Source organism: Frondihabitans sp. PhB161, assembly GCF_003814635.1.
Taxonomy (GTDB): Bacteria; Actinomycetota; Actinomycetes; order Actinomycetales; family Microbacteriaceae; genus Frondihabitans.
This window is the reverse complement of the sequence record NZ_RKQW01000006.1, coordinates 1-56,438: the sequence shown is the minus strand read 5'-3', so window position 1 is coordinate 56,438 and position 56,438 is coordinate 1. Positions and strand designations below refer to the sequence as shown.

The following is a 56,438-nucleotide window of genomic DNA, read 5'->3' as shown; positions in this document are numbered from 1 at the left end:
GATGGCGACGTCGTCGGAGGTCGTCACCTCGGGCAGCTTCTTGGCCAGCGCCCAGGCGATCCCGAAGACATAGGCCGACCAGCCGTCGAGGGTGGCGGGATCGAGCGCGTCGAGCGAGGCTTCGTGCACGACGCCGGGCTCGAACGACGACGAGGCGCGGAGGAGGCGGTCGTCGCGGCGCCCGACCGTGATGGTCGTCGCCCGGTCGATCGCGAGCGGCAGTACGAAGCCGTCGTTGTAGTCGGTGTGCTCGCCAATCAGGTTGACGCGGCCTGGGGCCTGCCAGCGGCCCACGACCTCGGTGTCGAAGATGCCGTTGAATGTCGGTGAATCGGTGGTGCTCATGCTCGGTCGATGGCCTCTCGGATCAGTTCGGCGCTCTTCTCAGGAACGAGGTCGCCGATCCAGGCTCCCATCGCCGCCTCGGATCCTGCCAGGAATTTGAGCTTGCTCTCAGCCCGCCGCGGCGAGGTGATCTGCAGCATCAGCCGCACGGTGTCGCGCCCGACGTTCACCGGCGCCTGGTGCCAGGCGGCGATGTAGGGCGTCGGGTCGTCGTAGAGGGCGTCGACTCCGCGAAGGATCCGACGGTACATCAGGGCGAGTTCGTCGCGTTCGTCGCTCGTCAGACCCGCGAAGTCGGGCACGTGGCGGTGGGGCAGTAGGTGGATCTCGACGGGCCACCGGGCCGCGAAGGGCACGAACGCGGTGAAGTGCTCACCGGCGAGCACGACTCGGGGGCCGCTCCGCTCGGTGTCGAGGATGTCTTCGAACAGGTTCGGGCCGTACGACTCGATGCTCTGCAGTAGCCGGGTCGTGCGGGGAGTGACGTAGGGGTAGGCGTAGATCTGGCCGTGCGGGTGATGCAGTGTGACGCCGATCGCCTCGCCGCGGTTCTCGAACGGGAAGACCTGCTGGATGCCGGGCAGGGCGCTCAGTGCCTCGGTGCGGTCGGCCCAGGCCTCGACGACGGTGCGGGCACGCGACTCGCTGAGGCTCGCGAACGAGCCGTAGGTCTCGGGGCTGAAGCAGACGACCTCGCAGCGGCCGATCGAGGTGCGGGTGCGCCCGATGCCGATCTCGGAGAGGTCGTCGAGGCTCAGCGGTGCGTTGTCGGCGTCGTCGGGGAGGAGCGGCCCGAAGGAGGGCGACCGGTTCTCGAAGACCGCGACGTCGTAGATGTCGGGGATCTCGGAGGGGTTCGTCTCGGTCGCGGGTGCGAGCGGGTCGAGCTCGGCCGGGGGTAGGAACGCGCGGTTCTGGCGCGAGGCCGCGATCGACACCCACTCGCCCGTCAGCACGTCTTGCCGCATGGTCGCCGTCTCGGGACGCGGGTCGAGGGGCCGCCGGTCGGGTTTCCGCTCGGCCGGCAGGGTGGTGTCGGCGTCGTCGAAGTAGATGAGCTCGCGACCGTCGGCCAGGACGGTCGGGCGTTTGACGATGGGCATGCCCCTCCTTGGGATTGCTCTGTGCCCCCGAGATTGCTCGATGCTTTGTCTTGCGAAGGCAAACGAAAGTATACGAAGCTTGAGGGGTGGATTCCACCCCTCGTTCCTCGCAATCGTCCGGCATTGTCTCGCCGCGCCGCCGGGAGGGCATCGTGTCGGTCGTCGAGGCGCACGGTTTCGCCCGCACGACCGATCTGGCTCGCGAGTTCGGCACCTCCGAGGTGACGATCCGCAGCGACTTCGATGCTCTTGCTCTGGCTGGTCGTCTGGTCCGTGTGCACGGTGGGGCGATGAGCGTCGAGCAGTCACCCGTCGAGCGGCCGTTCGAAGAGGTCGCGGCCGTCGGCGCGGCAGCGAAGCGGGCCATTGGCGTGCAGGCGGCCTCGCTCGTGGGCAGTGGCCAGTGCATCGTGCTCGATGTCGGCACCACGACGACGCAGATCGCCGAGGCGCTGCTCGAGCGCACCGACCTGGCCGGGGTCACCATCGTCACCAACGGCCTCACGATCGCCCTCGCTCTCGAGCGGGCTGTTCCGCGGTTCACCGTGATCGTGACCGGCGGCACCCTCCGGCCCCTGCAGCACTCGCTCGTCAATCCTCTGGCGACCACCGTGTTCGAGAGCCTCACGGCCGACCTTGCCTTCATCGGCTGCACGGGCGTCGACCTTCGGCACGGCGTCACCAACGTCAATCTGCCCGAGACCGACCTCAAGCGACTGATGGCCCGAACAGCCCGGCGGTCGTTCATCGTCGCCGACGGGGGCAAGATAGGTGAGGCGCATCTCGGCGTGATCGGGCCTCTCGAGTCGTTCGAGGGCTTGATAACGGCGGGTGCCGCGGCTGACGACGTCCGGGGGCTCCGCGAGGCGGGGCTCACGGTGCTCGAGGCCGACGAGACCGACCGCACTTCCTCTGAGAGAGACTCCCCGTGACCGACACCTTCTCGCCCACCGGCGATCAATATGCCCTCCGTCTCGAGAGCGACGGCCACGTCGTCACAGCGATCGTCACCGAGCTCGCCGCGGGCCTCCGGGGCCTTGAGGTCGACGGCAACGCGGTCGCCGAGACCTTCGCCGAGCACGAGAGCCCGCCTTCGGCGTGCGGTATCACGCTCGTCCCCTGGCCGAACCGGGTCGATGGCGGCCTCTGGCACCTCGACGGCGCCGAGCAGAAACTCGACATCACCGAGGTCGCCAAGGGCAACGCGAGCCACGGTCTCCTGCGCTACACCGCGTATCGCCCCGTGTCGGTGGAGCCGCACGCGGTGACGCAGGCTGCTTCGGTGTTCCCCCAGCACGGCTACCCGTTCCGTCTCGACACCACTGTCCGGCACGAGCTCGTGGTCGATGGGCTGATCGTCACGCACACGGTCACGAACCGGGGCCCCGGTCGTGCACCGTTCGCCGTCGGATCCCACCCGTTCTTCCGGGTCGGCTCGCACGACCCCGCCACCCTGCGGGTGACCCTCGACGCCGCGACCCGCTTCGAGACGAACGTGCGCAGCATTCCCGTCGGTACGTCGCCCGTCGCGGGCACCCCGTTCGACCTCACCGGTTCACCCCTGGTCGGCGACCTCGACATCGACACCTGCTATCGCGACATCGCGCAGGATCCCTCGGGTCACCGGGTCACGACCCTCACCGCGCCCGACGGCTCTACGACTGCGATGTGGCAAGACGAGTCGTTCCCCTACGTGCAGGTCTTCACCCCACGGAACTTCCCGCGCGACGGCGTAAAGGGCCTCGCTATCGCCGCCGAGCCCATGACGGCGCCGGCGAACGCGCTGGCTTCCGGCGAGAGCCTGATCTGGCTCGACGAGGGCGAGACCTGGACCGGCTCGTGGGGTGTGCGCTACTCGGCTGCGGTGGCTGCCTGAGCTGCGCTGCCTGAGCTGCGGCGCCTGAGCTGTGCTGCCTGAGCTGTGGGCGCTGCTTCAGCGAGACTCCACAAAGTGCCCATCTGAGGCGCCCCACATCGGCACTTTGAGGAGTCTCGCGGACAACGGGGCCCACCATGAATGCGCTCTCGCCGACACGGGGCCCGCAACGACAAATGGCGCCCCGGGGGGCGCCATTCATCGTTGTGGGCCCCGTGGGGCTCGAACCCACGACCAACGGATTAAAAGTCCGATGCTCTACCGACTGAGCTAGAGGCCCGTGCAGCTACCGATTGTAGCAACAGCGCGAGGTCGTTCCGGCCCACGCCCACCAGAAGCCGCAGCCGAACCCGCACCCGCAGCGCGGCTCAGTCGAGGCTGCCGTCGCGCCACCGCCCGGCGCACGCCGCCAGGTCGGTCGCGAGCTCGGTCAGCCGCAGGCCGCGCCGCGTGAATTCGCTCGATCGTTCCGGCTCGAGCACGTCGAGGTCGTCGGCTACGGCGGTGGCACCGGTCGACGCCAGCCGGGCGAACGCCGCACCGCGGTCGAGGGCGAGGGCGAAGTCACCGTCGAAGACACCCCGAAGGATCCGGTCGGCCAGCTCGAGGATCTCCTCCGGCGTCGCGGGAGTGGGGGCGCCCGCAACCACGGGGTCGATGGTCGACGAGATCGCGGCGCCCCGCTCGAACAGGTACGTGATGTCGTCGGGGCTCTGCCGAATGACGGCCCGGAGCAGATAGATGCGCCAGAGCGCACCGGGCAGGCTGTGCGCGGTCGCACCGGCCCACAGCTCGGCGAGGGCGTCGATGCCGTTGGAGTCGGTGAACGCCACCAGTCGGTCGAGGATCTCGGGGCTCGGGTCGTTTCGGACGCGGGCGAGCAACGCGCCCGCTGACTCGTGGGCGACGCGATGCATGACTGCGGGGTCGTCGCCGCCCTGGAAGGCCTCGAACTCGTGGCCGGCGAACTGGGCGGGGCGATGAAAGTGACGCTCTGACATTGGGCCCAGAGTACGCCCCGCCACCGACACGCAGGGTGACCTTCGCCGAGACCGCGGCGGCGAGAATAACACCGCTTTGCGGCGGCGACACCGGCCAAAAACAGTGCCTGCATCGAAAAACGGTGTCATAGTCACCGCAGCCGTTCGCTCTCTGCGGACGCCGAGCGAGACCGACCGTGCCGCCTGTACAGTGGACGACGCCGGGCCGCAGTAAACCCCGGGCTCCAAATTTAGCCGCTCCGAGCGGCCTCGCGCCGAGAGGCGTTTCTGCGGCCCGGCGCTTCTTCGTTAAGGGCACCAGCGCTGGAGAAGGGCCACGGTCACGCCGTGTCGAGCGGCGCTGGGCCGGATCCTGAGCTCGTCGACCTGCTGCCCGAAGAATCCTCCAATCCGCTCGGACGGCCGCGCCGAACACAGTGCAAGAGAGAAAACCCGCCGATCACCCTCGATCGCCGGGTCGGTCACGACTGACCGGCCCACCGCGGCGGCTCTCTCGCACTGCCGGGCTTTTGCCATCCCAGACGGTCCGTGCGAGAGGGTCACCCCGGTAACAGCGCCGACTTCCCTACCAGTGCGGACGGAGGTGCGACCTGACATGCTGGAGCTTGTGAGCCGTGACATGGAAACACCCGGGCGCGACATCGGCGCCGAAGCCACCCCCGACGAACTCCTCGGGCGTGTTGCCGACGGCGATCGCGCGGCTTTCGCCGAGCTGTACGACCAGACCGGAGCCCGTGTGCTCGGCCTGATCAAGCGGCTCTTGAAAGACCACTCGCAGTCGGAGGAGGTCACGCAAGAGGTCTTCCTCGAGATCTGGCAGACGGCGACCCGCTTCGATCCGGCCAAGGGCAGCGCGTCCAGCTGGATGCTCACCATGGCTCACCGCCGTGCGGTCGACCGGGTGCGTGCCAGCCAGTCGAGTCGTGACCGCGACACCAAGATCGGCATCCGCGACTACGAGACCTCGTACGACTCGGTCACCGAGCAGGTCGAGATCCGCATCGAGCACGAGCGGGTCGAGCGAGCGCTCGGTCGCCTCACCGAACTGCAGAGACAGGCCGTGCAGCTCGCCTACTACGGCGGCTACACACACAACGAGGTCTCTCAAATGCTTCACGTGCCCATCGGCACAGTCAAAACCCGCTTACGAGACGGCATGATCCGCCTTCGCGACGAATTAGGAGTGGCGTCATGAGCGACAACCGCAACGGCTCCGGCCCCTCGAACCCCGACATCGACGCTCTCTCCGGTGCCTACGCATTGAACGCGATCACCGACGAAGAGCGCAACACCTTTGAAGCTCGCCTCAGCGAGTCACCCGAACTCAGACAGGAGGTAGCCGAGTTGAACGACACCGCTCTGCTGCTCGGTCGTGCGGCGACGCCCGTCACCCCCTCTGCCGGTCTGCGTGCCAGCATCCTCGACCTCATCGAGTCGACGCCCCAGCTTCCGCGCCTCGAGACCCCCGCAGCGCAGGATCCGGCTCCCGCCACGACCTCGACCGAGGCCGAGAGTGGTGGCAAGCTCCTCGAGCCCATCCCGCTCGCTCGGCAGCGCTGGTTCATGCGCCCCGGCGTCCTGCTCATCGGGGCTGCCGCTGCGGTGGGTCTCGTCTTCGGCGGGGTCGGGCTGTCCAACCAGCTCGGGCCGACGACGTCGCAGACCGCGCCCATCGCCGGTGGAGCCGACCTCCAGCAGATCCTCACCGCCAACGACGTGCAGCACGCTGCGACCGACATCTCGTCGGGCGGCAAGGCGACGCTGTACTGGTCGAACGGCCTTCAGCGCTCGGCCGTCATGCTCACCGGCCTGACCTCCCTGCCGAGCGACAAGACCTACCAGCTCTGGTACATCAAGGGCTCCGACATCAAGTCGGCTGGCACCGTCTCGGTCACCTCGAACTCGGTCACCCAGGTGCTGCAGGGCGACATGCAGGCGGGCGACACCGTCGGCATCACGGTGGAGCCGGCGGGCGGCTCGAAGCAGCCGACCACGACTCCGGTCGCCGCACTGCAGAGCGCCTAGCGCCCCGCGAATCACAAACGGCTCAGGCCCCGGTCTTTCGACCGGGGCCTGAGCCATTTCTGCGGGTTAGCGCTGGTGGATCAACCGAAGCGGCCCGACACGTAGTCTTCGGTTGCCTGCACCGACGGGTTCGAGAACATCGTCGCGGTGTCGTTGAACTCGATGAGTTTGCCGGGCTTGCCGGTGCCCGCGATGTTGAAGAACGCCGTCTTGTCGCTGACACGCGACGCCTGCTGCATGTTGTGGGTCACGATCACGATCGTGTACTCCTGCTTGAGCTCCTCGATGAGGTCTTCGATCGCGAGCGTCGAGATGGGGTCGAGGGCCGAGCACGGCTCGTCCATGAGGATCACGTCGGGAGACACCGCGACGGCGCGTGCGATGCAGAGACGCTGCTGCTGTCCGCCGGACAACCCGGATCCTGGCTTGTCGAGTCGGTCTTTGACCTCGTTCCAGAGGTTCGCGCCCTGGAGCGACTTCTCGACGAGCTCGTCGGAGTCGGTCTTCGACATGCGGCGGTTGTTGAGCTTCACGCCAGCAAGCACGTTGTCGCGAATCGACATCGTGGGGAACGGGTTGGGGCGCTGGAACACCATGCCGACCTGGCGGCGCACGAGCACCGGGTCGACGCCGGGGCCGTAGAGGTCGTTGCCGTCGATGAGCACCTCGCCCTCCACGTAGGCACCGGGGATGACCTCGTGCATGCGGTTGAGCGTGCGGAGGAACGTCGACTTGCCACAGCCGGAGGGGCCGATGAACGCGGTCACGGTGCGCGGTTCGATCGTGATGTTGACGTCTTCGACAGCACGGAACTTGCTGTAGTAGACGTTGAGGTCTTTGACTTCGATGCGCTTAGACACTGAGGTTCCTTTTCGGGACGGAGCGGGGGAGAGCCGGGCTGAGGCGATGCCGCAGCTAGCGGCTGAGCTTGGGGGCGAAGAAGCGGCCGATGAGGCGGGCCAGCAGGTTCAGGGCCATGACGATGAGGATCAGCACGAGGGCGCCGGTCCAGGCGCGCTCCACGAACGGTGTGGCATTCGGCCCCTGGTTGGCGTACTGGGTGTAGACGAACACCGGCAGGGTCATCATGCGGTCTTGGAGCAGGTCGTAGTTCATGCTCGTCGTGAAGCCGGTCGTGATGAGCAGGGGCGCGGTCTCGCCGATGACGCGCGAGATCGCCAGCATCACACCCGTCGTGAGACCGGCGATCGACGTCGGCAGGATGACCTTGACGATTGTCAGCCACTTCGGCACACCGAGAGCAAAGCTCGCCTCGCGCAGCTCGTTCGGCACGATCTTTAGGATTTCTTCGCTGGAGCGGACCACGACCGGGATCATGAGCACGCTGAGCGCAATCGAGCCGACGATGCCGGCACGGTACGCCGGACCGAGGAGGAGGGAGAAGAGCGCGAAGGCGAACAGGCCGGCGACGATGGAGGGGATGCCCGTCATCACGTCGACGAAGAACGTGATCGATCGAGCCAGACGACCCCGGCCGTACTCGACGAGGTAGATCGAGGTGAGCAGGCCGATCGGGACGCTGATCAGTGTCGCAATGGCCGTGATCTCGAGTGTTCCGACGATCGCGTGCAGCGCGCCGCCGCCGTCTCCGATCACGTTGCGCATCGACTCACTGAAGTAGGCGGAGTCGAAGCGGGCGACCCCGCGCGACAGCACCGTGTAGATGAGCGAGATCAGGGGGAGCAGGGTCACGATGAAGGCCGTGGCGACCAGCGAGGTGACGAGGCGGTCCTTCGCCTTGCGGCTCCCCTCGACAACCATCGAGATCACGACGATGAGGATGTCGAAGAGGATGGTGCCGAAGAAGAGAGCGCCGACGATGTTGAAGTCGCTGGTGGTGCCCGATGCCTCGAGCAGCAAGAAGATGACCACGAAGATCGCCCAGCTGACGATGAGCAGGCCCCACGGGGCACCCTTCGGCAGCTTGCCGGCGGTCAGCGTGTTGGTGCGAGTGGACGTGTTGCGGACGGCGACCGACATCAGTTGGCTCCCGAGAAGTCTTTGCGGCGGTTGACGACGAACCGGGCCGCCATGTTGACCAGCAGTGTGATGACGAAGAGGATCAGGCCCGACGCGATGAGGGTGTTCAGACCGACTCCCTGCGCCTCGTTGAACTGGAGCGCGATGTTGGCGGCGATCGTGTTCGGGTTCTGACTCGTCAGAAGGAAGATGTTCACGACCGCGGCCGGCGACAGCACGATCGCGATGGCGAGGGTCTCACCGAGGGCACGACCGAGGCCGAGCATGACCGCGGAGACCATGCCGGAGCGAGCGAACGGAAGCACCGCCATCTGGATCATCTCGAAGCGCGTCGCGCCGAGGGCCAGAGCGGCCTCTTCGTGGAGACGAGGAGCCTGCAGGAAGATCTCGCGCATGACCGCGGTCATGATCGGCAGGATCATCACGGCGAGAACGATGGAGGCCGTGAGGATCGTCTTGCCGGTGCCGGAGACGGGCCCGGCGAAGAAGGGAATCCAGCCGAGCTTGTCAACGAGAGTCGAGTAGAAGGGCTGGATGAAGGGAGCGAGCACGAGCACGCCCCAGAGGCCGAACACGACGCTGGGCACGGCTGCCAGCAGGTCGATGATGTAGCCGAGCAGCTGGCTGATGCGGCGCGGTGCGTAGTGCGAGATGAAGAGCGCGATGCCGAGCGCGAGCGGGGTAGCGATGATGAGGGCCAGCAGGGCAGCCCAGATGGTGCCGAAGACGAGGGGGCCGACGTAGTCCCAGAAGCTCTTCGCGCCCTGAGGGATCTCGCCGGGCTTGGCAGTCAGGGCCGGGATGCTCTGCACGATGAGGAACAGGGCGACCGCGACGAGCACGACGAGGATCAACGACCCCGAAAGCACCGTTGCGGTGGAGAAGACGCGATCGCCGAGACGAACGACGGACTTGGGTCGGGTGTCTGCCTTGGAGGGGCGTTCCGCGGTAGCGGTCATGAAGAGGAGATCCTGCTCTGGCTCGGTGGGCCGCACGACTGTTCGGAAAAGAGGAGCTGGGCACTGGGTGGGGCTAGTGAAGCAGAGGAATCCGGGCCGCGGAAGAGTCCGCGACCCGGATCCTGGTCGTGCTGGTGTTACTTGATGGTGGCGGCAGCCGTCGCGACCTTGGAGGCGAGGTCGCTGGTCAGCTCAGCCGACTTGGCCTGCTCGGCGGCGGCCTTCTGACCGTCGGAGCTGGCTGCGTAGGTGGCGTAGGCCTTGACCAGGTTGCCCTTGGCGCTGTCCTTGTAGGTGTCGCAGGCGATGATGTAGCTCACGAGCACGAGAGGCCAGTCGCCCTTGTCGGTCAGCGTCCGGTCGATGTTGATCGCGAGGTCGTTGTCAGCGCGGCCTTCGACCAGCGGGGACTTCGAGACGACCGCGGCGGCGCCGTCGGCGCTGAGCTCGGTGGCGGTTCCGCCGACCATCAGCTTCGCGACGGAAAGGTCGCCCACAGCCGAGTCGTCGAGGTACGTGATCGAGTTCTTCGAGTTCTTGGCGGCGTCGGCCACACCGGAACCACCCTTGGCCGCGTCACCCACGGAGTAGGGGAACGTCTGCGACGCCTCTTCGGTCCAGACCGACTTGGCCTGGCTCGCAAGGTACTGCGAGAAGTTGAAGGTGGTGCCGGAATCGTCCGAGCGGTGCACGACCGTGATCGCGGCGCTGGGGAGCTTCGCGTCGGGGTTCAGCTTGGTGATCGCCGCGTCGTTCCACTTGGTGATCGTGCCCTTGAAGATGCCGGCGATGGTGTCGGCGTCGAGGGTGAGGTCGGTGAGGCCGTCGACGTTGTACGCGATGGCGATCGGCGAGATGTAGACGGGAAGGTCGATGGCCTTGGAGTCGGCGGCGCACCCGGCGAACGTCGACTTGAGCTCGTCGTCCGAGAGAGCGGCGTCGGAGCCGGCGAAGTCGGCGGCACCCGAGATGAAGCTGGTGCGACCGGCGCCGGAGCCCTGCGGGTCGTAGTTGACGTTGGCGTCGCCGTTGGCCTGCTGGAAGGCGGAAGCCCAGGCGGTCTCAGCGGCCTGCTGAGCAGACGAGCCGATGCCGTTGATGGTGCCGGAGAGGTCGCTCGAGCCGGCGGACGAGCCAGTGCCCGAACCGCCCTCGTTCGATGCACAGGAAGACAGTGCAATTGCTCCGAGGATGGCGATGGCGGCGATGCTGCCAACTCGCTTGATGTTCACAGATTTCCCTTCGGGGAGGACTAAGTCGTGATGCAGGGGTGTGCCCCCGTGAGGGAGCGAGACTCGAATGAGTCACGGGCCGGTGCTGACCCGCGAGCGAGGCTACGTTTCTGCGTTAACGACGTTCGTCTGTATTGGTGAACGAAAGGTGAACGGCCGGGGAACAAGCGCCGGGGATCCGAGGGGTTGGTCGGCCGAGGAGTAGAGCGGATCGCCAGGCTGCGCCTCCTGAGTTCAGGTGGGGTGCTCGGCGAGTCCTGCGTTAGGGGGCTGGCAGCGCCATAACCCCTCGGTTCAGGATCCGGGGCGCCGCTCACGCCTGAGTTGTGCGCCCGTTGTCCTGAATACATGAGCCCTGAATACATGGACCCTGAGTGCAGGTGCCCTGGCGGCGGATTCTGACCCCTGCCCGCTTACAGGCCTGACCCGTGCGTCTCGATGGCGACGAGCGTCGCATCGGCACGGGACAGGTGCAGCACGGTGTAGTCGCCGGTGCTGAGCGAGCCGAAACGGCGGAGGTCGAGCGCGTAGCCGCCGTTCGCCTGGGACGCGATCTGTCTGATGATCTCGGGCAGGACAGGGCCGTGGCTGCAGAGGACCGCGTCGACCCGCTTCTTCAAGCGCTTCTTGACGACGCCTGCGACGTCGGCGGTGCCGGCCTCGAACGCGTCTTGGCTGAGGGCGTCGGTCTGGCGGACACCCACGTGCGAGGCCGCCGACAGCGGCTCGACCGTGGCCAGGCAGCGGGCGGCGGTGCTGCTGATGATGCGTGCGGGTCGCCAGGAGGCGATTCCCGGTGCGATCGCCTTGGCCTGTTTGCGGCCGACTGGCAGCAGCGGCCTCGTCGAATCGGCGCCCGACCACTCACCGGGCGCCACGGTCTTGGCGTGCCGCAGAGCTACGATCGCGAACGTGCGCGCCTGGTCGGCGGCGACTCGATCGGCGAAGCGGTCGAGGATCTCGGCGTCACGCTCATAGGTGAGCTGCGCACGAGCCTTGGCAAGGGGGACCCACTCGATCTTCTGCACCTCGTCGTTCGGAACGAAGGATCCGGCCGCAGCGAACTCGGCATCACCGATCTCAGCGGCCCAGTAGTGCACGACCTTGTCGCGCCCGCCCGGCAGAAAGTATTCGGCCGTGCCGAGCGGTGCGCCGAGGGCGACGGAGTAGCCGGTCTCTTCGCGTATCTCGCGCACAGCCGTCTGGGGGGTCGACTCACCGGAATCGACCTTGCCCTTCGGCAGCGACACGTCGTGGTGGTAGTCGCGGTGGATCAGAAGCACCCGGACTTTTCCGTCGACGAGCCTCCAGCACACGGCGCCCGCGGCGACGATCGTGGTGGCGGCCGGCTTCGAGGCCGTCTGCAGGGGCGTGTCTCGCCTGGGTGTCACCGTGTGGAACGCCTTCTCTTGCTGATCTGCTTCATGAGGCCATCTTGCATGTCGGCGAGACGTTCGCCCGAATCGCTGCGCGAGTGGCGCTCCCACGAGCCCTCGGGCGTGAGGTACCACGACGATGTCTCGGGCGACATGGCCAGGTTGAAGAGCGCCTCGATCTCGGCGAGGTGATCGTCTTGGACGAGCCGGACCAGCACTTCGACACGGCGGTCGAGGTTGCGGTGCATCATGTCGGCGCTGCCGATGAACACCTGCGGGTCGCCGTCGTTGTGGAACGAGAACAGGCGGGAGTGCTCGAGGTAGCGGCCCAGAATGGAGCGCACGCGGATGTTCTCGCTGAGGCCGGGGATGCCCGCCTTGAGCGAGCAGATGCCGCGCACCCAGATGTCGATCGGCACCCCCGCGTTGCTCGCGTGGTAGAGCGCGTCGATGATCTCTTCGTCGACCATCGAGTTGATCTTGATGCGGATGCCCGAGGGCTTGCCGGCCGCGGCGTTCTCCGCCTCGACGGCGATGCGCTTGATGAGGCCCTTGCGCAGGTGGAGCGGTGCGACGAGCAGGCGTTTGAACTTCTTCTCGATGGCGTAGCCCGAGAGCTCGTTGAAGAGGCGGGTGACGTCTTTTCCGACCTGGTCGTCGGCGGTGAAGAGACCCATATCTTCGTAGATGCGGCTGGTCTTGGGGTTGTAGTTGCCCGTGCCGATGTGCGTGTAGTGGCGGAGCCGACCGCCCTTCTCCTGGCGGATGACGAGCGCGAGCTTGCAGTGCGTCTTCAGCCCGACGAGGCCGTAGACGACGTGCACGCCGGCCTTCTCGAGCTTGCGAGCCCAGGTGATGTTGTTCTGCTCGTCGAAGCGGGCCTTGATCTCGACCAGTGCGAGCACCTGCTTGCCGGCCTCGGCCGCGTCGATGAGGGCCTCGATGATGGGGCTGTCACCCGACGTGCGGTACAGGGTCTGCTTGATTGCCAGCACGTTCGGGTCGGCGGCGGCCTGCTCGAGGAAGGCCTGCACGCTCGTTGCGAACGACTCGTAGGGGTGGTGCACGAGCACGTCACGGCGCGAGATGCTCGCGAAGATGTCGGGCTTCATGTTCGGCTCGGTCGGCAGAAGCTGCACGGCCGTGGTCGGGAGGTGCTTGGCGTAGTGCAGCTCGGGGTTGGTGATCTTGGCGATCTCGAACAGGCCGGCGAGATCGAGCGGCGCCGGAAGGCGATAGACCTCTTGGTCGGTGATGTCGAGCTCGCGGACGAGCAGCTCGAGCGTGACGGGATCCATATCTTCGGTGATCTCGAGACGGATCGGGGGGCCGAAGCGGCGGCGCAGCAGCTCTTTCTCGAGCGCCTGGATGAGGTTTTCCGACTCGTCTTCGTCGATCTCGACGTCTTCGTTGCGGGTGACGCGGAAGACGTGGTGCTCGTTGACCTCCATGCCCGGGAACAGGTCTTGCAGGTGGTTCGCGATGAGGTCTTCGAGCGGGATGAAGCGGAGGCGACCGCTGCCGTCGTCGGGCAGCTGCACGAAACGGGGGAGCACCTGCGGCACCTTGAGGCGCGCGAACTCCTGCTTCTCGGTCTTGGGGTTGCGCACTCGGACAGCGAGGTTGAGCGACAGCCCGGAGATATAGGGGAATGGGTGGGCCGGGTCGACGGCCAGCGGCATCAGCACCGGGAAGATCTGATTGGAGAACACCTCGTGCATGCGCTCGCGGTCGGTCGCGTCGAGGTCGGACCACATCTCGACGTGGATGCCCGCGGCGTCGAGATCGGGCTTGACCGAGTCGCTGAAGGCGCGCGCGTGGCGGGCCTGGAGCTCGTAGGCGCGCGCGTTTATCGTCGCGAGGACGTCTTTGGGCGAGGTGCCGATGTTGGTCGGCACGGCGAGCCCGGTCGCGATGCGGCGCTTGAGGCCGGCCACCCGCACCATGAAGAACTCGTCGAGGTTGCTCGCGAAGATCGCGAGGAAGTTGGCGCGCTCGAGCAGCGGGGTGTCGGGATCTTCGGCGAGCTCGAGAACCCTCTGATTGAACGACAGCCAGCTGATCTCGCGGTCGAGGAACCGGTCGGTCGGCAGGGTGGCGTCGACGTCGAAGGTGACCATCTCGTCGAAGTCGTCGATCAAGTCGTTCGAGACGGCTGCGCCGTCGACGTAGGGTTCGCTATCCATCTCTCAATCCTGCCACCCGTGGCTCTTCGCGCGGGCCGTGGCGTGTGAACTGTTGGTAACTCCGCCCTGTTCACACGCGGCGGTGTAGCGGTGCCTCGTCAATTTGAGAGCGATCCGGCGCAGCAGTCACACCAGTTACTGCCGGTCGCCGTCTGCGCCGACGGATCGCTCTCAAATTCGCGTCTAGCGCGCGGGCTAACAGAACTGGCAGGCGGGCCAGGTCAGCGCGACAGGGTGTACTGCACGTCGATCGCGTGATCGGTGAAGCCCCGCGTCGCATAGAGGCCGAGCGCCGCGTCGTTGTCGCCCTCGACGTAGAGGGTGGCCGTCGCGACGCCGCGCTGAGCAAGCCGTGCCAGGCCGGCGTCGACGATCGCGCCGCCGAGGTGCTCGCCCTGGTGGTAGGGGGAGACGCCCACGGCGTAGAACTCGCCGAACGAGCCCGAGCCTGAATCAACGGCCGAGCCCGAGCCCGAATCCGACCCCGAAGCCGACCCTGAATCAGCGCCCGTACCCACCTCCACCTTCAACCAAGCGAAGGCGAGCAGCTCGTCGTCTTTCCACAGCAGCAAGAAGTCGCCCGGATCGAACCAGTCGTCGGCCTTGCGGGCGTCGAGATCGAGTTGCGTGAGCGATCCCTGCTCCGGGTGCGAGGCGAAGGCGCGCGCGTTGAGGTCGAGCCAGGCGGCGTCGTCGATGCCGGGACGGAACGCCCGGACAGCTAAGCCGGAAGGCAGAGCCGTGTCAGACGGAAGCGCAGGATCCGACGCCCCCGCATCGACCCTGGCCCGCTGCTGCAGAAGGCGCCGCGTCGGCACGAAACCGAAGCCCTCGGCCAGTCGGCGGGCGGCCGGGTGGTCCCCGTGGGCCCACACGGCGAGCGGCCCTTCGGTGACGTCGATCACCGCGCGCAGAAGAACGGTGCCGAGGCCGGCCCCGCGAACAGCCGGGCGAACGACGAGTTCGGCCTCGCCCGGGCGCAGGATGGCCGCGGCGTCGCCGTCGCCGAGAACGGTCGCGTCGCCCGAGCGGGCCTCGACGAGAGCCTGGTCGGAGAACGGCGGCGAGCCGTCGGCGGCGGTGGCCTCGGCGGTGAGCGGGGCGAGCATCGCGGCGGCTGCGGCCCCGCTGCGGTCGGGCTGGCCGACCGGGGTGGCGTCAGCTTCTGAGGGCATCTCGCTGCTCGTCGTCGTAGACGTTGAAGCGGTAGCCGACGTTGCGCACGGTACCGATGAGCGACTCGAGGTCGCCGAGTTTTGCGCGGAGGCGACGTACGTGCACGTCGACCGTGCGGGTGCCGCCGAAGTAGTCGTAACCCCAGACTTCGCTGAGCAGCTGCTCGCGCGTGAAGACGCGCGATGGATGCGTAGCGAAGAAGCGGAGCAGTTCGAATTCTTTGAAGGTGAGGTCGAGGGGCTTGCCGTGCACCTTCGCCGAGTAGCTCGCCTCGTCGATGACGACGCCGGACGCCTGGATCTTCGACCCGGTCTGGCTTTGGGCGAGGCGGCCGGTGACCAGCCTGATTCGCGCGTCGACCTCGGCGGGGCCGGCCGACTCGAGGATGACGTCGTCGACGCCCCACTCGGAGTTGACCGCGGTCAGGCCGCCCTCGGTGAGGACGAGCACGATGGGCACGGTGACGCCGGTGGTGCGCAGGATCTTGCAGAGCGACTTCGCGCTGGCGAGATCGGTGCGGGCATCGACGAAGATGAGGTCGCTCGAGGGGGCGTTGACGAGGTGCGCGGGCTCTGCCGGGATCTGCCGGGTACGGTGACTGAGAAGGGCCAGTGCGGGCAGAACCTCGGGCGTACCGGAGGAAGTCAGGACCAAGAGCTGCGCCACACGACCTCCAGTTGATGTTCTCTCGTGATTCTAATTCACAGAGAAGTTGACCCCGGACCACCCTAGTGGGTGCCCCCATCAGCGCCAGTGGGCCAGGATGGAGGGGTGGAAACCAGCAACCGCCGAGTGCGCCTCCGTCTCGCGACGACCATTCCCGTGTGCTTCGTCGCTCTCGTGGGCGCCGTAGTCGTCGGCCTGACCGTCGACGGTGACGGCTATCTCGTCTGGCTTCCGCTCGTGCTGGGTTTCACCATCGTGTTGACGTTCTGCCTGCAGCTCGCCACCCGCGAGAAAGACGGGCTCGTCGACCGGACGATGCTGAGCCTGTCGGGAAGTCTCGTCGTGCTGGGTATCGCCACCGGGATCCTCGCTCTCCTCTCCCTCTGACCAGGCCTCGCGGGTAGGCTGACTGCATGGATTCTCTGCTTGCCCTCGAGATGTTCTACATCGGTCTGCTCGTCGTCGCGTCTCTCTGCATTGCGTTCGTCGCGGTGACGGTGCTCGTGAAGCTGTTCAAAGGTCAGCGCTGACCCTTGATCGAAATTCCCGTCGACCTGCCCGCCGAGCTCGTTCCCCTCTCCTGGCTCATCGGGGTGTGGGAGGGCACCGGCGTCGTCGACTACAAGACCGGCGACGACCCCGAGTCGCGCCGCACCCATGAGTTCGGCCAGCGCGTCAGCTTCAGTCACGACGGCCTGCCGTTCCTCAACTACAGCTCGTACTCCTGGCTGCTCGACGAAGAGAACACACCGCTCGTCAGCGAGACCGGCTACTGGCGGCTCGACCGCCCGTCCGAAGAGGGCGACCGGGGCCCTGGCATGCTGCCGGGCGTGGGGATCCAGCCGTTCACCACGCCTCGGGCAGTCGAAGTGCTCCGCACGCCCGACGACGGGTTCAACATCGAGGTGGCCCTGGTGCACCCGACCGGTGTGAATGAGCTCTACCTCGGCCGGGTGAAGGGTCCGCGAATCGACCTCTCGACCGACGCCGTGGTCCGCTCAAGCAATGCCAAAGAGTATTCGGCCGCCACTCGCATGTACGGGCTCGTCGACAACCACCTCCTCTGGGCGTGGGATGTCGCGGCTCTCGGAAACGAGCTGCGCACGCACGCGTCGGGTCAGCTCGCTCGTGTCGAGTAGCGCACCGGCGACGCCGTTCGCCGCACGACCGGGCTTCGTGGCCGACGACTCCACCGGGATCGCCGCGCACTTCGGCAACCCGCTCGTCGAACAGCGGGCACTTCTTTCAGGATCCGCGGTGGTCCAGGTGCCGTCGAGAGGTCTCGTCACGGTCTCGGGGCCCGACCGGCTGTCGTGGCTCGATTCGCTCACCAGCCAGAGCCTCAAGGGCCTCGCTCCCGGCAGCTCGACCGAGACGCTGCTGCTCGATCCCTCGGGCCGGGTGGAGCATGCGGCCGGTGTGCTCGACGACGGCGAGACCACGTGGCTCCTCGTCGACGCGGCCGAGGCCGAGAGCTTTGCCGCGTGGCTCGATCGGATGCGCTTCATGTTGCGCGTCGAGGTCGCTGACCGAAGTGCCGACTTCGCGGTGCTCGGATCGTTCGCCGACCTCGCCCTTCCCGCAGCCAGCCCCGCCGGCATCCCCCTCGTCTGGATCGACCCGTGGCACGAGGTCGCCGTCGGCGGCGTCGGCTACGCCGCCGAGGCCGGCCACCCGGCCGCCGACTGGAGCTACCAAGAGACGCTCGTCACGGCCGAGTCCCTTGCCGACGTCGCCGCATCTGACGTGCCCGTCGCCGGTGCCCTCGCGCTCGAGGCGCTCCGGGTCGCCGCCTGGCGTCCGCGCCTCGCGACCGAGGTCGACGAGCGGAGCATCCCGCACGAGCTCGACTGGCTCCGCTCGGCCGTGCATCTGGCCAAGGGCTGCTACCGCGGGCAAGAGACCGTCGCGAAGGTGCACAATCTCGGCCACCCGCCGAGGCGTCTCGTCATGCTGCACCTCGACGGCTCCGACAATGTGCTGCCCGGTCACGGCGACGTCGTGCGAGAGGGCGACCGCGAGGTCGGTTCGATCACCTCATCGGGCACCCATTACGAGCTCGGCCCGATCGCGCTCGCCCTCGTCAAGCGCAGCCTCGACGTCACCGCGCCGCTGACCGTTCTGGCCGGCGACGACGACACCGTCGTGGCCGCCGCACAGCAGACCATCGTTCCCCCCGACGCCGGCGCCGCTGCCGGTGTTCCTCGGCTGCCGCGGCTCGGTGCCGTCCGGCGCTGACCGTGCGGTTCTCCCTCCCTCGGGCCGGGGGCTTCGACGTTCGTGCCTCGGCGTTGCGGGTGCGCTCCTCGCTGCCGGCGATGGTGCAGATCGTGCTCGCGGCCGGGATCGCGTACTCGATCGCCCGCTTCGGCATCGGTCACCCGATGCCGATCCTGGCCGTGACCGTCACCATTTCGTCTCTCGGTTTCGCCCGTGACGCGAGGCCGCGCCGCGTGCTCGAGAATGCTGTCGGCGTGGTCATCGGCATCGCCCTCAGCGAGCTCCTGCTGCTGGTCTTCGGCAAGGGCTTCTGGCAGTACGGCATCGTGCTCTTCGTCGCGCTCGCCGTGGCCCGGTTCCTGTCGCCGACCAGTGCCTTCGCCATCGCGGCGGCGACGCAGTCGATGTTCGTCATGCTCCTGCCGGATCCCGCGGGCGGGCCGTTCACCCGGTCGCTCGACGGGCTGGTCGGCGGGGCCGTCGCTCTCGTCATCACAGCGCTCGTTCCGCGTGACCCGATCGGCCTCGCACGGGCCGATGCTCGTCGCCTCTTCGCCGAGCTCGACCCCGCGTTCGCGTCGCTCGTGCGGGCACTTCGGCACGACGACGTCCGGCAGGCCGATGCGGCCCTCGATCGACTCCGCACGACGCAGCCGCTCCTCGACGACTGGGCGGCGACCCTCGACACGGCGTCGTCGATCTCGCGGATCTCGCCGTTTCTGAGACGCAAGGTGCCCGTCATAGCCGCGGAAGCGCGGATCCTGCGCTATCTCGACCTCGCGGTACGCAACCTCCGGGTCGTCACCAGACGCATCGACACCACGATCGGCGACGGCCGACGTCGGCCCGAGGTGGCTGACCTCGTGGCGAGCATCGCGCTGGCGACGAGTGTGCTGGGGGAGTCGCTGGAGGCGGTGGAGCGGGTGCCGGCCGCCCAGGAGGCGCTGGTCGCGGTGGGGCGGAGGCTGGATCCTGCGGTCGTCCTGCCCGGTGCGCCCGTGGCCGAGACGGTGCTCGTGCTGATGCTGCGGCCGCTCGTCATCGACCTGCTCATGGCGACGGGTTTGCCGCACGACGACGCGCGCTCGCGCCTCGCCACGCTCTGACACCGGTTTTCGGTGGTGACGCCGCCTTTCGACGGTGTCGGGCCCGAAATGCGGTGTCGGGCCCGCAAGGCGGCGCCGAGCCCGCAAAAACGGCGTCACGCCGGGGCGACCGCCGACCACGGCACCGAGATCTCGCCGAGCCTCCAGCGCGTGCGCCCGTGCAGCACCGGCCAGCCCGCCGACCGCATCCCCTCGACGGTCGCGACCCAGCGCTGCACCGGCGAGTACACGGCGAGGGCGGCGTTGTAGCGCCAGTGGCGGTCGAGCTCCTCGAGGAACGCGTGGATCCTCTCACCCTCGACATTGCGGTGGATCAGCGCCTTCGGCAACCGCTCGGCGACGATCAGCGGGCTCTCGAGCGAGGCGAGACGCAGCGACGCGGTGAATGTCTGCGGGCCGTCCGAGGTCACGTCGACCCAGCTCGCGACGCGGCCCACTTCGTTGCAGGTGCCCTCGACGAGGACGCCGCCGGGGGCGAGGCGCGAGACCATGAGCTCCCAGGATCCGGCCACCGCCTCCTCGGGATACTGCCGCAGCACGTTCAGCGCCCGGATCACCGCCGGCCGCCGACCGGCCCGCTCCATCGCATCGGGCAGCGGCACTTCGAACCCGCCGAGCCGGAACGACACCCCCGGCTTGGCCGACAGGGATGCCAGCGCCACCCGTTCGGGCTCGATCTCGATGCCCACGACCTCGACCTCCGGCCGCACCCGAGCCAGTCGGTGGTGCAGTTCGAGCGGCGTCGTCGCGCTGGCGCCGTAGCCCAGATCGACGACCAGAGGATCCGCGGCGGTGCGGAACGCGGGCAGGCTCGCGATCCAGCGATCGACCCGGCGCAGGCGGTTGGTGCCCGTGGTTCCGCGCGTGACGTGACCTGTGGGCATGCCACCATCCTAGGAACGACGCGACGATAGGATCGTCAGCATGACTTCGACGCTCATCCTTCTCCGGCACGGCAACAGCGAGTGGAACCAGAAGAACCTCTTCACCGGGTGGGTCGACGTCCGCCTGAGTGAGCAGGGCACCGCCGAGGCGAAGCGCGCCGGGCAGCTGCTGCGCGACTCCGGCCTCAAGCCCGACATCCTCTACACCTCGCGTCTCACTCGTGCGATCCAGACCGCCGATCTTGCTCTCGAAGAGGCCGACCGGCTGTGGATCGACGTGAAGCGCTCGTGGCGTCTCAACGAGCGTCACTACGGTGCGCTCCAGGGCAAAGACAAGGCCGAGACGCTCGAAGAGTACGGCCCCGAGCAGTTCCAGACCTGGCGCCGGTCGTTCGACGTGCCGCCGCCGCCGCTCGACGACGACAGCAAGTGGTCGCAGGCGCACGACGAGCGCTACGTTGACCTGGGCGTCGACGCCCCGCGCACCGAGTCGCTCAAGCTCGTCATCGAGCGCATGCTTCCTTATTGGGAGAGCGACATCACCGTCGATCTCGCCGCCGGCAAGACCGTGCTCGTCACTGCGCACGGCAACTCGCTGCGCGCTCTGGTCAAGCACCTCGACGGCATCTCCGACGACGAGATCGCCGAGCTGAACATCCCGACCGGCATCCCCCTGGTCTACGAGCTCGACGACGATTTCAAGCCGACCAAGCCCGGGGCGTATCTCGACCCGGAGGCCGCTGCCGCAGGCGCCGCCGCCGTTGCCAACCAGGGCAAGAGCGACGGGCTCGACGCGACCAAGGCGTAGGCCTCCGGCTCGGCTCAGACCCGCCCGATCGGCTCTGACCCGCCTGATCGGCACGGACCCGCCTGATCGGCGTAGACATCTGCCCTAGGGCTGCTGTTTACGCCGACCGGGCGGGTTTGCTGTTCTACCCCTTGCTTTGTAGCGACACATTGCTACAGTCGTAGGTACAAAGGGGTGGGTATGGATCTGTACTTTCAAGTGCTCTTCGCGGTGTACGCCGTGGTGCTCGTCGGCACTGCACTTCTGTCCCGGGTCGGCGAATTCCAGACCTGGCAGATGCAGCGGCTGGCGAAGCGGGTCGGGCTGGGCATTCCCGCCGACCTCGACGCTCTCATTCGACGGCGTGTGGCAGCACGCGTTCTCGGCAGCAGCGTCGGCGGCTTCGTCGGCCTCGGTGTCGTCGTGGTGCTCTACGAGTCTTTTGCGACCCGGCCCCCTGTCGTCGTCGCCTTTCTGGCGCTCATCACGGCGGTGACCGGCTCGTCGCTCGGCACGGTCTGGGCGTCGTTCCGAGACGAGACCGCGGCGACCGACCGTCCACGGATCGCGCGCGCCGAGGCCGTCAGAGTCGGCGACTACGTGATCGTCCTCGCTCGCATTTTCGCTTGGGCCATCCTGGTGCTGGCGGCTGTGGCCATCGCCCTCTCGGCGCGCTCGGGGGCGGGTCTCGCCGGAGTCCTCCTCGTGGCGCTCGGCGCTGTCTGCCTCGTTCTATTCGAGATTTTCTCTCGCCGAATCGTCGCGAGAGGTCATCCGGTGGCCTCGACCGATGAGCTGGTCTGGAACGACGCGCTCACCGCCTCCGCGCTGATGGACCTCCTGGCAGCGCCCGTCCAGGCGCTCACCCTGGGTGGCTACTGGGCGGTGATTGGAGTGGGTGGCGGGCCCGTCGACTTCAGTCCCGCTGACGTGGTCATCGTGATTGCGCTGCTCGTCGGGTGCATCCTTTTCAGCGTCGTGTTCCGCAACACCCGCACCTGGTATCTCGAGCAGCTGTGGCCGGGTTCGCGGCGTCGTACGCCGGCCGAAGAAGCCCTCAGAATCGCAGGATCCAGCCCCTCGTGATCACCCTCGACCCCCGCTCTCCGACACCGCCCTTCGAGCAGCTCCGCGGTCAGCTCGCGGGCCAAGTGCGCGGGGGAGTCCTCGCCGCCGGCCACCGTTTGCCGACAGTGCGGCGTCTCGCCGAAGACCTCGGCATCGCTCCGAACACCGTCGCCCGCGCGTATCGCGAACTGGAGGCCGAGGGCCTCATCGAGACGCGGGGGCGGAACGGCACGGTGGTGCGCGCGCAGGGCGCCGACCCCGAGGTGGCCGCCCAGCAGGCGGCGCGCGTCTACGCCGAGCGGGTGAAGGATCTCGGCGTCGACCCGGCCGAGGCGCTCCGGTTCGTTCGCGCTGCGCTCGGATCCTGAACTGTACTGGCTGGGTGAGACGCCGCTCACCGCAGCGGACCTCGGACAAGCCTCGGTCGCCCGCTGTGGCGAGCGTCGTCTCGCCTCGCGACTAGACGAAGAGGGCGCTGATCTCTTGCACGAGGGCGTCCATGTCGACGGTCTCGACGGCGTCGACCCGCACGAACGGGGTGAGGCCGAGCTCGCCGCCGGGGGCGCCGCACCAGACCTCGACGACGCGGGGTGAGCCGGCCAGGTCGATGCCGCCGGTGACCGCATCAGCGTCGGCCCGCTCGAAGAAGGCGTCGACGACCACGCCGGCGTCGATCAGCCCGGCCGTGCGCCACACCGTCTCGATGGCCAGCCGGCGAATACCCTCGCGCGGCGCAACAGGCCCCGTCGCCTGCGTCAGGGTCTCCTGCACGGCGCCCGGCTTCAGCACGGGGCAGCCGAGCAGGATCCCGAGCGCTGACGAGATCTCCGACTTGCGCGGGTCAGGGGTTCCGTTGACGATGATCGCTACCTGGGCCATGCACCGATTCTCTCGCACGCCGGCCTGCCACCAGAACGCCCGCCCCCGTCCTCCACAGTTCGATCATTGACAGTTTGGTATCTAACGGTTAGTGTTCTGATTATGAACGAAAACGGTCCCGACCTCACCACCAGCCTCGAGCTGCTCCGGTGGATCGGCTGGGCACAGCAGCAGGCCGGCCTCGAATGGGTGCGCGAACGCGGGCTCACTCACGAGCAGAGTTTTGCGCTCGGGTTTCTGGTGCAGTTTCCGGGCTCCATCCAGCGTGACATCGCCGCGATGACTCGCACCAGCGCGGCCAGCGTCTCGAGCCTCCTGCAGGGGCTCGAGAAGCGCGGTCTCATCGAGCGCCGTGCCGACGGCGAGAGCGCGCGCATCAAACGCGTCTACGCCACCGCCGAGGGTGCCGAGCTGATCTCCGGCTTCGACGTCGCGATGGCGTCCACCGAAGAGACGATCCTCGCACCCCTCTCCACGGCCGAGCGCGCCACGCTCCACTCGCTGCTGACGAAGGTCACTGCAGTGCTGCCGAGGCCCACGCGCGACTAGCCGCGACCGACCCCGTTCCCGCAGACCGCGGGAGCGGATCCTGAATTCTCCCCTCGCCGTGCCGGCGTCCTTCGGCGCGCGCCAAAGCACCCGGAACAGGCTCGCCTGCCCGGAATAAGGAGCAGCTATGAGCACCTCACTTCCCACCACCGCCGACACGGTCGGCACAAACCGCTGGTACCTCGCTTCGGCGCCGATGCTGCGGGCACTCCTCCATCTTTGCGTGCCGATGGCCGCGGCGATGATCGTCAGCGCCGTCTACAACGTGGTCAATGCCGGCTTCATCGGCTCTCTCCACGACAGTGCGCTGCTCGCAGCCGTCACCCTGGGCTCGCCGATCCTCGGCCTCGTCATGGCGGTCGGTGGCGTCTTCGGCGTCGGCGGCAGTGCCCTCATCTCGAGGCTTCTCGGGGCGAGCGAGAAGGATCCGACCGAAGCCGCTCAGATCAAGCACGTGGCGTCGTTCGCCGTCTGGGGCGCCGCGATCGTCGGTGCCGTGCTCGCTGCTGCGGGTCTGCTCCTGCTGCCGAACCTCGTGACCGTGCTCGGCGCCCACGGTGCCGCCGTCGCCCCGACCAGCGCCTTCGTCGGGGTGATGCTCGCCTTCGTGCCCGTGCTCGCCGTGTCGTTCTGCCTCGAGCAGCTCGTCCGGTCGGAGGGGGCGGCCCGTCAGGTCATGATCGGCCTCATCGCCTCGACCGTCGCCAACCTCGTCTTCGACGTGCTCTTCATCCTGGTGCTGCACTGGGGTGTGGCGGGTGCAGCCCTCGCGATCGGCCTGTCGAACGTCGTCACGATCGTCTACTTCGTCACCTGGCTGACTCGGCACAGCGAGCACATCAGCCTGGCACCGCGCTGGTTCACGCTCTCGCCGACCGTGCTGAAGCCGGTCTTCGGCATCGGCGTGGGGGAGCTGCTCCAGTCGGCGTTCCTCATCGTCACCTCGCTCGTGCTGAACAACCTCGCCTCGGCCTATGGCGACGGGCCCCTTGCCGCGATGGGCGTCGCCGTCCGCATCGCGCAGGTGCCCGAGTTCCTCGTGATGGGCGTCACGCTCGGCGTTCTGCCGCTGCTGGCCTACTCATTCGGCAAGGGCGACCGGGCCCGTCTCGCCGCCGCTCTGCGGGCCTCGGCCCTCACGGTCGGCTCGATCACCGTGGTGGCGGCCGTCGGGGTGTTCCTCTTCCGCGATGCGATCTTCGGCGCCTTCGTCGCCGACCGTTCGGTGCTCGCCATCGGCGCGGTGATCCTGACGGCGCAGCTCGTCGCCATGATCGCCAACGGGTTCACCGGCCTCATCACGTCGCTGTTCCAGGCGACCGGACGCGCCACGGCGGCAATCACGATGTCGATGGCGCAGGGAATCCTGTTCATCCCGATCGTGCTGCTCGGAAACCTGTGGTTCGGGCTCGGCGGCGTGATCTGGGCGCTGACGGTCACCGAGGTGCTCGTGCTCCTCGTCGGAGCCGTGATGCTGTTCGCGTCGCGTCGGGCGATCGACGCCGGGCTCGCCGAGGGGAGCCCGGAGCGCGCCGAGGCCGTGCTCGAAGAGGCGTAGTCATCCATTGGCTCCAGGTTGCGGGCAGGCGCCGACCGGAGCGGGGAGTGCAGGATCCTTCGCCCCGGCTCAGTGACTCGACCCGACCTCGATCAAGAGCACCCCGCCGACGATCAAGACGATGCCGAGGCCCATCAGCCAGGTCAGCGGCTCCTTGAAGAGGAACTTGCTGGCGACGGCGGTCAGGGCCACCCCGGAGGCGGCCCAGATGCCGTAGGCGACGCCGAGCGGAAGGCCCTGGCCGAGGCCGAGCGAGAGCGAGGTGAATGCCACGATGTAGCCGATACCGACGGGGATGTACCAGCGGCGGTCGTTGACGGCCATGCGGAGCGAGAGGGTGCCGGCGACCTCGAAGAGGATCGCGGCGACGAGAAAGAGCCACATCATCGGGCGATCCCTCCGGTGGTGGTCGAGGTGCAGGCCGCCTCACGGTGGGCGGCCTGAGCGCCGAGCTCGACGCAGAGCACCCCGGCGATGACGACCACGATGCCGATGCCCATGACGAGAGTCAGCGGTTCGCCGAAGATCACGAGCGATAGCAAGGCGGTCAGCGCGACACCGCTCGCGCCCCAGATGCCGTAGGCGACCCCGAGCGCCATGCCGGTGCGGAGCACGAGGGCGAGCCCGGCGAAGGCGACGAGATAGCCGATCGCCACGACGACGTACAGCCCGGGGTGGTCGAGTGCGCCCTTCAACGAGAGCGACGCCGACACCTCCGAGACGATGGCGATGACGAGGAACAGCCAGCCGCGCGCTTTGGAAGTCTTCATAGCGACCACCGTAGGGCAGCCGCGCACGGCGAAACCCCCGCCCGAGCCGAAGCTCGAGCGGGGGTTTCGTGGGTGACGAGTGCTGCTACTTGGTGAGCGGCTCGAGGGTCGTGTTGTCTTTGTATGCCTCGGCTGCGTTGTCCTTGGTGACGAGGACGGGGGTCAGCGCCACGGCCGGAACCGTGATGACGCCGTTGTAGTTGTTCTTCTTGTCGATGACCGTCTTGGGGGTCTTGCCCTCGGACAGCGTGCTGACCAGGTCGACAGCGGCCTGGGCCTCCTCGGCGGTGTTCTTGTAGATGGTCGAGTACTGCGTGCCCGACATGATCAGCGGGATCGAAGCGGTCTCGCTGTCCTGGCCGGTGACGATGATGCCGGGCTTACCAGCCGACTTCACCGACTGGATGATGGCGCGGGCCAGGGTGTCGTTCGGCGAGAGGACGCCGTCGAGCTTGGTCGAGCCGTAGTTCTTCTGCAGCAGGTTGCTCATGCGGGTCTGGGCGTTCTGGGCGAGCCAGCCGTCCGTCGACACCGCGCTGAACGAGGTCTGACCGGAGACGACCTTGAGGGTGCCGTCGTCGATCTTCGGCTGCAGGATGCTCATCGCACCGTTGAAGAACACGGGTGCGTTGGCGTCCGTCGAAGCACCGGCGAAGAGCTCGATGTTGTACGGACCGCTGCCCTTGGCCTTGAGGCCGTCGAGCAGAGCCTGTCCCTGGAGCTGACCGACCTTGTAGTTGTTGAACGCGACGTAGTAGTCGACGTTCTTGGTGCCGGTGATGTTGCGGTCCCAGGCAATGACGGGGATTCCGGCGGCCTTGGCCTGCTTCACCTGCGTGCCGAGCTGGGCGCCGTCCTGGGCGGCGATGATCAGGGCCTTGTCGCCCTTGGTGATCATGCCCGAGATCTGGTTCTGCTGGTCGGGAACCGTGTTGGTGGCGGCGGCGTACTGCACGTCGGCCTTGAAGCCGGCCTTGGCGAGGGAGTCCTCGAAGGCGGCCTTGGCCAGGACCCAGTTCTGCGAGGTCTTCGCGGGGAGCGAGACGCCGATCGTGGAGCCCTTGGGGATGGTGGCGGTGGAACCGCTGGCGCCCGCGTCGCTCCGGCCGGTGTTGCCGGAGCAGGAGGTCAGCGTGACCACGGTGAGCGCTGCGACGGCAAAGCCGGCGATGAGCTGTTTCTTCATTGAAATGCTTCTTTCATTGTGGGGATGTGAGTGCGGGATGCACCCGGTGCTGTGGGATGAGTGGTGCGCATCCCGGATTTGTGGCTGGGAATGGAGCGGGCTGAGGGGTTACGGAAGCAGAACCGGCGAGTCGTCGTCGATCGACTTGGGCTGAGCCGTGGCGTCGGGGCCGGGCTTCTGCGCGTCGTCGTTCTTCTTGCGACCGAACCCGCGGGTCAGGTAGCCGATGATCGACGGTCGGCCCTGCGTCTTGTTGTAGACGTCGAAGGCGACGGCGAGCAGCAGCACGAGACCGCGGATGATCTGGACGAGGTTCGTGTCGATGCCCTTGAGCGAGAGGCCGTTTGCCAGGAAGGCGAGCACGAGAGCACCGATGATCGAGGCGATGACGGTTCCGACACCACCGGCGACCGCGGCACCACCGACGAAGACGGCGGCGATGGCGTCGAGCTCCCAGCCCGTTCCGTCGGAGGGGCCCGAGGATCCCGCATAGCCGACATAGACCATTCCGGCGACGGCGGCGAGAACCGACATGTTCATCATGACCAGGAAGTTGACGCGACGCGAGTTGACGCCCGAGAGGACGGCGGCGTGCGAGTTGCCGCCGACCGCGTAGAGGTGGCGCCCGAAGGTGGTGGTGTTCGTGACGAAGCCGTAGATGATCACGAGCACGCCCATGATGATGGCGACGATCGGCACGCTCGTGTTGGGCTGGCCGGAGGCGAACAGGTAGGTGGCGAAGGCGGTGACGCCGGCGAGCACGACGATGCGGACGATGCTCGTCCAGAGGGGAGCCGGCTCGGCGCCCATCTTGACGCGGTTGGTGCGTCCGCGGAACTCGAAGACGACGATCGCGATGATCGAGACGAGACCGAGCAGCAGAGTGCCGTTGCTGTAGCCGGTGCCCGGACCGAAGTCGGGGATGAAGCCGCCGCCGATGGTCTGGTAGTCGTCGGGCACGGGGAGAGCGGTCGAGTTGCCGATGATCTGGTTCGCCCCGCGGAAGATCAGCTGACCGGCGAGGGTCACGATGAAGGCGGGCACCTTGACGTAGGCGACCCAGAAGCCCTGCCACGCGCCGACGAGGGCGCCGACGGCAAGGCCGACGAGGATCGCGCCCCACCAGGCGAAGTGCCAGGTGGCCATCGACTGCGCGACGATGATGCCGGTGAACGCGGCGACCGAGCCGACCGAGAGGTCGATGTGACCGGCGACGATCACCATGACCATGCCGATCGCGAGGATCAGGATGTAGGAGTACTGCTGGAAGACGTTGATGACGTTTCCGGGATCGAGCGTGGTGCCGCCCGTCCAGATCTGGAACCCGACGATGATCACGATGAGCGCGATGATCATGCCGTACTGGCTGATTCCACCCCCCTTGTTACCGAGGATGCTGTCGATGTTCTTCTTGATGTTCGTCATCGAACCGTGGTCCTTTTCGAGGTCATGCTGACCATGAGCGACTCGGGGTTCGCCTCAGCTGCGGTCAATTCGTTGGTGATGGAGCCCTCGAAGATCGTGTAGATCCGATCGGAGAGGCCGAGGAGCTCGGGGAGCTCGGAGGAGATGAGGATGACGCCCTTGCCCTGGGCTGCCAGGTCTTGGATGATCCCGTAGATCTCGAACTTCGCACCCACGTCGATGCCGCGGGTGGGCTCGTCGAGGATGAGGATGTCGGGGTCGGTGAACATCCACTTCGCGAGGACGACCTTCTGCTGGTTGCCACCGGAGAGCTTCGACACACCCTGGTCGACGTTGTTCGCCTTGGTGCGGAGGCTACGGCGGTAGCGCTCCGAGACCTCGTACTCCTCGACGCTCGAGACGACGCCGTTGTGCGTGATCTTCGGCAGGCCGGCGGCGACGGTGGAGCGCTTGATGGTGTCGAGCAGGTTGAGCCCGAGAGCCTTGCGGTCTTCCGAGACGTAGCCGAGGCCGTTCTTGATGGCGCGCTTGACCGTGTCGGTGCGGATCTCGTGACCCTCTTTGTAGACCTCGCCCGACACGTAGGTGCCGTAGGAGTGGCCGAAGACGCTCATGGCGAGCTCGGTGCGACCGGCGCCCATGAGGCCGGCGAAGCCGACGATCTCACCGCGGCGCACGTAGAAGTTCTCGTTCTTGCAGACGAGGCGTTCGGCGTCGAGGGGGTGACGGACGGTCCAGTTGCGCACCTCGAAGAACTTCTCGCCGATGTTCGGCGTGCGGTCGGGGAACCGGCTCTCGAGCGAGCGGCCGACCATTCCGCGGATGATGCGGTCTTCGTTGACTCCGTCGGCCTTCACGTCGAGGCTCTCGATGGTCTTGCCGTCGCGGAGGATCGTGATGGTGTCGGAGACCTGCTCGATCTCGTTCAGCTTGTGGCTGATCATGATCGAGGTGACGCCCTTGCCCTTGAGCCCGACGATGAGGTCGAGCAGGTGCTGCGACTCACCCTCGTTCAGGGCGGCGGTGGGCTCGTCCAGGATGAGCAGCTTCACGCTCTTGTTCAGAGCCTTGGCGATCTCGACGAGCTGCTGCTTGCCGACACCGAGCGACTTGATCTTGGTGTCGGGGTCTTCGGCGAGGCCGACGCGGGCGAGCAGGTCTTTGGCGATGCGCTGGGCTTCGATCCAGTTGATCACGCCGCGCTTGCCGGGCTCGTTGCCGAGGAAGATGTTCTCGGTGATCGAGAGCTCGGGGATGAGGGCCAGCTCTTGGTGGATGATCACGACGCCGGCGGCCTCGGACTGCTTGATGCCCGAGAACTGGACGACCTGGTTCTCGAAGACGACATCGCCCGTGTACGTGCCGAACGGGTAGACGCCCGAGAGGACTTTCATGAGAGTCGACTTGCCTGCACCGTTTTCGCCGCAGATCGCGTGGATCTCGCCGGCCTTCACGGTCAGGTTCACGTCGGAGAGAGCCTTCACACCAGGGAACTCCTTGGTGATCGAGCGCATCTCGAGGATGGTGGGTTCACCAACCATTGTGCACCGCCATTTGCTAGACATCGTTGTCGGGGAGCTTCGTCGCCCGTTGGGCACCTGGCCCGGGATTACATTAGGCCGATCGCTGGCTGGCGTCAAAAGGTTAACGCAACGAATTTGTAACGGCTTTACGAACCGGCCTCAATGAGAGCGCTCACTTTCGCGGTCACCACGCTGCGATCGTTGAGTTTCCGCGGATCCTTCAGTTTTTGTCGAACGAAGGATCCGAGGGGTCAGATCACGCGGACGGCCGCCTGATGGAACACGAGCGCGGCGGCTCCGAGCGCTTCGCCGCGATCGTCCAGCGTCGACGCCACGATTTCGGTCGCGTCCCGGACGAGAGGGAGCACATGTCGTGCGAACGACCGCGACACCGGTTCGAGGAGCAGGTCACCGAGGGCGGCGAGGGGCCCGCCGATCACGATCACCTCGGGGCTCAGGATGCTGGCGAGGTCGCCGACGACTCGGCCGATGAGCCGCGCGGCATCCTCGATCACGCGGAGCGCGGCCATGTCGCCGGCGAGGACGGCGGCGACGAGCTGCTCGGTCGTCTGGATGGGAGTCACCGTGCTCAGGCGGTCGAGCATGGCCTGGATGGAGGCCTCCGCTTCGAGGCAGCCGCGGTTGCCGCAGCGACACGCCTGACCGTCGGGCACCACCTGCACGTGACCGACCTCGCCGGTCACCCCGGTCGCCCCGTTGAACGGCTGGCCGTTCAGGATCAATCCGGCGCCGATTCCCGAGCCCACCTTGAGGTAGACGAGGTTTCGCGCCCCGCCGTACAGACCCCAGATCGTCTCCGAGACGCTGCCGAGGTTCGCGTCGTTGTCGATCACGACCGGCACGCCGAGGCGGTCTTCCAGCTCGACGACGACGTCGACGAAGGCCCATTCGGCCCACACCGTTCCGATCACCGGCATGAGATCGCGGCGGTCGATCGACCCGGGGATCCCGACTCCCACGCCGCTCAGGGCGTCCCAGGGGATGCCCTTCTCGCTGAGCAGGCGGGTCAAGACGTCTCGGGCCATGTCGAAGCCGACGCGGGGGTCGTACTGCTGCGGCAACACGATGTTCTCTTCCGCGGCGATCGTGTAGTCGGGGTAGACAAGCACGACCCGGAGGTGCCGTCGACCGAAGCCGATACCGGCCGCGACGGCGCCGTTGTGGGTCAGGAGCTGCACGGAGACGGCGCGACGGCCCGAACTCGTCGTCGGCGTCAGGCTGACGAGGCCGTTCTTGGCCATGAGGCTGACGATGTTTGAGATCGTCGCCGTGGAGAGGCCGGTGCGGCGAGCGAGATCCGCCTGCGTCGAGGCGCCGACACGGACGAGCGCCTCGACGACGCGCTGCTGATTGCGCTTGCGGAGGGAGGTTTGAGAGCCGGGGCTCTGCCCGGTAGGCGCGGACTGGCCCGTCGCGGGTGCCCGTCCCGTCGAGGGGGGCTGTCCCTTCGAGGCTGTTTGGCGGGGGCCCGTCGTTGGACCTTGGAGATGTGACACGGACGAATCATTGCCTCCCAAACGAGTGTCGTCAAGAGTTGAACACAAACCGTGACGCAACGGAAAGAGGCCTGGAGAGACGCCGTCAGCGTCTCACCAGGCCTCGTGGCCGCGCGGAATCAGGCTTCGACGCCCACCCAGTCGCCGGTCGCCAGGTACTGGACCTTCTTGGCGATCGACACGGCATGGTCGGCGAATCGTTCGTGGTACCGGCTGGCGAGCGTGGCGTCGACAGTGTCGGCGGGAGCGCCCTTCCAGGTCTCGCCGAGAACCTTGTCGAACACGCTCAGGTGCAGCTCGTCGATGCGGTCGTCGTCGTTGCGGATCTCTTCGGCCAGGCTGACGTCTTCCGTGGTGAGCAGCTGCGTGAGCTTGCGGGCGATCGCGACGTCGAGTTCACCGAGCTCAGTGAACGTCGGACGGAGGCTCTTCGGCACGACCTTCTCGGGGAACCGGTAGCGGGCGAGCTGGGCGATGTGCTCGGCCATGTCGCCCATGCGCTCGAGCGAGGCCGAGATGCGGAGTGCGCTCACGACGATGCGGAGGTCTCGGGCGACCGGGTTCTGCCGAGCGAGGATGTCGATCGCGAGCTCGTCGAGGCTGATCGCGAGAGCGTCGATGCGGTCGTCGTCGGCGATGACCTGCTCGGCGAGGCCGACGTTGGAGTCGTGGAACGCGCGAGTGGCGTTATCGATCGACACCGCCACGAGCGACGAGATCTCGACGAGCCGCTCCTGGACCTCCTGGAGCTCCTGCTGGAATACCTCGCGCATAGTCTTGGTCGACCCTTTCGTCGCGGCTCGGCCGCGGTGTCAGTGATGGTGCCGGTACGCGAAACGTCGCCCGCGCAGTCTCGACGAGCCTCTCCCGTCGAGGTTAACGGCGGGTGATGGCCAGGCGAACACTCTCCAACGTACTCGGCACGGATGTGGCTCTGTTCTAGCAGTCCACCAGACGTTCACTAACCTGAGGTTCATGTCCTCCCCCTGGCTGGTGCCGTTGTCTCTGGCATTCGGCATCATCGTCGGAGCGGGCCTCGTCCTGCTCGTGGTGGCTTCCGTTCAGCGGGGCCGTCGAGCCCGGGCGCTGAGCGATGCGTCTCTGCCCGACGGGATCGGCGCGATGCTCGACACCCTCGAGTCGGCCGGGTTCGTCGTCGACCCGTCGAACAACGTGCAGAAGGCCTCGGCGATGGCGATCGCCAACGGTCTGGTGCAGGCGCATCAGGTGGTCCACCCCGAGATCGTCGACCTCATCGAGACGGCGCGCGACGAAGACCACCCGGTCACCCGGCAGCTGCTTCTCGCTCGAAGCCTCCGGCAGGAGACCGACCTGCGCATGCTGGTGCGCGCCTCGCGACTCGGAACGCGATACGTGGTCGTGCTCGCCGAGGATCACACCGAGACGCACCGCCTCGAAGAGGTCCGGCGCGACTTCGTGGCGAACATCAGCCACGAGCTGAAGACGCCCATCGGCGCGGTCGGGCTGCTCGCCGAGGCCATGGAGTCAGCCGCCGACGACCCCGAGCAGGTGCGGCACTTCGCCAAGAGCCTGATGCGCGAATCCCTTCGCCTCGGCCGCCTCACGCAAGACATCATCGAGCTCTCGCGCCTGCAGTCGGCCGACCCGCTGAGCGGACCCGAGCTCGTCGACGTGCGCTCCGTCATCAACGCCGCGGTCGAGCGCAACCGGGTCGAGGCGGAGGCGCGCGGAATCGAGATCATCACGCGCGGCGGCAAGCACGCCAGCATCGTCGGCGACAGCGAGATGCTGGCCGTCGCCGTGCACAATCTCGTCGCCAACGCGGTGCACTACTCGCCCGACGACTCCCGCATCGGCATCGGCGCGAACGTCACCGACCGGGGCATCGTCGAAATCGCGGTCACGGACCAGGGCGATGGCATCGCTGACGGCGAGAAGGAACGCATCTTCGAGCGCTTCTACCGGATCGACCCGGCTCGATCACGGCGCACCGGCGGCACGGGCCTCGGCCTGGCGATCGTCAAGCACATCGTTCAGAATCACGGCGGCGACATTCGACTCTGGTCGCAGCTCGGTTCCGGCTCCACCTTCACGATCCTTCTACCCGAGGCCTCGACGGCCACGGTTCCCGTCCGAGGAGAGAACGAATAATGACCCACATCCTTATCGTCGAAGACGAAGAGTCCCTGTCCGAGCCCCTCGCCTTCATCCTCGAGCGGGAGGGCTACCAAGTCACCGTGGCCGACGACGGGCAAAGGGCCCTGACCGCGTTCGACCGCGAGGGCGCCGACCTCGTGCTCCTCGACCTCATGCTCCCCGGTCTCTCCGGCACGGAAGTCTGCCGTGAGCTGCGCAACCGCTCGCAGGTGCCGATCGTGATGCTGACCGCTAAAGACAGCGAGGTCGACATCGTGGTCGGGCTCGAGCTCGGCGCCGACGACTACGTCACGAAGCCGTACTCGACCCGCGAGCTCCTCGCCCGCATTCGGGCCGTCCTCCGTCGCCGCGTCGACCTGGAGGAGTTCTCCGACTCGCTCCTCACCGCCGGTGCGATCTCGATGGACGTCGAACGGCACGTCGTCACCGTTCGCGGCACAGATATCGCCATGCCGCTGAAGGAATTCGAGCTCCTCGAACTGTTGATGCGAAACGCGGGTCGCGTTCTCACCCGCGGCCAGCTGATCGACCGGGTCTGGGGCTCCGACTACTTCGGCGACACCAAGACCCTCGACGTGCACATCAAGCGCATCCGCTCGAAGATAGAGGAAGTGCCGTCGGAGCCGGTGGCACTCGTCACCGTGCGCGGCCTGGGCTATCGCATCGAGGCGTAGCTTCATCGCCCCGCGCGGCGAGGCGTAGCTTCATCGTCCGGGCCGGCCCGGCAACTGCGCCGAACGTGAACGACGAAGGCCCCGACCATCTGGTCGGGGCCTTCGTGCGAAGCGGCGGCTGTTCTAGCCCGCCGGCGTGGTCTCGGTCTCGGTGGGCTCGGTGCTGCGGGGCTCCGACGTCGCGATCGTGCCGGTCGAGGGGCTCGGCGAGGGAAGCAGGGTGGCGTACTGAGAGAGCGAGCCATCGAGCACGGGAACGTTCAGCTTCTTGCCGGTGTCGGTGCCCGACTGGATGAAGACGGTGAGCAACGAGCCCGGCTGCTTGCCGATGCCGTTGAGGATCGTCTGCTTCTGGCCGCCCTGCGTGCCGCGGTCGGTCTCGCCGTTCGCGGCCACGGGAATGACGGCGGTCTCGGTCGAACCGAGCGCCTGGTACTGGAACTTGACGTTGGCGGCGGACGAACCGTTGTTGATGACCACGACGCTGAGGCTCGCTTCGTCGCCGTTCTCGGTGAAGACGATGGCGTTACGCACCTCGATGTCGCCGACGGTGGTGTTGACTCCGTCGCTCGCGTCGTAGATCTCGGTGGTCGTCTGCGGGCTGATGAAGTTGCACCCCGCGGTGAGGACCATCACGGCTCCGGCAATGACGACGGCTGCCGTGGTGCGTGCTCTCACAGGTTCCTCCAAAAAGGTGACGATTTGCCCTTTCAGCCTAGCCTAGGAGCGTCGGCGAGGTTTCCATGACCGCTCGCCCGCGACCGACCCCGTGGTAATCTGGCGCCCCCAGAAACGGAGCCCCCATGCACTTCGAGGTCGGTGAAACGGTCGTCTATCCGCACCACGGAGCGGCCGAGATCACAGCGGTCAAGACGCGAGTGATCAAGGGCACCGAGAAGCTCTATCTGACTCTCCGGGTCACGCAGGGCGACCTCGTCATCGAGGTGCCGGCCGAGAACGTCGACCTCGTCGGGGTTCGCGACGTCATCGGCAGAGAGGGCGTCGAACAGGTCTTCGACGTGCTTCGAGAGCCGTTCACCGAAGAGCCCACCAACTGGTCGCGCCGGTACAAGGCGAACGTCGAGAAACTCGCGTCGGGCGATGTCGGCAAGGTGGCCGAGGTCGTGCGCGACCTGTGGCGCCGTGACCACGACAAGGGTCTCTCCGCGGGCGAGAAGAGCCTGCTGGCGAAAGCGCGTCAGGTGCTCGTCTCCGAGCTGGCTCTGGCCGAACACATCGACGAGACCGCGGCGCAGACCCGGCTCGACGAGGTTCTCGCATCGTAGGCACGGGCGCAGACCGGCCGAGCCGAGCCGTCATCGTCGTCGCCGCGGGCTCGGGCACGCGACTGGGCGGGGGCCGGCCGAAGGCCTTCGTGGAGGTCGCCGGTCGAACGATTCTCGAGTGGGCGCTGCGCGGGATCCTCGGCTCGTCCGCTCCCTTCCAGATCGTGCTCGTCGTACCCGCCGACCTCGTCGACGAGGCGCGGTCGATCGCGGAGGCGACTGCGGGGCACGTGGCCCACTTCGTGACAGTGACATCAGGATCCAGCACTCGCCAATCCTCCGTCGCCCGAGGGCTTGCCCGGGTCGCTGACACCGCCCGCACCGTGCTCGTGCACGACGCGGCTCGCTGCTTCACGCCCTCCTCCCAGTTCGATCTCGTGGCCTCGGCTGTCGAGTCGCTCGGCCACGGAGTCGTTCCCGGGCTGCCCGTCAGCGACACGATCAAGCGGGTCGGCATGGCGGGCGCTGTCGTCGACACGGTCGACCGGTCGGAGCTCGTCGCGATTCAGACGCCGCAGGGGTTTCCGCGGGCCGAGCTCGACGCCGCGTATGCCGGCGTACTGGCCGGCTCCTCGCCGGTCGATGCCCCGTCCGTCGAAGCAGTGCCCGTTGAAGTAGTGCCCGTCGACGCAGTGCCTATTGAAGCATTGCCTATTGAATACACCGACGATGCCGCGCTCTTCGCCGCGGCGGGCCACGAGGTGATCGTCGTCGCGGGTGCCGCCGAGGCGTTCAAGGTCACGACGCCGTGGGATCTTCAGCGGGCCGAGATGCTCGCGGCCGACCTCGTCGCGCCGAGCGCCCTCGGGCCCTCTCGCCCCGCCGACGTGCAACGCGTGGGCATCGGCATCGACGTGCACGGCTTCGACGCCGACCAGCCCCTTCGCCTCGGTGCGCTCGACTGGCCGGGCGAACCCGGTCTCGCCGGGCACAGCGACGGCGACGCGGTCGCTCACGCGATGGTCGACGCGCTGCTGTCGGCCGCCGGGGAGGGCGACATCGGTTCGCGCTTCGGCACCGCCGATCCTCGCTACGCCGGGGCGTCGGGCGTCGTCTTCCTCGAGGGCACGCGCGAGATCCTCGACGCGGTGGGCGCCACCGTCGTGAACGTCGCCGTGCAGGTGATCGGCAATCGCCCCCGCCTCGCGAAACGGCGGGTCGAGATGGAGACGCAACTGAGCAGGATCCTGGGCGCCCCCGTCTCGGTGTCGGCCACGACCACCGACGGGCTCGGCTTCACCGGCCGAGGTGAGGGCGTCACCGCGATCGCGACGGCCCTCGTGTCGGTGCGGTGGACCCCTGTGGAGACCCCGGCGGTACCGCCCGCCTAAACTGTGGCGGTGACCATTCGCCTCTACGACTCCCGAACGCAGTCGGTCGTCGACTTCGTCCCGCTCGTCGACGGCAAAGTCGGTCTCTACGTCTGTGGTCCGACCGTTCAGTCGTCGCCGCACATCGGCCACCTCCGCTCCGCGCTGGTCTACGACCTCTGGCGTCGCTGGTTCGCTTACCGCGGCCTCGACGTGACCCTGGTGCGGAACGTCACCGACATCGACGACAAGATCCTCGCCCTCGCGTCCGACACGACCGAGGAGTGGTGGGCACGGGCCTACCGGTACGAGCTCGAATTCACCGCGGGCTACAACGCGCTCGGCATCCTCGCGCCGACCTACGAGCCACGGGCCACCGCGAGTGTGACCGAGATGCAGGCGATCGTCAGCCGGCTCATCGAGCGGGGCCACGCGTACCCGGCCCCCGACGAGTCGGGCGACGTCTACTTCGACACGGCGTCCTGGCCCACGTACGGCGCCCTGACCAACCAGAAGCTCGACGACATGGCCTCGGCCACCGACGCCGACCCGCGCGGCAAGCGCGACCCCCGAGACTTCGCCCTCTGGAAGGGCAGCAAGGCGGGCGAGCCCGAGTCGGCCAGCTGGGTGTCGCCGTGGGGTGCCGGGCGACCGGGGTGGCACATCGAGTGCTCCGCGATGTCGCGCCGCTACCTCGGGCCCGAGTTCGACATCCACGGTGGCGGGCTCGACCTCCGCTTTCCGCACCACGAGAACGAGCTGGCCCAGTCGACGGCCGCCGGCGACGGCTTCGCGCGGCATTGGCTGCACAACGGGCTCGTCAACGTCGAGGGTCAGAAGATGTCGAAGTCGCTCGGCAACTCCATCTTCGCCTCCGAGTTCCTTGCACTGGCACGCCCCATCGTCGTGCGGTACTTCCTCGGTGCCGCCCACTACCGCTCGACGATCGACTACCACGAGGGTGCGCTCGACGAGGCGGAAGCCGCTCTCGACCGCATCGAGGTGTTCCTCGGCCGCGCGGGTCGTCGCCTGGCAGGCACCCGGTTCGCCGGGGTCGGCGCCCGCGTCGTGCCGGCGGCCTTCGCCGAGGCGATGGACGACGACCTCAACGTGCCGCAGGCGCTCGCCGTGCTGCACGACACGGTGCGCCGGGGCAACGCCGCGCTCGACGACGACGACCTCGACGCGGCCGCCCGCGAGTGGCAGCACGTTCTGGCCATGGTCACCGTGCTCGGCATCGACCCGCTCGCCTCCGAGTGGAGCGGCAGTGGCGACGGCGCCGCTCAGGTGGCGCTCGGCACTCTCGTCGAGAAGCTGATCGAAGCGCGTCAGAGCGCTCGCGCCTCCAAAGATTTCACGAACGCCGACCGCATCCGAGCCGACCTGGCCGCTGCGGGCATCACCATCGAAGACAGCCTGACCGGATCGCATTGGAGCCTGGAACAGTGAAGAACACTCAAGGAGAACGAAAGGGTCGCCCTGGGGCGGTCCGCCAGGGCGGTAAGGGCAAGCAGGTCGGATCGGGAGGGCAGGGTCGCCAGGCCCTCGAGGGCAAGAAGCCCACGCCTCGCGCCGAGGATCGTCCGTACCACCCCGCCGGCAAGCGGAAGGCTGCTCAGGATCGACTCGTCGCAGCCAAGGGCCGCGCCGGAAGCTCGGCCGAGCGCCCCATCCGCACTGCCCGCACGGCTCCCGACCGCACGGCACCGCCCCGCGGCAAGAAGCAGGCCGACGACAACGAGATCGTGACCGGCCGCAACTCGGTGCTCGAGGCTCTTCGCGCCCGGATCCCCGCCACGACGCTCTACATCGCTGCCCGTCTCGAGATGGACGACCGCGTCAAAGAGGTCCTGACCCTCGCCACGCGCCGCGGGATCCCCGTCCTCGAGGTCATGCGCCCCGAGCTCGACCGCCTCACCGGCCCCGACTCGGTGCACCAGGGGCTCGCGCTCAAGGTGCCGCCGTACGAGTACGCGCACCCGATGGAGCTCCTCGACCAGGCTGAGCGCCGCGGTCAGAAGCCACTGTTCGTCGCTCTCGACGGCATCACCGACCCTCGCAACCTCGGGGCGATCATCCGCTCCGTCGCCGCGTTCGGCGGCCAGGCCGTCATCGTCCCGCAGCGTCGCAGCGTCGGCGTGACCGCGTCGGCGTGGAAGACCTCCGCCGGTGCCGCGTCGCGTGTGCCGGTCGCGATGGCCGCCAACCTCACCCAGACGCTCAAGGCCTTCAAAGACCGTGGCGTCTTCGTGCTCGGCCTCGACGGTGGCGGAGACGTGCAGCTGCCGGGGCTCGATCTCGCCGACCAGCCGCTCGTGATCGTCGTCGGCAGCGAGGGCAAAGGTCTCTCGCGCATCGTCACCGAGGCCTGCGATGCGATCGTGTCGGTGCCGATCACGGCCTCGACCGAGAGCCTCAACGCCGGTATCGCCGCGAGCGTGACGCTGTACGAGATCTCGAAGCTGCGCGCCGAGCGCAAGAACCAGAAGTAGCCCCGCCGCGCGCCTGCACCCGCTCGAGCGGCACAGACCCGCACGATCGGCACAGACCCGCACGGTCGGCACAGACCCTCGCCCTAGGAGAGGTGTCTACGCCGACCGTGCGGGTCTAGTCGTCGGTGAAGCAGTGCTTCACACCTTCGAGCGCCAGTCCTCGTCGTCGTCTTCGTCGGCCTGGATGGCCACGGGCAGAGTGATCGCTCCGGTCGGCGGCGCGATGACCATCTGCTCGTCGCGACGGTGCCGCAGCACCTCGTTGATGTACGACGTCAGCGCCTCGGCGATGGGCACGTCGCGGTTCTCCGCCTGCGATTGATACCAGCGGTGCTCCAGCAGCTGGTGAAAGACCTCGGCGGGCTCGAGTCGGCCACGCAGGTCGCGGGGGATCGAGCGGATCACGGGCTCGAACACGCGGGCCGCCCACTCGTGCGCGACCATCTCTTCGTCGAGCTCCGAGCGGTCGTTCTTCGACCGGTAGGCGTCGAGGTCGTTGAGCAGCCGACGAGCCTGGTTCTCTTGGGCGTCGAGCCCCGTGAGTCGCAGGAGCCGCCGCGAGTGGTGGCCGGCGTCGACGACCTTGGGCTGGATCTTGACCTGTGTTCCGCCCTCGGTCGTCTTGATCGCGAGTTCTTCGATGTCGAAGCCGAGGTCGTTGAGGCGTTCGACGCGGTCGTTGATGCGCCAGCGTTCCGAATCGGAGAAGGTCTCGGTGCCCGTCAACTCTTTCCAGAGGCTGCGGTACTTCGCGACGATCCCGGCCGAGACCTCGACGGCATCGAGGTCTTCGTCAAGGCGGTCTCCAGCCTCGAGGTCGAGGAGCTCGCCGGCGATGTTGACGCGGGCCACTTCGAGGTCGTTCTCGCGCTGGCCGTTCGAGAGGCCGCCCGGGTAGAGCTTGCCGGTCTCAGCATCGACGAGGTAGGCGGCGAAGGCGCCGGCGTCTCGCCGGAACAGTGTGTTCGACAGCGAGACGTCACCCCAGTAGAAGCCGATGATGTGCAGGCGCACGAGCAGTAGAGCCAGCGCGTCGACGAGCCGCGCGGCGGTGTCGGGTCGCAGTCGCTGCGAGTAGAGGGCGCGGTACGGCAGTGAGAACTTGAGGTGGCGCGTGACCAGCACCGGGTTCAGCTCGTTGCCGTCGTCGTCGTGGCGGTTCGTGATGACGGCGAGCGGGTCGACGCAGGGGATGTCCATCCGCTGCAGTGTTCGCAGCATCTCGTATTCGCCCCGGGCCATCTCGCCCGACGTCTCTTTGATGGCGATCACGTATCCGCTGAGGTAGGCGAACCGCACCAAGTGTCGCGAGATCCCCTTCGGCAGCGTGGCGATCGAGTCTTCCGGCCACACGTCGAGGGGCAGGTTCCACGGCAGGTCGAGCAGGGCGGGGTCGGCCGTCGCCGAGGTGATGTTGAGGGAGGTCACGGGTTTCCGTTCGGAGGGGAGCGCAGGATCCGGGCAGTCGTCAGACGAGAACAGCCCGCCCGGCCCCTCGATCGTGATCGGGGTGGCACGGGCGGGCCGTCTCTGGGGTGTGACTAAGCAGACACCACGGCCTTGTCGCCGAGGCGGAGGCCCGACTCGGTGTCGAAGACGTGCAGGTGGTGCGCCTGCGGCGTGATGAACACGGTGTCTCCGGCGGAGGCGTGCGTACGGCCGTCGACGCGAGCGACGATGTCGGCGCGCTGGCCGTTGACGTCGGCGTGACCGTAGAGGTAGCCGTCGGCGCCGAGCTCTTCGACGACGTCGACTGCGACCTTGAGGCCCTCGCCCGAGGTGCTGACGACGACGTCTTCGGGGCGGACTCCGACGGTGACGCTCTTCGAGGTGGCCTGCGAGAGGATGTCGCGCTCGATCGAGGCGACGCTCGACCCGAACTGCACTCCGCCGTCGACGACGTCGGCGGGGAGGAGGTTCATGGCGGGGGAGCCGATGAAGCCGGCGACGAACACGTTGTCGGGCTTCTCGTACAGGTCGCGGGGGGTTCCGACCTGCTGCAGCACGCCGTCTTTCAGCACGGCGATGCGATCGCCCATGGTGAGGGCCTCGGTCTGGTCGTGCGTGACGTAGACCGTGGTGACGCCGAGACGGCGCTGGAGCGAGGCGATCTGCGTGCGGGTCTGGACGCGGAGCTTAGCGTCGAGGTTCGACAGCGGCTCGTCCATGAGGAACACCTGGGGCTGACGGACGATCGCACGGCCCATGGCGACGCGCTGACGCTGACCACCCGAGAGGGCCTTCGGCTTTCGGCTGAGGTAGGGCTCGAGGTCGAGCAGCTTGGCGGCTTCGAGCACGCGGGTGGCGCGCTCTTCTTTGCCGACGCCGGCGATCTTGAGCGCGAAGCCCATGTTCTCGGCGACGGTCATGTGCGGGTAGAGCGCGTAGTTCTGGAACACCATCGCGATGTCGCGGTCTTTCGGCGGAACGTCGGTGACGTTGCGGTCGCCGATGAGGATGTCGCCCGAGTTGACCTCTTCGAGGCCGGCGAGCATGCGCAGGGTGGTCGACTTACCGCAACCGGACGGGCCGACCAGCACAAGGAATTCGCCGTCGGCGACCTCGAGGTCGATGCCGTCGACCGCGGGGCGGGTCGAACCGGGGTAGAGACGGGTTGCCTTGCTGAACGTCACAGACGCCATGATGTTTCTCCTTCACCGGCAGGTACGTGCCGGACGATCCGTAGTGAATGGATGACAGTCAGTCGAGGCGATCCTCGCTGACGGCCTCGCTCATTATGGCATTCCGAACCGTCCAGTACACCCCCCGCTTGGGGGTAGAACAATTCGAGGGCATTCACCCGCGTGGACTTTGCTCCGGAAAAGCTTCTACGCTGGTCCGAGATCATGACTGACAACGAACCGGGCCAGACGCCGGAAAACCGCCGGGGCGAGAGTTCTTCCGCCCGAAATCATCGACGCACGGCGGCTCGCCAGAAGGCGCAGCTCGCCCGCCGTAAGCAGAAGGCACGGGCTCGCCGTGGGCGGTGGGCGATCATCGCCGGTGTGGCCGTCGTCATCATCGCTCTCGTGGTCGGTGCCACCATCGCGATCCGCGGCTCGGTTCCCGAGGCCGGAAAGACCCCGGCGAACATGGTCGGCGACGGGATCCTAATCGGCAAGGGCTTCAAGGCCGTGTCCGGCGAGGCGACTCCCCAGTCGTCGTCTTCCGGCTCGTCTACTCCGCAGTCGCCGTCGTCCGCGACCTCGACGTCGACGCCCACGTCGACCGCCCCCGCCGCCGATACCGTCACCATCTCGATCTATCTCGACTACCTGTGCCCCGTGTGCGGCGAATTCGAGAAGTCGAACAACGACTACATCAAGGGCCTGGTCGAATCGGGCGCGGCGACGGTCGAATATCACCCGATCGCCATCCTGACGAACATGTCGCTGGGGTCGAAGTACTCCCAGCGCGCCGCCGCTGCGGCAGCCTGCGTCGCCAACTACTCGCCCGACGCCTACTTCGACTTCAATACGGCCATGTTCGACCGGCAACCCGACGAGCAGACCACGGGGCTCTCGAACGCCCAGCTGATCTCGTTGATCAAGGGCGTCAGCGGAATCACCAACACGAGCCAGATCTCGAAGTGCGTGAACGATCAGACGTACGCCTCCTGGGCTGTCTCAGCCACCCAGCGGGCGCTCGCCGGGCCGCTCGACGGCACCGCAGTACCGAAGATCACGTCCACGCCGACGGTGCTCGTCAACGGGCAGCAGTATCAGAACATCTCGCCCTTCACCCCCGAAGACTTCAGCAACTTCGTGGTGACCGCGGCGGGCAACAGCTACACCGACACGGCCACGTCGTCGCCGTCGCCGTCGCCCACACCCTCGCCGACTCCCACGAAGACCTCCACACCCTCGAAGAAGAAGTAGCACTCAGGCGGTCGGAAGCCGGTGCAGCTCCACGTCGCGGATCACCCCGGCGTCGAGCACGAGTGTGAGATAGGTGCGGTAGGGCTGGCGGCGGCGATCGGTCGGCGATCCCGGGTTCAGGATCCGCAGCCCGCCGTCCGAGGTCGAATCCCACGGAATGTGGCTGTGCCCGAAGATCACGAGGTCGGCGTCTCCGAACTGGGCGTCGAGTCGCGTCTCGCGTCCGACCTTGCTCCCCGTCTCGTGCACGACGGCGAGGCGGACTCCCTCGATCTCGGTGCGCGCCACGAGCGGCAGGCGGTCGTCGAACTCGGGCCCGTCGTTGTTGCCGCGGACCGCGATCAGGGTGGACGCGCGATCCTCGAATTCGTCCAGTAGAGGTAGGCGGTTCCAGTCGCCCGCGTGCACCACGACGTCGGCGCGGTCGATCTCGGCCCAGACCTCGTCGGGAAGCGCTTTCGCCCGCTGGGGCACATGGGTATCCGAAACAAGAATGAGACGCGTTGGCACGCGCCCAGAATACGGCCGACGGGTACGGTGGTGTGACCGACGACGAAAGCAGAAGACCAGTGGGCCTTTTCCGCCGCAAGACCTCATCGCCAGCCATGACGGAGGCTCCCGACAAAATTCGGGCCCTCACCTGGTCGGCGCAGAGGAACATCTGGTCTGACGCTTTCGGGCGGCTCGCGACCCGGTGCCTCCAGATCATCCTCGTCATCATCGTGGCCACCGGCCTCGTCTTCGCGATGACCCAGTTGAGCCTGGTCGTCATCCCGGTCGTACTCGCCCTGATCGTCGCGTCGGCGATCTACCCGTTGCTTGAGCTGATGAGGCGGCACGGCGTCCCGTCGATCCTCGCGACCTGGATCGCGTTGGTCGCCATCATCGTCATTCTCGGCCTCGTGGTGTGGCTCATCGTCAACGCCGTTCAGAATCAGGTCGACGACCTCGCCAAGCAGGCCACCGCCGGTATTCGGCAGCTACAGGACTTCGCCAAAGACGGCCCCTTCCACATCACCGACGACCAGATCCAGAAGGGGCTCGACTCGGCCGTCGACTTCGTTAAGAGCGCGTCGTTCGCGAGCGGCGCGTTCGCCGGCGTCTCGGCCGCGGGCAGTTTCGTCACCGGCCTGGCCCTCTTCGTCGTGGTGCTGTTCTTCTTCATGAAAGACGGCCCCAAGATCTGGGCCTTCATGGAGCGCCCCTTCACCGGCGAGCAGTTCGAGCGTGCGCAGCGCATCGGCGAGAAGACGGTGTCGACGTTCGGCGGGTACATCCGCGGCACAGCGACCGTGGCCCTCGTCGACTCCGTCGGCATCGGCATCGGGCTGTTCGCCCTCGGGGTGCCCCTCGCGCTTCCGCTCTCGGTGATCGTGTTCCTGTCGGCCTTCGTGCCCCTGGTCGGAGCGACGGTCGCCGGGATCCTTGCCGCCCTGGTCGCTCTCGTGGCTAACGGTCTCGTGCCGGCGATCATCGTCGTCATCATCGTGATCGTGGTCAACCAGCTCGAGGGGAACTTCCTGCAGCCGGTCGTCATGGCGCGCTCCCTGTCACTGCACCCTCTGGTCGTGCTCATCGCGCTGACCGCCGGCACCATCGTCGGCGGCATCATCGGCGCCGTCCTCGCCGTGCCGATCGCTGCGGTCGCCTGGGGCATCGTCACAATCTGGAACGGCCCCGACCGGCCCGCCGAGTTCGCCCGGCAGAAGCGGCTCGAACCGAAGATGTAGCTCGCACCGAGCACGAAAGAACCCCCGGCCGATCGGCCGGGGGTTCTTGCGAACTAGATCGTGGCGGTGTCGATCACGAAGCGGTAGCGCACCTTCGAGGCGACGACGCGCTCGTAGGCCTCGTCGATCGTGGTCGTGTCGGAGGCGTCGAGCACCTCGATCTCGGCGCCGATGTGGTGCTCGGCGCAGAAGTCGAGCATCTCCTGGGTCTCGCGGATGCCGCCGATGTTCGACCCGGCAAGGCTGCGACGGCCCATGATCAGCGATCCGGCGCCGAACGACTGCGGGTTCTCGGGCAGGCCCACGAACACCATGGTGCCGTTGAGGCGAAGGGTGCGAGCGTAGGCGTCGATGTCCATGTCGGCCGAGATCGTGTTGATGATCAGGTCGAACGACGAGCGCAGGTCGGTGAAGGTCGACGGGTCGCTCGAGGCGTAATAGTGGTCGGCGCCGAGCTTGAGGCCGTCTTCCTGCTTCGAGAGCGTCTGGCTGATGACGGTGACCTCGGCGCCCAGGGCGTGAGCGATCTTGACGGCCATGTGGCCGAGCCCGCCCATTCCGACGACGGCGACCTTCTTGCCGGGGCCGGCACCCCAGTGCTTCAGCGGCGAGTAGGTGGTGATGCCGGCGCAGAGCAGGGGGGCGGCCTCGTCGAGCGAGATGCCCTCGGGAATGGAGAGCACGTAGTTCTCGTCGGCGACGATCTGCTTGCTGTATCCGCCGTAGGTGTCTTCGCCCGAGTACTGGCGGCCGTTGTAAGTGGGAACGTTGCCCTTGACGCAGAACTGCTCTTCACCGGCGAGGCAGTTCTCGCACTCGCGGCAGGAGTCGACGAAGCAGCCGATGCCGACGCGGTCGCCGACCTTGTGCTTGGTGACGGCGTCGCCGACGGAGGTGACGATTCCGGCGATCTCGTGGCCGGGAACCATGGGGAAGATGGCCTTGCCCCACTCCTCGCGCGCCTGGTGGATGTCGGAGTGGCAGATGCCGGCGAAGGCGATGTCGATCTGGACGTCGTTCGGGCCGACATCGCGAAGCTGAATGGTGGAGCGCTCGAACGGGGCGCCCGCGGTGGGCGTGACGAGAGCGGAAACGGTGGTGGACAAAGAAAGTACCTCCGGGCAGACGAAACGGCCGGACGAAGAACCGCCGGCCGTCATTGGTGTTGCTTAAGCCTAGACCCGCACCCGTCGTCTGTTCTCAGTGAGCGGAATCAGCCGAGCAGATGCATCTGGTGCACGAGCGCCGCCGCACCGATGAGCGGGCTTTCGTCGGAGAGGCCCGACTTGACCACCCGGATCCTCGTCGCGTACGAGTTGTACGCCGCCTCGTCGATCACCGCGCGCACCAGGTCGAGGTAGTCCGGGCTGACCCGCGAGAATCCGCCGCCGATGGCGACGACGTCGAGGTCGAGCAGGGTCGTGACCGCCGTGATCGCCTCACCGAGGGCTGTCGCCGATCGGCGCACCGCCGACACCGCGACCGCATCGCCCGCGGCATAGCCGGCGGCGAGATCTTCGCCGCGCTCGCCGGTGAAGCCCTGCTCCTGCGCCCAGCGGACGGTGTGCGGCCCGGAGGCGAGCACCTCGAGCGTCACCGACTCGCTGGTCTCGCCGGGCGTGCGGGTAGCGATCTGCACCTGGCCGATGTGGCCGGCGTTGCCGGTGCCACCCGACAGCAGGCGGCCGTTCACGATCAGGCCGCCGCCGACCCCGGTCGAGACGGTGATGGCGAGAGCGTTGTCGACGCCCTGGGTCGCGCCGACCCAGTGCTCGGCGAGGGCGAGGCTCACCCCGTCGAGGCGCAGTGTGATCGGCACCGCATCGCCGAGCGACGAGGCGACGAGGCCCGCGACGAGCTCGCGAATCGGGAACTCGCGCCAGGCGGGCAGGTTGATGGGCGAGACGGTGCCGTGGGGCAGGTCGACCGGGCCGGCGCTGCCGATCCCGATGCCGAGCACTGTCGCGTCTGCCGGGAGTGCGGCGAGGGCGTGCGCGACGACCTCCGAAACGGCGGTCGCGAGTTCTTCCGAGGTCGACCCGTGGCCGGTCGGTCGCCTGTCCCGACTTCCGGGCAGCAGGACGCCCTCGGAATCGACCAGCGCGGACTCGACCTTGGTGCCGCCGATGTCGACGGCCAGCGCAAATTCACTCACGGCGTCATGCTAGCGGCGGGTCAGGCCTCCTCGGCAGCCGCCCGCTTCGCAGCCTTGTCGGCGTTCTGCTGTTTCACACGGATCTCTTCGTCACGCACGAGGGCCAGGTTGTAACGCTCGGAGGAGAGCCACGGCGGCATCTCGACGAGCAGGGCCTGGATCTCGTCGGAGGTCAGGGCGTCGTCGATGCCGGCACGGGCGAGGCCCGAGATTGTGATGCCGAGCTTGCGCGCCACCTCGGGGCGGGGGTGCGGGCCGTTCTGGCGGAGGTCGACCAGCCACTCGGGCGGGTTCGACTGCAGCTCGACCAGCTGCTCCCGGGTCACCGGGTTGTCTTGGAACTCCTGGGGGGTCGCCGGCAGGTAGATGCCGAGCTTCTTCGCGGCCGTGAAGGCCTTCATGTTCTGGTCGGGGCGCGACTTCTTGGTCTGACGCGTGTCGGGGGCGTCCGGCTGATCGCTGATCTCGTTGCTCATGTGCGTAAGGGTAGCCGTCCGGCATCAATCCCCGGGTGTCGGCTACTCTCGGGCCTGTGTCCTCCCTCCGTATCGCGTTCGTGCCCGGCGTCACCCTGGGCAAGTGGACCCGCATCTGGGAGGAGCGCTTTTCCGACGATCCGCTGACGTTGATCCCGTCAGAAACCGAGGATCCGACTGCTCACCTTCGCGACGACACCGCCGACATGGTCTTCGCTCGCCTTCCGGTCGAGGCTGACGGCCTGCATACGATTCCGCTCTACGACGAGACCCCCTACGTCGTGCTGCCGAAGGAGCACGCGCTCGCCGACGGCGCGAGCGTAGCGCTCGACGAGCTCGAGGGTGAGACACGCTTCGACCTCGATCCGGCCCTCGATCTCGCCGGTGCGGTCGAGGTCGTGGCGACGGGCGCCGGTGTCGCCGTGATGCCCCAGTCGCTCGCGCGTCTCCACTCCCGGAAGGGCGTGGTCGGCCGTCGAGTCGTCGGCCTCCCCGAGACCACCATCGCTCTCCTCTGGCCGGTCGGCGATCAGACCGACGAGGTCGAGGCGTTCATCGGCATCGTCCGGGGCCGCACGGCCAACAGTTCGCGCGACCAGGAGCAGGCGCCGGCCCAGCGCCCGACCGCCAAGGCGAAGGCGAAAGTGGCGGAGGCCGCGAAGGCCGCGCGCGATGCGAAGGCCGCGAGGACCAAGGGCGCCAAAGGCATCGTCCGGCAGCCCCGCCGTGCCGCTCCCGGCCGCACCCGCGGCAAGCGCAACTAGGTCTCCCCTCTACTCCCGGGCGGTGAGTGTCCAGCATCTGCTGATGTCGAGGCCGTCGGACTAGCCGATCGTGGACAATCACCTCACCTGATCGCCAGTGGGAAGATGACGGCATGACACCGTCGTCGCAGCAAGTCCAGTCGTCGCAGCCCAAGGCCGCCCTCCTCACGGGTGTCGGCCGTCGCGAGGGGATCGCCGCCGCCATCGCGCTGGCGCTCGCCGCGGACGGCTGGGATCTCGCGCTCGTGACCTGGACGCCGTACGACCGGCGCATGACGTGGGGGGAGCGGCCGGACGACCTCGCGCGTCTGGTCGATGACGTCGAAGCCCTCGGCCGGCGCGTGGTCGTACTGGAAGCCGATCTGTCGGATCCTGACGTCGCCCTCCAGCTCGTCACCAGGGCAGCCGACGCACTCGGCCCGGTGTCGGGCCTCGTGCTCTCGCACTCCGAAAGCGTCGACTCCGGCATTCTCGACACGACGGTCGAGGCGTTCGACCGGCACTACGACGTCAACGTCCGCGCCGCCTGGTTGCTGATCAAGGGTCTCGCCGAGCAGATTCCCGAGAGTGGTGGCCGCATCGTCGCGCTAACGAGCGACCACGTCGTCGACAACATGCCGTACGGCTCGAGCAAGGGTGCCCTCGACCGGATCGTGATAGCGGCCGCCCGAGAGCTCGGCCACCTCGGCATCTCGTCGAACGCCCTTAACCCGGGCCCGGTCGACACCGGCTGGATGAGCGACGAGGTCCGCGAGACCCTGACGGCCATGCAGCCGACGGGGCGGCTCGGCCTCCCCGGTGATGTCGCCAACATCGTGCGATTTCTGCTGGGTCCGGAGGGCGGCTGGGTGTCTGGCCAGCTGATCGTGAGCAACGGCGGTTTCAACGTCTGAGGGGTACCGTCGAAGCCCCGACGAAGGAGCAGTCATGGCATTTAGCAAGGGCGACAAGATCACCTGGAACACCCCGCAGGGCGAGACCCACGGCGAGGTGGTCGACAAGCGCGTTAAAGAGTTCGAGTTCGACGGCCAGAAGTTCAAGGCCTCCTCCGACGAGCCGTACTACATCGTGAAGTCCGAGAAGTCGGGCTCCGAGGCCGCCCACAAAGAATCGGCGCTCACGAAGAAGTAGGTCGGTCGAGGTCGCGGACCCTCCGGCTCGCGGCGACCAGTCCGGCGGCGACCAGCACAAGCGCACCGAGAGCGCTCAGCGTCAGGGGAGCGCCGAACCGGTCGACGGCCGGCCCCACCGCCAGTTCGCCGAGCGGCATGCCGGCGAGTGAGGCAAGGGTCAGGCCGGCGTAGACCCGGGCCAGGTAGCTCCGCGGCACCTGCAGCTGAATCGTTACGTCGAGCGGGATCGTGAAGATCTCGAGGCCGACACTCGCGGCGAAGAGCGCCACGCTCAGCCAGAAGAACCAGTGCAACGGGTCGATCACCATCGGTCGCACGCTCAGGATCAGCGCGAGCACCCCGAGCGGCAGCGCCATTGCGGCGATCCCGACCGTCGCCGTGGCCAGTCGGAGCCGCCCACGGAGGCGCCCCGCCACAATCGCCCCGACGATCAGCCCCAGTGTCTGCACGGCCCCGGCGAAGCCCCACAGCGTCCGGCCGAACGAGTCGTCGGCCGCGAACGGACCGATCACCTGCACGCCGCCGGCGAAGGCGAACTGGGCGACGAACGACAGCGCGAGAGTGGCGCGGAGCCACGGCGACCTGGCGACGAACCGGATTCCCGCTCCGAGGTCGGCGGCGAACGAGCCACCGCGCACCGAGCCGATCGTGTCGCGGGGCAGGCCCGCGAAAGCCGCTATCGCGGCGGTGAACACCAAGGATCCGACGGCGAGCGCGATCTCCGGAGAGAACGCTCCGACCACACCCCCTCCGAGTGCAGTGCCTCCGACGAGCCCGAGGTTCATGCCCACCCGGTTCAGCACGGTCGCGTCCCTGACGTCGCCTTCGGGCACCGTGTCTCTCAGCACCGCGTTCGTCGCCGGGGCGAAGAACGCCGATCCGGCGCCGCCGAGTGCCGCGGCCGCCGCGACGAGAGGAAGCGTCGCCGTCCCGGTGGCGAGGAGCAGGGCCACGGTGGCGAGCGACGCCGCCGAGAGAACCGACGCCGCCACCGCGACCGACCATTTCGGAAGGCGGTCGGCGAGGGCGCCGCCGAAGAGCACCAGGGCGACGTTCGGCACGGATCTGCTGGCGATGACGAGCCCGAGCCCGGTGGGGCCGGCACCGAGGTCGATGGCAGCGAAGACGAGCGCGACCGGTCCGAGCCCGGCTCCCACCCACGAGAGCAGCCGACCGAGCCAGAGTGCCCGGAACGCCGGGACGCGGAGCAACGACCAGTTCATGGTCGGAGAGGCCGGAAGCACCTCGCCGGGTCGGTCCCGAGGCTCACGGGCCGAGCCTACTCACGCAAGCCCCCGAGGCGCGCCGCTGTCCCGTATCGTCGGGGTCGTGACCTCCGAGACGACGACCGGCCGGCGTGGCAGCTACGCCAAGGGGGTCGCCAAGCGCGAGGCTATTCTCGACGCAGCTCTTCCCGTGTTCGGCCAGAGCGGTTTCCACGGGGCCTCCCTTCGAGAGATCGCGCGCCAGTGCGGCGTCTCCCATCAGTCGCTCCAGCATTATTTCGCGACCAAGGAAGACCTGCTCCTCGCCGTGCTCCGACGCCGCGACGAACGGCTGCGGAGACACTTCGACGATGCGTCCGGTATGAGGCTCGGCGAACTCCTCGATCTCGCGGAGTACAACGTCGAGGTTCCCGGCGTGATCCAGCTCTTCAACACGGCCTCCGCCGAGTCGACCAGCCCCGAGCATCCGGCGCACGACTACTACGCCGACTTCTACGAGCAGATCGTCGAGTCGACGAGCCGGTATCTCGCGGTCGCCGAGCGCCGTGGTCTCCTGGCACCCGGATTCACCGCCGAGACGGCCGCCCGGGTGGTTCTCGCCGTGCAGGACGGCCTGCAGTTGCAGTGGCTCTACGACCGCGATGCCGTCCGGGTGGCCGAGGCGATGCGGCTCGTGATCGCCACGATCGTGACGGTGCCGCTCGCAGAACTGGACGAGCTCAGCAAGAGCTAGATCGCGCCCGGCAGAGGTCGGCGGGTGTTCTTAAGAGTGGGCGGGTGCTGCAGCACCCGCCCACCCCTAACGACACCCGCCGACTCGGCCCGACGGCCCGACGGTCTGCACGCACGCGCACGTGAGCACGCCAGCAGCGACTTTGTAAACAGCACGTTTCGACCCTTGCGACACCGTGATCGCGCGACCTATTCTTGCCGCGTGGCAAACATTGACTCGGCCGAGCGCCCTGCACCTGCAAACGCACCGGCAAACGCACCCGCCTCCACCGTCAGCGCAGCTATCCCGCCCGAGCTCGGCGCCGAAGCCGTCGCTCTCGCCCACCGCTGGGTGCACGAGTCGAGCAGCGCACCCGGCACCAAGTCGGCCGAGCTTCTCGCCGAGGTGCTCAAAGACGAGTCCGGCCTAGCCTTCACGATCGGCTTCGTCGACCGGGTCGTCCGCCCCGAAGACCTCTCGGTGGCCGCGCGAAACCTCAAGGCGCTCGCCGCGGGCGTCCCGGCGTTCCTGCCCTGGTACATGCGTGCGGCCGTGCGCGTCGGCGGCGCCCTCGCTCCGACCTTTCCGAAGATCGTCGTTCCGGTCGCCCGTCGCGTCCTCCGCTCGATGGTCGGCCACCTCATCGCCGACTCGCGGCCCGTCCAGCTCGGGCGAGCGATCGCCGCTCTCAAGAAAGACGGCACCCGCCTCAACCTCAACCTCCTCGGCGAGGCCGTCCTTGGCGACGGTGAGGCAGACCACCGCCTGGCCGGCACGCGCGCCCTGCTCGAGCGGCCCGACGTCGACTACGTGTCGATCAAGGTCTCGTCGATCGTCAGTCAGCTCTCGATGTGGGCCTTCGACGAGACCGTCGACCGCGTCGTCACGAAGCTCACTCCGCTGTACGAGATCGCGGCTAAGTCGCCGACGCCCAAATTCATCAACCTCGACATGGAGGAGTACCGCGACCTCGACCTCACCCTCGCCGTCTTCATGCGCGTGCTCGACCAGCCGCAGTTGACTGGGCTCGAGGCCGGAATCGTGCTGCAGACCTACCTGCCCGATGCGCTCGGGGCCATGCAACGCCTGAGCGAATGGGCCACCCGTCGTGTCGACGCCGGTGGCGCCGCGGTCAAGGTCCGCGTGGTCAAGGGGGCCAACCTCGCGATGGAGCACGTCGACTCGGCCGTGCACGACTGGCCTCTCGCGACCTACGACACCAAGCAAGACAGCGACACCAACTACAAACGAGTTCTCTCCTGGGCGATGACACCCGAGCGCACTCGCGCCATCCGGCTCGGAGTCGCCGGCCACAACCTCTTCGACATCGCCTTCGCCCACCTCCTGTCGAAACAGCGCGGGGTCGAGGGCCGCGTCGAGTTCGAGATGCTGCTCGGAATGGCCGAGGGGCAGGCGGAGCTCATCAAGCAGGATGTCGGCGGGCTTTTGCTCTACACACCCGTCGTCCACCCGCGCGAGTTCGACGTCGCGATCAGCTACCTCATCCGCCGTCTCGAAGAGAACGCCTCGCACGACAACTTCATGTCGGCCGTCTTCGAGCTCGCGACCAGCGATGCCCTCTTCGACCGCGAGAAGCAGCGCTTCCTATCGTCACTGGCCGAGGTGACGCCCGAGACTCCCGCGGCGCATCGCGTGCAGTCCAGGCCGACCGACGTGCTGGCACCCCGCACCGACGGATTCGAGAACGAACCCGATACCGACCCGGCGCTGGCTGACAACCGAGACTGGGGGCGCAGGATCCTGCAGTCCGTCCCCGACTCCACCCTCGGAGTGGCAACCATCACCGCTGCCGGGGTCACCGACTCCGCCGTGCTCGAGGGCATCGTGCAGTCCGCGGTCGCCGCCGCCCCCTCGTGGGCAGCACTCGGCGGAGCTGGGCGCGGGGCCGTGCTCCGCCGTGCCGCCGTCGAGTTGGGCCGACGCCGGGCGCAGTTCATCGAGGTGGCTGCCTCCGAGACCGGCAAGACCATAGCCGAGGGCGACGTCGAGGTCTCCGAGGCCATCGACTTCGCGAACTACTACGCCTCGCTCGCCGAGGAGCTCGACGCCGTCGACGGCGCGGTCTACACGGCGCCCACCCTCGTCGTCGTCACTCCGCCGTGGAACTTCCCAGTTGCGATCCCGACCGGTTCGACCGTCGCGGGCCTCGCCGCCGGAGCCTCCGTGATCCTCAAGCCGGCCGGGCAGGCCAAGCGGTGCGGTGCTGTGCTCGCCGAAGCCCTCTGGGCGGCGGGTGTGCCGAGCGAGGTGCTCCGACTCGTCGACGTCGAGGAGGGCGAGCTGGGTCGCCAGCTCGTCTCGCACCCCGCCGTCGACCGCGTGATCCTCACCGGCGCCTTCGAGACCGCCGAGCTCTTCCGCTCGTGGCGCGAAGACCTGCCCCTGCTCGCCGAGACCAGCGGCAAGAACGCGATCATCGTCACGCCGAGTGCCGACCTCGATCTCGCCGCCTCCGACGTCATCAAGTCGGCCTTCGGTCACGCCGGGCAGAAGTGCTCGGCCGCCAGCCTCGTCATCCTCGTGGGCTCGGTTGGCACGTCGGAGCGCTTCCGTCGCCAGCTCGTCGACGCCGCGTCCAGCATGCGCGTCGGACTACCCTCCGACCCCACCACGCAGATGGGTCCGATCATCGAGCCCGCCGCAGGCAAGCTCCTCGGTGCGCTCACGACGCTCGCGCCGGGGGAGTCCTGGCTCGTCGAGCCGAAGCGCCTCGACGACACGGGTCGTCTCTGGTCGCCGGGCATCCGCGCCGGAGTCGCGCCCGGCAGCCACTTCCACCGCACGGAGTTCTTCGGCCCGGTCCTCGGCATCATGACGGCCCGCACCCTCGACGAGGCGATCGAGCTGCAGAACGCGACCGACTTCGGGCTCACCGCGGGTCTGCACACCCTTGACCGCACAGAGCTGGGCACCTGGCTCGACCGGGTCGAGGCGGGCAACCTCTACGTCAACCGGGGGATCACCGGAGCGATCGTCCGCCGTCAGCCGTTCGGCGGCTGGAAGCGCTCGGCAGTCGGAGCCGGTGGCAAAGCCGGGGGCCCGAACTATCTCGTGCACCTCGGATCCTGGACCCCGGCCCCGCTTGCCGAGCAGCCGGCGACGCCCCTCTCGGCCCCGGTCGAGCGATTCGTCGAAGCGGTCGAGAAGGCCGAAGGATCCCACGGGTCACTTCGGGCCGCCGCATCCGCCGACGAGCGCGCCTGGTCGGCCACCTTCGGCGCGGCCGTCGACGTCTCGCAAGTGGGCCTCGAGCGCAACGTCTTCCGCTATCGCCCGCTGCCGGTCGTGGTGCGCCTCGCCGAGGGCGGCTCAGTGCGCGATCTGGCGAGGGTCGTCGCTGCGGGGCTTCGCGCGGGCTCGGCGATGACCATCAGCTCGGCGCTTCCGCTTCCGCCTGCCGCGGTCACCGCGCTCGGCACGGTCTCGTTCGTCCGTGCCACCGACGCGGCGTTCCACGACACGGCCGCGCGGGGCGAGCTCGGCGCAGCCCGTGTCCGCCTCATCGGCCCGGCCGACGCATCGGGGCGTCTCGCAGTCGCTCTGCACGGCGACCCGGCAGTTGCGGTCTTCGCCCAGCCCGTCACTCCTTCCGCTCGTCTCGAGCTGCTGCCGTTCCTTCGCGAGCAGGCTGTGACGATCACGGCCCACCGCTTCGGCAACCCCGACGCCTGGAGCGACGGCGTCATCTGATCGAGGGCCCAGGCCCGGAGCGGGGCGAGCAAGTAGGCTCGCACCGTGAAGATCGCACGTTTTGCCAGCCCAGGAGAAGACCCTCGATTCGGCGTCGTCGACGGTGAAGACCTCGTCGTCCTCGCCGGAGACCCGATGTACGCGGGGTACGAGACCACGGGGGAGCGCGTTCCGCTCCGCACGACGAAGATCCTCGCGCCGGTCATCCCGCGCTCCAAGGTGGTGGGCATCGGCCTGAACTACTACGACCACGCGGACGAGATGGGTCAAGAGGCGCCGGAGTTCCCGATCGTCTTCCTCAAGCCGAACACGACGGTGGTCGGCCCCGGCGATCCCATTCAGATCCCGCCCGTCGAAGGGGAGATCCACCTCGAGGGCGAGCTCGCCATCGTCATCGGTGCCATCGCCAAGCGCGTGAAGGCCGAAGACTATGCCGACGTCGTCTTCGGCTACACGATCGCCAACGACGTCACCGCCCGTGGTGTGCAAGAGACCGACGGCCAGTGGACTCGCGCCAAGAGCTACGACACGTTCTGCCCGATCGGCCCGTACATCGAGACGGAACTCGACTGGACCGACCTCAAGATCCAGTCGCGAGTCGACGGCGAAGTCCTGCAGCGCGAGACGACGCAGCAGATGATTCACAAGATCCCCGAGCTCATCGCGTACGTGAGCGACATCTTCACGCTGCTTCCGGGTGACATCATCCTCACCGGAACCCCGGCCGGAGTCGGCCCGTTCACCGAGGGGCAGACCGTCGAGATCAGCATCGAAGGCCTCGGCTCGCTGATCAACCCCGCCAAGGCTCGCGCCTAACCACCTTTGAGGCCCGAGAAACCAAGGATCCGACGGGGTGCGTCATTCGCGACACGCCCGGGATGCGCGCGAGATTTGGCCCCTCGGCCATCCACACGTATTGTTTTCTCTTGTCAGGCCAAAGGAACGAAACGGGCCGGGAGCGAAAGCCCCGGTACGGACTTCCTCAAGTGCTGACATCCTCCCCCCCCCCAAATTGATTCGTTCAGAATCTGGCTCGCTTGCGAGTCCGCAGGGATGTGGTTAGGATTGCAAAGCTCCATCCGGCAAGCATCGCTTGCAAGCGCTTCCTAGCGAAGCGAAGTCTAATCAACCGGGTTATGAACACGGTTTGACAGGGCCCGAACGGACGGATAAGGTTTCAAAGTTGCCTCCGACGAGGTTCGAACAGTACTGACTTAGGTCAGGTTCGGGCGGGTTCGGGGTGCGTTTGGTCCTTGAGAACTCAACAGCGTGCACATTGTCAAATGCCAAATTATACCTCGGCATTCAGTGGATCTATGCCTTCGGTGTAGTGG

55 protein-coding genes and 1 tRNA gene (1 of these 56 running past the window's edge) are annotated in these 56,438 nt (G+C 67.6%); 27 read left to right on the top strand and 29 right to left on the bottom strand.

The window, feature by feature from the left end; genetic code table 11:
- Both galK and galT read right to left on the bottom strand, forming a co-directional pair.
- Positions 1-345, bottom strand: partial view of a galactokinase gene (gene galK / locus EDF39_RS17330; protein WP_123945136.1) — the beginning only. The gene continues 843 nt to the left of window position 1, outside the view; only the first 345 of its 1,188 coding nucleotides appear in the window; its start codon is at positions 343-345; its stop codon lies off the left edge, out of view.
- Positions 342-1,448, bottom strand: coding sequence for a galactose-1-phosphate uridylyltransferase (gene galT / locus EDF39_RS17325; protein WP_123945134.1), 1,107 nt, complete (start codon positions 1,446-1,448; stop codon positions 342-344). The genes galK and galT overlap by 4 nt, the downstream gene beginning before the upstream one ends.
- Positions 1,449-1,534: 86 nt before the next feature.
- Here galT and EDF39_RS17320 point away from each other — a divergent pair, with 86 nt between their 5' ends.
- Entirely contained in the window at positions 1,535-2,380 is an 846-nt protein-coding gene (locus EDF39_RS17320; protein WP_233573202.1) for a DeoR/GlpR family DNA-binding transcription regulator, read from the top strand.
- Positions 2,377-3,324, top strand: a complete 948-nt coding sequence (locus EDF39_RS17315; protein ID WP_123945132.1) for an aldose 1-epimerase family protein — start codon at positions 2,377-2,379, stop codon at positions 3,322-3,324. Before EDF39_RS17320 ends, EDF39_RS17315 begins: the two co-directional genes overlap by 4 nt.
- 207 nt (positions 3,325-3,531) lie before the next feature.
- Here EDF39_RS17315 and EDF39_RS17310 read toward each other — a convergent pair.
- A tRNA-Lys gene (locus EDF39_RS17310) sits at positions 3,532-3,604 on the bottom strand.
- An 88-nt stretch (positions 3,605-3,692) separates the two neighbouring features.
- Positions 3,693-4,325 (bottom strand): DNA-directed RNA polymerase subunit beta, encoded by a 633-nt coding sequence (locus tag EDF39_RS17305; RefSeq protein ID WP_123945130.1) that lies wholly within the window; start codon positions 4,323-4,325, stop codon positions 3,693-3,695.
- A gap of 619 nt (positions 4,326-4,944) precedes the next feature.
- On the opposite strand from EDF39_RS17305, the gene EDF39_RS17300 reads away from it, so the two are divergent.
- Positions 4,945-5,520 (top strand): sigma-70 family RNA polymerase sigma factor, encoded by a 576-nt coding sequence (locus EDF39_RS17300; protein WP_233573201.1) that lies wholly within the window; start codon positions 4,945-4,947, stop codon positions 5,518-5,520.
- On the top strand, positions 5,517-6,350 hold the full coding sequence (locus tag EDF39_RS17295) for an anti-sigma factor domain-containing protein (RefSeq protein WP_123945126.1): 834 nt from the start codon (positions 5,517-5,519) through the stop codon (positions 6,348-6,350). Before EDF39_RS17300 ends, EDF39_RS17295 begins: the two co-directional genes overlap by 4 nt.
- Before the next feature lie 80 nt (positions 6,351-6,430).
- Here the strand turns inward: EDF39_RS17295 and pstB are convergent, their stop codons facing one another.
- The 8 genes from pstB to EDF39_RS17255 form a co-directional block, all read right to left on the bottom strand.
- A complete protein-coding gene (gene pstB / locus EDF39_RS17290) occupies positions 6,431-7,210 on the bottom strand; it encodes a phosphate ABC transporter ATP-binding protein PstB (protein ID WP_055965229.1) in 780 nt (259 codons plus the stop codon).
- A gap of 55 nt (positions 7,211-7,265) precedes the next feature.
- A complete protein-coding gene (gene pstA, locus EDF39_RS17285) occupies positions 7,266-8,351 on the bottom strand; it encodes a phosphate ABC transporter permease PstA (RefSeq protein ID WP_123945124.1) in 1,086 nt (361 codons plus the stop codon).
- Positions 8,351-9,310: a phosphate ABC transporter permease subunit PstC gene (gene pstC, locus EDF39_RS17280; protein WP_123945122.1), complete on the bottom strand. Its 960-nt coding sequence runs from the start codon at positions 9,308-9,310 to the stop codon at positions 8,351-8,353. Before pstC ends, pstA begins: the two co-directional genes overlap by 1 nt.
- A 137-nt stretch (positions 9,311-9,447) precedes the next feature.
- Positions 9,448-10,542: a phosphate ABC transporter substrate-binding protein PstS gene (gene pstS / locus EDF39_RS17275; protein ID WP_123945120.1), complete on the bottom strand. Its 1,095-nt coding sequence runs from the start codon at positions 10,540-10,542 to the stop codon at positions 9,448-9,450.
- Between the two features lie 413 nt (positions 10,543-10,955).
- Positions 10,956-11,933, bottom strand: a complete 978-nt coding sequence (locus tag EDF39_RS17270) for an NUDIX hydrolase (protein ID WP_233573200.1) — start codon at positions 11,931-11,933, stop codon at positions 10,956-10,958.
- Entirely contained in the window at positions 11,930-14,104 is a 2,175-nt protein-coding gene (locus EDF39_RS17265) for an RNA degradosome polyphosphate kinase (RefSeq protein WP_055965238.1), read from the bottom strand. Before EDF39_RS17265 ends, EDF39_RS17270 begins: the two co-directional genes overlap by 4 nt.
- Positions 14,105-14,325: 221 nt before the next feature.
- Positions 14,326-15,279, bottom strand: coding sequence for a mycothiol synthase (gene mshD / locus EDF39_RS17260; protein ID WP_123945118.1), 954 nt, complete (start codon positions 15,277-15,279; stop codon positions 14,326-14,328).
- Positions 15,263-15,946 carry a winged helix-turn-helix domain-containing protein gene (locus EDF39_RS17255; RefSeq protein WP_055965244.1) on the bottom strand — a complete coding sequence of 228 codons (684 nt, stop codon included), beginning with the start codon at positions 15,944-15,946 and terminating at the stop codon, positions 15,263-15,265. The genes mshD and EDF39_RS17255 overlap by 17 nt, the downstream gene beginning before the upstream one ends.
- A 105-nt stretch (positions 15,947-16,051) precedes the next feature.
- Here EDF39_RS17255 and EDF39_RS17250 point away from each other — a divergent pair, with 105 nt between their 5' ends.
- From EDF39_RS17250 to EDF39_RS17235, 4 genes are all read left to right on the top strand, one after another.
- Entirely contained in the window at positions 16,052-16,333 is a 282-nt protein-coding gene (locus tag EDF39_RS17250; RefSeq protein ID WP_123945116.1) for a hypothetical protein, read from the top strand.
- A gap of 146 nt (positions 16,334-16,479) precedes the next feature.
- Complete coding sequence (locus EDF39_RS17245) at positions 16,480-17,085, top strand: FABP family protein (RefSeq protein ID WP_055965250.1); 606 nt, start codon at positions 16,480-16,482, stop codon at positions 17,083-17,085.
- Positions 17,075-18,184, top strand: a complete 1,110-nt coding sequence (locus EDF39_RS17240) for a folate-binding protein YgfZ (protein ID WP_233573199.1) — start codon at positions 17,075-17,077, stop codon at positions 18,182-18,184. Before EDF39_RS17245 ends, EDF39_RS17240 begins: the two co-directional genes overlap by 11 nt.
- 2 nt (positions 18,185-18,186) lie before the next feature.
- The gene (locus tag EDF39_RS17235; RefSeq protein WP_123945112.1) at positions 18,187-19,272 is read left to right on the top strand and encodes an aromatic acid exporter family protein; all 1,086 of its coding nucleotides are present in this window, start codon (positions 18,187-18,189) and stop codon (positions 19,270-19,272) included.
- Positions 19,273-19,367: 95 nt separating this feature from the next.
- Here the strand turns inward: EDF39_RS17235 and EDF39_RS17230 are convergent, their stop codons facing one another.
- Positions 19,368-20,156, bottom strand: a complete 789-nt coding sequence (locus tag EDF39_RS17230) for a class I SAM-dependent methyltransferase (protein WP_123945110.1) — start codon at positions 20,154-20,156, stop codon at positions 19,368-19,370.
- Positions 20,157-20,196: 40 nt separating this feature from the next.
- Here EDF39_RS17230 and EDF39_RS17225 point away from each other — a divergent pair, with 40 nt between their 5' ends.
- The 3 genes from EDF39_RS17225 to EDF39_RS17215 all read left to right on the top strand — a co-directional run bounded on the left by EDF39_RS17225 (position 20,197) and on the right by EDF39_RS17215 (position 22,379).
- Positions 20,197-20,964 carry a phosphoglyceromutase gene (locus tag EDF39_RS17225; protein WP_123945108.1) on the top strand — a complete coding sequence of 256 codons (768 nt, stop codon included), beginning with the start codon at positions 20,197-20,199 and terminating at the stop codon, positions 20,962-20,964.
- A 180-nt stretch (positions 20,965-21,144) separates the two neighbouring features.
- Positions 21,145-22,029, top strand: a complete 885-nt coding sequence (locus EDF39_RS17220) for a hypothetical protein (protein ID WP_123945106.1) — start codon at positions 21,145-21,147, stop codon at positions 22,027-22,029.
- Positions 22,026-22,379: a GntR family transcriptional regulator gene (locus tag EDF39_RS17215; protein ID WP_055965265.1), complete on the top strand. Its 354-nt coding sequence runs from the start codon at positions 22,026-22,028 to the stop codon at positions 22,377-22,379. The genes EDF39_RS17220 and EDF39_RS17215 overlap by 4 nt, the downstream gene beginning before the upstream one ends.
- Before the next feature lie 91 nt (positions 22,380-22,470).
- Here EDF39_RS17215 and EDF39_RS17210 read toward each other — a convergent pair whose 3' ends face one another.
- A complete protein-coding gene (locus EDF39_RS17210; protein ID WP_123945104.1) occupies positions 22,471-22,890 on the bottom strand; it encodes a hypothetical protein in 420 nt (139 codons plus the stop codon).
- A gap of 102 nt (positions 22,891-22,992) precedes the next feature.
- Here EDF39_RS17210 and EDF39_RS17205 point away from each other — a divergent pair, with 102 nt between their 5' ends.
- Entirely contained in the window at positions 22,993-23,439 is a 447-nt protein-coding gene (locus EDF39_RS17205) for a MarR family winged helix-turn-helix transcriptional regulator (RefSeq protein WP_123945102.1), read from the top strand.
- Positions 23,440-23,566: 127 nt separating this feature from the next.
- Positions 23,567-24,997, top strand: a complete 1,431-nt coding sequence (locus tag EDF39_RS17200; protein ID WP_123945100.1) for an MATE family efflux transporter — start codon at positions 23,567-23,569, stop codon at positions 24,995-24,997.
- Positions 24,998-25,066: 69 nt separating this feature from the next.
- Here EDF39_RS17200 and EDF39_RS17195 read toward each other — a convergent pair whose 3' ends face one another.
- The 7 genes from EDF39_RS17195 to phoU all read right to left on the bottom strand — a co-directional run bounded on the left by EDF39_RS17195 (position 25,067) and on the right by phoU (position 32,191).
- Positions 25,067-25,384 (bottom strand): multidrug efflux SMR transporter, encoded by a 318-nt coding sequence (locus tag EDF39_RS17195; protein WP_123945098.1) that lies wholly within the window; start codon positions 25,382-25,384, stop codon positions 25,067-25,069.
- Entirely contained in the window at positions 25,381-25,767 is a 387-nt protein-coding gene (locus EDF39_RS17190; protein WP_123945096.1) for a multidrug efflux SMR transporter, read from the bottom strand. The genes EDF39_RS17195 and EDF39_RS17190 overlap by 4 nt, the downstream gene beginning before the upstream one ends.
- A gap of 85 nt (positions 25,768-25,852) precedes the next feature.
- Complete coding sequence (locus EDF39_RS17185) at positions 25,853-26,953, bottom strand: sugar-binding protein (protein ID WP_123945094.1); 1,101 nt, start codon at positions 26,951-26,953, stop codon at positions 25,853-25,855.
- A gap of 108 nt (positions 26,954-27,061) precedes the next feature.
- Positions 27,062-28,378 carry a multiple monosaccharide ABC transporter permease gene (mmsB, locus tag EDF39_RS17180; RefSeq protein ID WP_123945092.1) on the bottom strand — a complete coding sequence of 439 codons (1,317 nt, stop codon included), beginning with the start codon at positions 28,376-28,378 and terminating at the stop codon, positions 27,062-27,064.
- Positions 28,375-29,919: a multiple monosaccharide ABC transporter ATP-binding protein gene (mmsA, locus tag EDF39_RS17175; protein ID WP_228514182.1), complete on the bottom strand. Its 1,545-nt coding sequence runs from the start codon at positions 29,917-29,919 to the stop codon at positions 28,375-28,377. The genes mmsB and mmsA overlap by 4 nt, the downstream gene beginning before the upstream one ends.
- A 233-nt stretch (positions 29,920-30,152) precedes the next feature.
- A complete protein-coding gene (locus EDF39_RS17170) occupies positions 30,153-31,418 on the bottom strand; it encodes an ROK family transcriptional regulator (protein WP_084816353.1) in 1,266 nt (421 codons plus the stop codon).
- 119 nt (positions 31,419-31,537) lie between these two features.
- Positions 31,538-32,191: a phosphate signaling complex protein PhoU gene (gene phoU / locus EDF39_RS17165; RefSeq protein WP_055965290.1), complete on the bottom strand. Its 654-nt coding sequence runs from the start codon at positions 32,189-32,191 to the stop codon at positions 31,538-31,540.
- 202 nt (positions 32,192-32,393) lie between these two features.
- On the opposite strand from phoU, the gene EDF39_RS17160 reads away from it, so the two are divergent.
- Together EDF39_RS17160 and EDF39_RS17155 are read left to right on the top strand one after the other, a co-directional pair.
- The gene (locus EDF39_RS17160) at positions 32,394-33,551 is read left to right on the top strand and encodes a cell wall metabolism sensor histidine kinase WalK (RefSeq protein WP_055965293.1); all 1,158 of its coding nucleotides are present in this window, start codon (positions 32,394-32,396) and stop codon (positions 33,549-33,551) included.
- Positions 33,551-34,231 (top strand): response regulator transcription factor, encoded by a 681-nt coding sequence (locus EDF39_RS17155; RefSeq protein ID WP_123945090.1) that lies wholly within the window; start codon positions 33,551-33,553, stop codon positions 34,229-34,231. The genes EDF39_RS17160 and EDF39_RS17155 overlap by 1 nt, the downstream gene beginning before the upstream one ends.
- 123 nt (positions 34,232-34,354) lie before the next feature.
- Here the strand turns inward: EDF39_RS17155 and EDF39_RS17150 are convergent, their stop codons facing one another.
- Positions 34,355-34,909 (bottom strand): hypothetical protein, encoded by a 555-nt coding sequence (locus EDF39_RS17150; protein ID WP_123945088.1) that lies wholly within the window; start codon positions 34,907-34,909, stop codon positions 34,355-34,357.
- A gap of 125 nt (positions 34,910-35,034) precedes the next feature.
- Between EDF39_RS17150 and EDF39_RS17145 the strand changes: the two genes are divergently transcribed.
- From EDF39_RS17145 to rlmB, 4 genes are read left to right on the top strand one after another with little or no spacing between them, the layout of a single operon-like run.
- Entirely contained in the window at positions 35,035-35,517 is a 483-nt protein-coding gene (locus EDF39_RS17145; RefSeq protein WP_123945086.1) for a CarD family transcriptional regulator, read from the top strand.
- Entirely contained in the window at positions 35,511-36,848 is a 1,338-nt protein-coding gene (ispF, locus tag EDF39_RS17140) for a 2-C-methyl-D-erythritol 2,4-cyclodiphosphate synthase (protein ID WP_123945084.1), read from the top strand. The genes EDF39_RS17145 and ispF overlap by 7 nt, the downstream gene beginning before the upstream one ends.
- A 9-nt stretch (positions 36,849-36,857) precedes the next feature.
- Positions 36,858-38,276 carry a cysteine--tRNA ligase gene (gene cysS / locus EDF39_RS17135; RefSeq protein WP_123945082.1) on the top strand — a complete coding sequence of 473 codons (1,419 nt, stop codon included), beginning with the start codon at positions 36,858-36,860 and terminating at the stop codon, positions 38,274-38,276.
- Positions 38,273-39,319: a 23S rRNA (guanosine(2251)-2'-O)-methyltransferase RlmB gene (rlmB, locus tag EDF39_RS17130; protein ID WP_123945080.1), complete on the top strand. Its 1,047-nt coding sequence runs from the start codon at positions 38,273-38,275 to the stop codon at positions 39,317-39,319. The genes cysS and rlmB overlap by 4 nt, the downstream gene beginning before the upstream one ends.
- A 138-nt stretch (positions 39,320-39,457) precedes the next feature.
- Here the strand turns inward: rlmB and EDF39_RS17125 are convergent, their stop codons facing one another.
- Both EDF39_RS17125 and EDF39_RS17120 read right to left on the bottom strand, forming a co-directional pair.
- Entirely contained in the window at positions 39,458-40,747 is a 1,290-nt protein-coding gene (locus tag EDF39_RS17125; protein WP_123945078.1) for a DUF4032 domain-containing protein, read from the bottom strand.
- Positions 40,748-40,860: 113 nt separating this feature from the next.
- Complete coding sequence (locus tag EDF39_RS17120) at positions 40,861-41,961, bottom strand: ABC transporter ATP-binding protein (RefSeq protein ID WP_055965316.1); 1,101 nt, start codon at positions 41,959-41,961, stop codon at positions 40,861-40,863.
- Between the two features lie 204 nt (positions 41,962-42,165).
- Between EDF39_RS17120 and EDF39_RS17115 the strand changes: the two genes are divergently transcribed.
- A complete protein-coding gene (locus EDF39_RS17115; protein ID WP_123945076.1) occupies positions 42,166-43,197 on the top strand; it encodes a thioredoxin domain-containing protein in 1,032 nt (343 codons plus the stop codon).
- Between the two features lie 3 nt (positions 43,198-43,200).
- On the opposite strand, the gene EDF39_RS17110 is transcribed toward EDF39_RS17115, so the two are convergent.
- A complete protein-coding gene (locus tag EDF39_RS17110) occupies positions 43,201-43,707 on the bottom strand; it encodes a metallophosphoesterase (protein ID WP_199726248.1) in 507 nt (168 codons plus the stop codon).
- 59 nt (positions 43,708-43,766) lie between these two features.
- On the opposite strand from EDF39_RS17110, the gene EDF39_RS17105 reads away from it, so the two are divergent.
- Positions 43,767-44,927 (top strand): AI-2E family transporter, encoded by a 1,161-nt coding sequence (locus tag EDF39_RS17105; protein ID WP_370275207.1) that lies wholly within the window; start codon positions 43,767-43,769, stop codon positions 44,925-44,927.
- Between the two features lie 53 nt (positions 44,928-44,980).
- Here EDF39_RS17105 and EDF39_RS17100 read toward each other — a convergent pair whose 3' ends face one another.
- The 3 genes from EDF39_RS17100 to EDF39_RS17090 all read right to left on the bottom strand — a co-directional run bounded on the left by EDF39_RS17100 (position 44,981) and on the right by EDF39_RS17090 (position 47,483).
- Positions 44,981-46,033: an NAD(P)-dependent alcohol dehydrogenase gene (locus tag EDF39_RS17100; protein WP_055965327.1), complete on the bottom strand. Its 1,053-nt coding sequence runs from the start codon at positions 46,031-46,033 to the stop codon at positions 44,981-44,983.
- Between the two features lie 107 nt (positions 46,034-46,140).
- A complete protein-coding gene (locus EDF39_RS17095; protein ID WP_123945070.1) occupies positions 46,141-47,082 on the bottom strand; it encodes an ROK family protein in 942 nt (313 codons plus the stop codon).
- A gap of 20 nt (positions 47,083-47,102) precedes the next feature.
- Complete coding sequence (locus EDF39_RS17090) at positions 47,103-47,483, bottom strand: DUF5997 family protein (RefSeq protein WP_055965508.1); 381 nt, start codon at positions 47,481-47,483, stop codon at positions 47,103-47,105.
- 131 nt (positions 47,484-47,614) lie between these two features.
- Between EDF39_RS17090 and EDF39_RS17085 the strand changes: the two genes are divergently transcribed.
- The 3 genes from EDF39_RS17085 (at position 47,615) to EDF39_RS17075 (ending at position 49,453) form a co-directional block, all read left to right on the top strand.
- Entirely contained in the window at positions 47,615-48,322 is a 708-nt protein-coding gene (locus EDF39_RS17085; RefSeq protein WP_123945068.1) for a LysR substrate-binding domain-containing protein, read from the top strand.
- 113 nt (positions 48,323-48,435) lie between these two features.
- Positions 48,436-49,215: an SDR family oxidoreductase gene (locus EDF39_RS17080; protein WP_055965333.1), complete on the top strand. Its 780-nt coding sequence runs from the start codon at positions 48,436-48,438 to the stop codon at positions 49,213-49,215.
- A gap of 34 nt (positions 49,216-49,249) precedes the next feature.
- Positions 49,250-49,453: a DUF2945 domain-containing protein gene (locus tag EDF39_RS17075; RefSeq protein ID WP_055965335.1), complete on the top strand. Its 204-nt coding sequence runs from the start codon at positions 49,250-49,252 to the stop codon at positions 49,451-49,453.
- On the opposite strand, the gene EDF39_RS17070 is transcribed toward EDF39_RS17075, so the two are convergent.
- Positions 49,440-50,678, bottom strand: a complete 1,239-nt coding sequence (locus EDF39_RS17070) for an MFS transporter (RefSeq protein WP_123945066.1) — start codon at positions 50,676-50,678, stop codon at positions 49,440-49,442. The genes EDF39_RS17075 and EDF39_RS17070 overlap by 14 nt on opposite strands.
- A gap of 106 nt (positions 50,679-50,784) precedes the next feature.
- Here EDF39_RS17070 and EDF39_RS17065 point away from each other — a divergent pair, with 106 nt between their 5' ends.
- From EDF39_RS17065 to EDF39_RS17055, 3 genes are all read left to right on the top strand, one after another.
- Positions 50,785-51,414, top strand: a complete 630-nt coding sequence (locus EDF39_RS17065; RefSeq protein WP_158613258.1) for a TetR/AcrR family transcriptional regulator — start codon at positions 50,785-50,787, stop codon at positions 51,412-51,414.
- 201 nt (positions 51,415-51,615) lie between these two features.
- Complete coding sequence (locus EDF39_RS17060; RefSeq protein ID WP_370275206.1) at positions 51,616-55,104, top strand: proline dehydrogenase family protein; 3,489 nt, start codon at positions 51,616-51,618, stop codon at positions 55,102-55,104.
- A 45-nt stretch (positions 55,105-55,149) separates the two neighbouring features.
- Entirely contained in the window at positions 55,150-55,920 is a 771-nt protein-coding gene (locus tag EDF39_RS17055) for a fumarylacetoacetate hydrolase family protein (RefSeq protein WP_055965347.1), read from the top strand.
- Positions 55,921-56,438: the final 518 nt, after the last annotated feature.

Bases quoted from the DNA above. Each gene is read 5' to 3' on its own strand.
- galT (WP_123945134.1), bottom strand. From the start codon at position 1,448: ATGCCCATCGTCAAACGCCCGACCGTCCTGGCCGACGGTCGCGAGCTC.
- EDF39_RS17305 (WP_123945130.1), bottom strand. From the start codon at position 4,325: ATGTCAGAGCGTCACTTTCATCGCCCCGCCCAGTTCGCCGGCCACGAG.
- EDF39_RS17300 (WP_233573201.1), top strand. From the start codon at position 4,945: ATGGAAACACCCGGGCGCGACATCGGCGCCGAAGCCACCCCCGACGAA.
- EDF39_RS17295 (WP_123945126.1), top strand. From the start codon at position 5,517: ATGAGCGACAACCGCAACGGCTCCGGCCCCTCGAACCCCGACATCGAC.
- pstA (WP_123945124.1), bottom strand. From the start codon at position 8,351: ATGTCGGTCGCCGTCCGCAACACGTCCACTCGCACCAACACGCTGACC.
- pstC (WP_123945122.1), bottom strand. From the start codon at position 9,310: ATGACCGCTACCGCGGAACGCCCCTCCAAGGCAGACACCCGACCCAAG.
- EDF39_RS17265 (WP_055965238.1), bottom strand. From the start codon at position 14,104: ATGGATAGCGAACCCTACGTCGACGGCGCAGCCGTCTCGAACGACTTG.
- mshD (WP_123945118.1), bottom strand. From the start codon at position 15,279: ATGCCCTCAGAAGCTGACGCCACCCCGGTCGGCCAGCCCGACCGCAGC.
- EDF39_RS17230 (WP_123945110.1), bottom strand. From the start codon at position 20,156: ATGCCCACAGGTCACGTCACGCGCGGAACCACGGGCACCAACCGCCTG.
- EDF39_RS17225 (WP_123945108.1), top strand. From the start codon at position 20,197: ATGACTTCGACGCTCATCCTTCTCCGGCACGGCAACAGCGAGTGGAAC.
- EDF39_RS17220 (WP_123945106.1), top strand. From the start codon at position 21,145: ATGGATCTGTACTTTCAAGTGCTCTTCGCGGTGTACGCCGTGGTGCTC.
- EDF39_RS17210 (WP_123945104.1), bottom strand. From the start codon at position 22,890: ATGGCCCAGGTAGCGATCATCGTCAACGGAACCCCTGACCCGCGCAAG.
- EDF39_RS17205 (WP_123945102.1), top strand. From the start codon at position 22,993: ATGAACGAAAACGGTCCCGACCTCACCACCAGCCTCGAGCTGCTCCGG.
- EDF39_RS17200 (WP_123945100.1), top strand. From the start codon at position 23,567: ATGAGCACCTCACTTCCCACCACCGCCGACACGGTCGGCACAAACCGC.
- EDF39_RS17195 (WP_123945098.1), bottom strand. From the start codon at position 25,384: ATGATGTGGCTCTTTCTCGTCGCCGCGATCCTCTTCGAGGTCGCCGGC.
- EDF39_RS17190 (WP_123945096.1), bottom strand. From the start codon at position 25,767: ATGAAGACTTCCAAAGCGCGCGGCTGGCTGTTCCTCGTCATCGCCATC.
- EDF39_RS17185 (WP_123945094.1), bottom strand. From the start codon at position 26,953: ATGAAGAAACAGCTCATCGCCGGCTTTGCCGTCGCAGCGCTCACCGTG.
- mmsB (WP_123945092.1), bottom strand. From the start codon at position 28,378: ATGACGAACATCAAGAAGAACATCGACAGCATCCTCGGTAACAAGGGG.
- mmsA (WP_228514182.1), bottom strand. From the start codon at position 29,919: ATGGTTGGTGAACCCACCATCCTCGAGATGCGCTCGATCACCAAGGAG.
- phoU (WP_055965290.1), bottom strand. From the start codon at position 32,191: ATGCGCGAGGTATTCCAGCAGGAGCTCCAGGAGGTCCAGGAGCGGCTC.
- EDF39_RS17160 (WP_055965293.1), top strand. From the start codon at position 32,394: ATGTCCTCCCCCTGGCTGGTGCCGTTGTCTCTGGCATTCGGCATCATC.
- EDF39_RS17155 (WP_123945090.1), top strand. From the start codon at position 33,551: ATGACCCACATCCTTATCGTCGAAGACGAAGAGTCCCTGTCCGAGCCC.
- EDF39_RS17145 (WP_123945086.1), top strand. From the start codon at position 35,035: ATGCACTTCGAGGTCGGTGAAACGGTCGTCTATCCGCACCACGGAGCG.
- EDF39_RS17120 (WP_055965316.1), bottom strand. From the start codon at position 41,961: ATGGCGTCTGTGACGTTCAGCAAGGCAACCCGTCTCTACCCCGGTTCG.
- EDF39_RS17115 (WP_123945076.1), top strand. From the start codon at position 42,166: ATGACTGACAACGAACCGGGCCAGACGCCGGAAAACCGCCGGGGCGAG.
- EDF39_RS17090 (WP_055965508.1), bottom strand. From the start codon at position 47,483: ATGAAGGCCTTCACGGCCGCGAAGAAGCTCGGCATCTACCTGCCGGCG.
- EDF39_RS17080 (WP_055965333.1), top strand. From the start codon at position 48,436: ATGACACCGTCGTCGCAGCAAGTCCAGTCGTCGCAGCCCAAGGCCGCC.
- EDF39_RS17075 (WP_055965335.1), top strand. From the start codon at position 49,250: ATGGCATTTAGCAAGGGCGACAAGATCACCTGGAACACCCCGCAGGGC.
- EDF39_RS17070 (WP_123945066.1), bottom strand. From the start codon at position 50,678: ATGAACTGGTCGTTGCTCCGCGTCCCGGCGTTCCGGGCACTCTGGCTC.